We start from the raw sequence: 55,822 nt of genomic DNA on the forward strand, positions 1-55,822 counted from the left end.
ATGTTGAATTAGAAGTCGGTGGATTCATCTTATTATACGCTGCTGCAATCTTAACATTCTGGTCAATGTTTCAATATTTGAGCGCCGCATGGTGTGATTTGCGTGAAACATGATCTAAACGACGCAAAAATCACCGAACGAACAAGTTTTATAAATAATTGTGTTGACTCATTTCGTGAAATAAGTAGAATGCAACGCATCGAACGGCACATGAGGTTTACGAAATAAGTTAAGTAAATCAAGCGGTTCGAAAGAAAAGCGGGAATAGCTCAGTTGGTAGAGCACAACCTTGCCAAGGTTGGGGTCGCGAGTTCGAGTCTCGTTTCCCGCTCCAGAAAAGGCGCGTTGGCAGAGTGGCCATGCAGCGGATTGCAAATCCGTCCACCTCGGTTCGACTCCGGGACGCGCCTCCAGATTCAGCCCAGGTGGTGAAATCGGTAGACACAAGGGATTTAAAATCCCTCGGCCTTAAGGCTGTGCGGGTTCAAGTCCCGCCCTGGGCACCAAATAAAAACTTTCTGGTAAAACAGTGAGTTAGGGAATAAAAAGAGCCACCGCAAGGTGGCTTTTTTCTTTGATAAAAATCACATTTCACTATTAGTTCACTATATCTTTTCACTATATTTTTTGACCTCCGGTTTAAGAACCCCATTCCCATTTCAAAACCCCAAAGCTGCTAAAAATCTCCATATTTATAAGAAACCCACTATCAGGGGCTATCGCCCCTGTCCTTACTTCGGCGGTTCCGGCCAGTGGATATCGGGGGCGGTGGAACAGTCTACGCGGTTGAGTAGCACACGGTATTTACGCCATGCCGTAAAGGCGGATTTCTCGGCCTCGATGGCCATGTCGAGGTCAATCGCGTCCTGTAATGGTGCGATAGCCATGTCTGCCTGCTGTCGCAGGAATGATTTTTGCTGTTCCGCTTGCCTGACCTGATCCGCCTGTAGTGCCAGTTTATCTGTTACCCACCGCTTACCCTCCCATTTATCGAATGGGGTAGCGGGTGCATCTGGGGTTGTGCCCAATGGATAATCACCCAGGTCTTCAACGACTTGTGCTATCCCCGTTTCAGTGTTATATACCGTTTCACCACGGTGATCAGCAACGTATTCCCACGCGGATAAATCAGCCGTTCGGCAAATCGCATAACCGGCCTTACTTTCACCCGGTGCATCCGCGCAAGAATGCGCCGGCAGCCCGACGCCGACCGGTAAGAATTCCACCGAGGTAGAAAAATATTCACGCGATTCGCTCGTGTAATTGTACACGGTGACATTACCCGCCACGATTGCGTTGAATTCGCTATTCAATACGGCTTGAGTCATTATATCGCCCTCACGATGTAGTTAAACGCGATGTTGCAGGGCGCAGTTTCGTTGCCCCCCTCTTCACTGATATAAAGGCCGCTGGAGCCTGCCGCAGCATAACTAACTGACGAGGCACTCTTTCGATATTCCTCATGAACAGCCGGCGTGTCGTGGCCGTTTCCGTAACCAAAAAGCAAGCTGTGGCTATGTTTTTTCAGCGTGTCGGCTGAAAACGATAATAAGGGGCGCCCGGCATCAATCAGTCCGTCATCACTCCATCCACGAATGAAAACGCCCCGCAAATCCGGCAACCTGAGTGAGGGGTAGACTTTTTCCAGCTCGGGGTATTGGCCGGCAACGAATGTGGAGCCGTTACATTTCAGCCATCCGGCCGGCGGGGTTTCTAAAGGCCACGGAACCGGCACCCCAACCGGCAGTACTGACCATGCCCCTAAAACAATGTCATCGATTCTGGGTTTATTCACGGGACTGTAAACCCGCTTTCCTCCGGCTTCATAAATGCCGTTTGCGGAGATATAGCCGAATGCATCGACATTGCCATTAACAACACCGCCCGTTTTCGGGTAGGCACCGACATTTTCCACAAAATGGGCTTTATTCTCAATGTCAGCGCCATTTGCGGATTTAGCCATCGCATCTTGCGCCTGTTTCACGGTTTTCTCTAACCCGATATTTCTCACAAACGCCGCTTTATCCGGGATATCCGCCCCGTTCTGCGCTTTGTCGAGGCGGCGGCTGGCGTTGTCGTTGGCGGCCTTCACCGCTTTAGGCGTGGCGGCTTGTGCTTCATTGGGGCTGTCTGTCGCATTATTAAGCTGCACGATACCTTTTTGTGTGATTGACGCTTCGTTTATATGGATATTCGAGGCCAAATCGTAAACGGCTTTGACCGCCTTAGATGTCGCAGCGACGTTCTCCGCGTTACTGTCTGTGGCATTACTCAATTTCGTAATACCGGCTGTGGTCAGTGACGCGGCAGGGACACTGGCGTTGATCGTTGTCCTTAGTGCATTGAGTAATCCAGCCTGTAGTGCCTGTAAGTTGCCATCATCCAGTACATCCTTATCTGTCGTCTCTGCAATAAACTGCGCCACCACCGTAGCGATGGCAGCGCTTTGCCGCCAGACTTTATTCAGTTCCTGCGACTTCGCCACCCCAGAACTGAACCCGTCTGTTCGGGCAGCCAGTTTGCTGTACTCGTCGTTGGTTAAGACGTTTGCCCCGTCTGCAATGCCAAAAGGCAGAAATTCATTTTTTGCCATAGTTTCCTCATAGTCTGACGGCCCAGCCACCGGTATCAAAACCCGCAACCACGTCATGTTGAATGTCAAAGCCAAACAGCCCGTCACAGGCTGAATTAATGTAATTATTTACGCGTACCGCTTCCGGCTTGATGTTCAGATAACCCTGCCGGATAACGGCTTTAATGACTTCCGGGATAGCGCCTCCGGTCATAAACACATCCATGGTCATATTTTGGTTATCTACGAAAAACAGCGTGGTTTTACTGTCCGGTAATATCCGCTGATAAATCCGTTCCAGCATGTCACCGGATCCGTCCCAGTGATTGGCTTCAATTTTTACCCGCAGCAAGGTACGGTAAGTTTCGTCATCCAGTTCGGTAAACCCGCTGTCACTGTCATATTTCCGTTTCCAGCTTCCCTGGTCGAATCCCACTGCCTCGGTATCCAGTGAAAAATACACCCCGACAATCGGCGTTTTCACATAGCGCGATAGCCCTATCCATTCCCCGACTGCATCCAGTTGTACACCAACAGCCTTGTCCAGCGAGAACGCGTCATTAAGATGCAGGGCGGCCTGTGCAATGTCTGAGAATATGCGGGTGATAAGATCAATATGGTTAACGAATTTCGGCGCGGTACGATGTTGCGGGGTGATGAGTGTTAAGTAGTCTCTCATGTCACCACCAGTTTGATGTTATCCGGCTGACAGGTCACTGCCTCGTTAAACCGGGTTTTCAGATTACCTGTCACCGCTGATCCCGCCGTGCGTCCGATGCGAATATCGGTAATATCATAGGTCTTACCCTCTTCATCACCGGGTAAGTTGGCCGGGGTAAACAGCTTGGTCAGATACACACTGTCCCCGATATGTATCGCGTTAATGTGTTCGGCCACTGCGTTTTTAATCCGGTCTCCTACCAGCGTGGTGTAGCCATCAAAAGGCATCAGGTGAATTTCAATAAAAACAGCCACATCCACCGGACGGGAAAAACGTATCGGATGGGGGATTTGGTGGCGGTCAGCCACTTTAATCACCGTGTCCCCGAACGTACCCCCACCGGGTGTTTTTTTTTAAGGCAATAGTCCTGGCGATAGTCATTGCATCCCCGCCATCTACAATAATGGCGATAGTATGGCCGGGTATGCCGTATTCATTCGTCTGCCCGGTGTCATTTTCAAACCCCCTTAAGCGGGAAACACCGGGTATCAGGCTGATCGCCCCTAACATCCCATCCAGTACGGTACGTGAGGGCAGCGCCACCGATTTACGCTGACGTATCCGCAGTTCGGCATCCGTCTCAATGGTACGTCCGGGTGTCGCCACAGAATGATTGATGACTTTCTGCCAGCCCCGTGTGGGTGTGCCTATCTCAGCAATATCCCCCACGGCTGCGGTAATAGATCCCTGAGTCTGGCAGGTAGCCGTGACGGTCGCTGTACCATGCGTGCCAATCGTGACCGTATCCGGCAACCGCCATGAATAACCCTGCACATCGCGCACCATGCCCTTTTTGATGACCGTACCGACCTGACCGATAAGCTCCACATCACAGACCGATTGGGTTGAACGGTGCCGCGACATGCCATTAATCGCGACATTGTTTGAGAGTGCCGCCCCTTCGCAGTTGACGGACTGAATGAGTTATAGGTGGCAATCAGCGCATTATTCGCGTCGTGAATCCCCATCGCGTAAATAGCAATCTGTTGTCCATCCTTGCTGTCTGGGCCAAGATACGCGTCTTCGCCGTAAATCTGGCGAAAATACCCGGTTAACTTCGTCAGTATCGTCGGATAATCAGGCGCAGTAATGCCGCTCGCGGTAATTCTGGCCGCCAGCCCTAAAGTATCGAAATTAAGCATAAGTTACCGTTCGTTGATGACTGTGGTTCTGCCGTAGCGGGTGTTAAGCGTGGCGGTCAGGGTGATTTTCCGGGTCGTGGGGTTCCGTGTGGCATCAAGAGCAATAATTTCTGTCACCCCTTCAGTGCCTAAAATCCGCTCACGCAGCGCCATTGCACTGGTGTAGTTTTTTTCCAGTACGGCCTCCCGGTAGGGCGTCCCTTCCTCCACATCCAAAAACCAGTCCCCGCGCCATAAATCCAGCCGGGTCTTTACAGCCAGTGCGACGGCTTCCGGGGAATCAATCAGAAACGTGTTGTCGCCCTGACCGAAGCTGTAATCGCCGTCAATATCTTCCCGTCGATATCGCATTACTGCGGCCCTCCTGTGGTGCCCCCGCCTGTTTTAACGCCGCCGTGTGTGTGGTTCATCAGACTGATACCGCCTGCGGTGACATCATTTTTCACTTTCACCGGACCATTCATTGTTGCTTCACCCCCATTGGAACCCATACCTTGTGACAGGTTGCCGTTGAGTTCAATCTCAGGAGAGTTTATTTCAGTTCCTCCTCCTGCATTGACGATAAATTTACCCGGAGTGTTAAGCGTGATGTTATGGCTACCCGGCGTAAGTTCTATATAAGCCTCACCATCATCCGTGCGCAGCTGGGCGGAATGGGTACTGATACCGCTAATTTTCTGTGCCTGTGATTGCGGGCCAACTATCGCAAAGCCATCTGATAAGTGATGCTGGCGCGGGTCTACCGGCTCCTGTATGCCGCCGTTCTGCCACCAGTAATCAATGCAGCGGTCAGCAAAAATCACCAGGCATTCATCACCCGGCTGAATAGGAAACGTCAGCGTCACCCCGCCACCGCGTGGGAAAATCACCGGCACATCCACCAGCAAAGGTAATGCGACTGATTCCGCTTCCCCCTGGCTGTTGGTAACTTTTCCGCGTATTGCAGGCTGCGCCGTCACCGTGATGGCTTCAGGATTAAAAGACTGGATAATGCACGGCACGGACACATATAAGCCTGAACTAATCGCCTCCTGTATCATCAGGAACGGCGTTTCAGGCTGGTTAAGACGTTCAAAGTTAGTGATCATTGTCGGACATCCTTCGATAGTGCGGCCTGAGTCATTAAGGTCTGGTCTGATTTCGCCACACAAATCAGCTCCATGTAGTACATCTTTTCACGGGTATCCCCGAAGTAACTGACGTTGATCACCACGTAATCCCCGTCAGCATCGGTTGCAGCGGGAATTTCTATAGCCTCGTTACCCGATGCAATCGCCCCGGTGGATTTCCCGGCTTCATTAATCGAAGCGTTATCTAACCGGATTAAGGTCCCCGGCCGAATCCTGGGGTTAATCAGACACTTCACGTTAATCCCCGCGCCGATGGTCTGCTCCGGCATTCCGATGAGTCCGGTCTTATAATTCAGCACAATCGCTTCGGTCAGATAGGTTTTCTTCGGGATAATATGGCACTGACCATCTTCATAGCGCCATTCAGCATTGTTCTGTCTGGCTAAAATATGCATTTCATCGCGGTGCATACCAAAGAACACCTTACCCCGTGGGGCCACGTTTAACTGAAACTCCGGGCGCATCCCGAACGTTATCCCGTACTTTTCAATCTCCCGCATCATCAACCGGTCAACGTCCTGCTGGGTGTAACCGGCTGAGATAGTGATATTGACCGTCGCATCATTGTACGCCTGGTCACCGTCGCCAGCCTGTATCACCACGTACGTATCCGTCGGACTGTCACGCCCGGTGTAGGTGTACTGGATTTGCCCGGCGAAGATTTGGCCTGAATGGTCTTTATATCTTGCCGAGAACTTTATAATCCTGTATTCGTTCTTGCGGATCTTCTCCCGTGTCTCATTGTTCAGGTTGTAGATTTTGAAGATGCCGGTTGCCGGATAGGCAAAAGAAGGCCGGGTAATACTGAATTTGATTTTCAATTCGGAAAGGTCAATACCCTCACCTTTCTCATCAGCGACAATCAGCCTGCATTCGCGAAGCCATTGTTTTGACATAGTGACTCCAGAAATGAAAAACCCGCCGAAGCGGGTTATTATGAATTTGTGGCTTATCGTGTAATGCGCTCGCTGGCTACCTTATAAGCTTTCGAGTCTTCTCTTTTGCTTACTGCGATTACCCAGATCACAATCTCTTCATCTATCACCTGATAGACAAGGCGAAATCCAGAAGAGCGAAGTTTGATTTTAAAGCAGCCTGCTAAATCGCCGTGTAATCTGGCTGACTCGATATAGGGGTTATCCTGTAGTTTACGTAGCTTCTTTTTGAACTGCTCACGGACACTGTTATCCAGTTTTTGCCATTCTTTTAGCGCACGCTCGTCAAACTCAATGTTAAATTTCATCAAGATTTACCCGAATTCGTTTAACGGGGTTTTTCAGGCGATCACGTACCACCTCCAGAATGTCCTCATCTTCATCATGTTCTGCGACCATCAGGGATATCTCAGCGAACGGTAGCTTTTCATTTTCTGCCACATAGCGCAGAAAAAGGCGCAACGCGTCGGAAGGGGATAAGTTCAGTTTATCAAATGCACGATACGCATTCTTCTTAAGTTCTTCATCCACTCTTATCTGAATTGTGCTCATAGTCTCACCATATGTAATTACACTTGTATTACATTGTACATTATTGCATCTATGGTGCAATGAGTTTTTACAAAAGTTTAGGTTCATCCCCGCACGCGCAGGGAACTTCCTTATAATCACCAAAAAAAAGCCCCATTACAGGGGCTTCTTTCACTAGCTTAAAGACTGAGACGGCCAGTTTCATTTAGGCTTTTTTGGTGAACCCTAGCCATACCAGCCCAGTGAGAAAACATTATTTCATCCCTAAGGATGGACTGACTGGCAGTTATTTTCCATGCTAGCTTTGATATGTTAGGATCTCTTGCCGTTTCTACCCAATCCTTAACTCCTGCAATAATTGCTCTCTTACACGCATTATCTATATCCACCCTTGTATATGCAGACACTTTTTCACATGACTTAGCTTGCTTAATCACCGTATTTTTATACATATATGGGTAGAAAAACAAGGGACGACCGTAAATCGTGGGGTTTCCGTACTTCTCAGTTTTATTGCCATCCCGGTCTCTAATATTATATTCTTCTAATTTAGCGTTGTTCAGTAACGCAATAGCGGCATTCACATACTCGTCGTTACTGTATGAAAATTCAATCGGTTGGGTATCTGGCAGTTTTGAGTTTTCCTCTATTTCCTGATTTTTCATCTCCATCAATCCAGTAACAAGATTATTCATCACCGGTATGATTTTTTCAGGATCATAATATATGGATTTAAATTTTTTATTGTCAGCCTTGTATGATTCAAGGAAATCCTGATTCCTCTTTTCCCTCATCTTTGACGCACCGGATTTAAGTAACCTTAGAACACAAGACGCCTCTCCCGTACATCCTGAATATAGGTTACTGAGTTTAATCAAGTAATACATACTATATAACCCCAAAGAAGCCTTTTGGGGGAAAGGAATTTCTTCGTTACCTGTAATGAGGTTAGCAATATCATAACGGGTAATTTCATCACCTTTTAATTTCACCTTACCCCAATCTATTAATGATTTTCCTCCTGAAGCATGGGTATCTTTATCTTCATTAAATATCGTAGCTACGGCTATCAGCGCATCTATATCCCTGCTATCTAAAGCTACTGGTCTTTCTATTTCTGGAGGGTTAAGTAACGTGCAACTGGAAATAAGCAGAAAAATTAAACAAAAAATAACATTCTTCAATTTAATAACCTCGCGTATTAACGATTTAATTCACAAAGTATAACCTGTTATCGTTTACTAAATCACCTTCGGCTACTTCCTTGTGGGGGTTATTGCAATAAAAAACCAACGCCCCATTAAATCCCAAATACCGATGCTGTTCCAAGATATCCACCCCAAAAACCAGCGGCAGCCCTGTCACAATTGGTTCGCTATTAGGGTGCATAATATCTAACACCCAGCCGGCACAATCTCGCCACTGTAACCGTATCTGGTAATTAATGCCACCTAGCTGTATATCGAATTGCTGGTTTACAGGTTGTAAGGGAATTTCGACCATATTCATTAGAAAATCTCCAAAATTCCATCTATAAAGCGTTTTAGTGCCGTGTCGTTGTTTTTGGGTACGACTGGCGTCTTGGTTCCTTTATCAACCACGGGGCCAGTATCCAGCGGGGCTTTCATTCTCTCTGGTGGTGCGGTAACCCCTTTAACCGTCTGTGTTTCGACAATTATCACCTCACGCAGGGTTAAAGTAACCATCAGGACGTTTTCAGACGTTTTATCCGTGGTGACTTCAATGGCACGGATCAGCATATTTTTATACTGGCGCTTGCCCGTGGTGACATTGAACGGTTTCTTTGAGGCTTTCAGTGCCAGCAATTGCTGGTAAACTTCTTTAGGGCTTTTTCCCAGTGATGCCCCTGTTCCCAGATCAAATATATCAATCAGCGAACCGCCTCCAGCAAATCCCAGTTCCATTGTCACCTCAGACGGTCTGTCATAGGCGTGGTCACTGATAGCGGCTCCTAATTGTACCGGGTGCTCGGTAATTTCGGTCGAGTCCTGGTGTTTTTCCGAAATAACGACACTCGGCACAATCATCTCTATTTTTCTCGTCCCCTGAGAAAACAACATCGATAAGATATCCATTAGCTCACCTTAGTTTGTAGGTTACGTGCCAATATTGCGTTACTGCGCTGTACCGCACCCTCTGTTAATGTCGCCGCTTCATGCGGTGATTGAACGCCGGATATGTTAATCGTAAGATTTTGCTCAAAACTCATTTGATTCTGTGCCAGTGACTCGGCTTTACGCAGGTACTCCGGCGTGTAACTGGAAGAAGTCATCATGTTGTTGATATTGGCTTCGGCGTTATCGAACATTCGAGGGTCAAAGTTAAGAACGCTGTTTTTGGTGAGTGATTTTGTTGAGTCTGGTTTACCTGCAATGGCTGACATAACCAATCGTTTAGAGTAAGGAAACACTTTGCTTTCCACTATGCCCATTGCGTTCATTAACGCATACATAATGTCATGGTTGTTTAAATCTAAATAATCTCGCCTGCCTACACCCATCATTTTCGATACTCTCTGGATATATGCCTCGGTATTGTTCTTATCTTTCCCACCCGCTGGTGCCCATGTGGATATAATATCCTCAATCGTTTGCAATAACTTTCCAGTGGTTTTTCCATTGAAATATCTGCGTAATTGCCATGCGGTTTTGGCAAGCCCTTCGTACGCAGTAGCAAATTTTGCGAATCTCGGCGTTGCATGATTTTCAAGAACAGCACCTTTCTGCCCTGCATAATCCATGTTTAATGGGTTATTATTTCGAATACCGCGTACATTTGTATTTGAAGATGATGCTTTAGCGCTCCCCATAAACCAACCGGTAATATCATCCCATGTTAGGAAAGGCTTTTCATTGGCGCGCTTTTCTTTCAGTTTTCTATCCAATACCTTTACGGGATCTTCCCCGGTTTTCTCTGCTTCCTGTTGCACTTCTTGCATTAATTGCTCTCTTCCTTGCTCGGCTTGGGCGACTAGATTCAGTGCTCCTCCCATCGGGCCACCGAATTTACCCATTTCCGGCAACTTCACTTTACTGGCCGCAGCAGAAAATACGCCCAGTACACCCAAGACTTTTTTCAGCCACTTAGTACCCAGAAATATCGCAAAGCCCCAGAAGACATTTTCCCAGCCGCCGACCGCATCCTTGATTTGCAGTACCCAGTCTTTAATTTGCTTAAGGCCTTCCCCCAATTGCTTCAGGGGGCCTTCCCACTGACTCCAGTCAATCAGGCTCTTACCGCCTTCCTGCCAGGTCTTATAATCGTCATACAACAGGAATAAGGCCGCCAGCAAGGTTGTGATAATACCGACAGGTGAGGTCAGGAACTTCGTATTCAGCGCCCACCACGCCGCCGCAACCAGACCAAACATTTTAATCAGTTCCTGACTGCCTTTGTCTAACTGCTGCCACCAGCCGATTAAATCCTGTATCCCTTGCGCGCCCCGGTAAACCATTTGCCCCAGCACTTCGGACATTGTCAGGATCGCTTTCGCCACCGACATGATGACTTTTTCAATCGTGGGCCAGTTGTCCAGTATCAGTCTGGTGAATTTCTCTACACTCGGTGTCAGTATCCGGGCCAGTTCACCACCGATCTTGTCTTTTGCGGAGCCTGTCACCAGCTTAAGCTGGGTAAACTGGGTCATAAAATCGTTGGCGTGTTTGGCCGCCACAGCCGGGTTATAACCCAGTTGTTTGATTATCCGGTGGTAATCTGCCGCATAGCCGCCCATCCCCCGGCGCATAGCGAGCATCGTATTCTCGTCGATGCCCAGCATACTGGCGTACTGATTGGCCCGATAGGACGGCATCCCGGCTAACCGTTCGCCAACCAACGCGACTAACGAAGCGGTATCCCGCAGCTGTCCATTGGTATCACGGGTCTGGATCCCCATATTACGCAGGAAGCCTTCCCCGCCCGGATTGTTACGTAAGAACCGGGCCACATTCTCCAGTGAGGAATTTAAGCCCTCGACCGTGCCACCGGCCTGTGTCACGGCATACCCAAAGGCTTTAATCTGTTCAGCAGCCCCGCCTGTGCGCTGTGCCTGCCAGTACAGTTTATCCAGATGGGTGGCGACCTGCGCTGTAAAGCCCACCACCGCCAGCGCCGCCCCTTCCACCACGGAACCGAATTTTAAAACATTGGCGGTCACACCTGCTATTGTTGCACTGAATTTCTTCTCACCCGTTTTGTCTATGTCGAAGCCCAGTGAGATTAAAAATTCTTTAATCACATCTGCGTTAGTGTTGCTCATCTCTCCACCGTGCTATCAGGGCCTCGTTTTCGGCTTCCACATCCAGATACTCATTCATCAGGGCAATGTAGGCCAGATCAACACGACCATTTTCTAAGGACTCCGCCTGACACATCCCGTGACGGACCGGGCGCAGCAGAAAAAAGCGCCCGTTCGGTAATGTACTCAGTTCGAGGCTGGGTTGTCCGGGAATGACACGTCGCTCTCGGGCAGGGCGGGAAAAAAATTTCCCAGTGCATCCTCAATCACCTGACCGACGATTTTCAGTAAATCCAGGCCGTTGATGTCATCAAACATCAGTTGCCCGCCGGCATACACGGCTGACCAGACGTCCCCGGCTTCCCGGCTGACGACCGAGAGACAGATATCGTTAATCTCATACCGGGATTCTTTACCCAGCGAACGAACCGCTTCCACCAGCGGGGTGATAAGATCCGCCATATCTTTCCACGCGAAGACCGGTTTACCTTCGTCATCCACGCTACCTGGCTTGAGATTCTCCCAAATCCCTTTGAGTGCCGGCACGACCGGAACTAACGCCACGGCTAAGTCCTGTTGCTGAAAGGCGTTCAATTTGCCTGCCCGGTATTTCTTACCGCTGATTTCAAATTCCATGTGTTCCCCCGTTAAAATGTGCCCAAGATGGTGTCGATTTTGCCGCAGTCAAACACCCAGCTATGAGTGTTACCAACTTTGGCGTTAGAAATGTCCGGGATTTTCTGGAACGCCACCGAGCGCGCCGCGATAGTATCCCCGGAGACCTTGTTACGAATGAGAATGGCGTTATTGCCCCACGTTGCTGACGAGAACTGTTGCGCGTTGTACATCATCATCAGTTTGGCGTTGGCGGGGGACGTTTTCAGGAGTGTCACCGTAAGCGTACCTCCCTTACCCGCGTGCAGCGAGTGCATGACTTCACCATCTGCCCCAATGGTCATGGTGTTTTTAGCTTCAATCATCGAGACTACGATCCCCTCTTCGGAGGTCGCTGCCCCATTCCCCAAATCGACCGACCCGCCCACCCCGGTTATCGTGGCGGACACGTCCATAAATGAATAGGTATTCGCCATCGGATCACCTGTTTACGTTAATAATGACATCGGCAAAATGCACTGCACCTGCCAGCTTAATGGCACACTGAATGACCGGGGCCTTGCGTTTTTCGCGCTCGGCCTGCACCTGCTCTACAATCGGCTGAGCGCAGGTGTAGTACCCTTTGGTCAGCATATCACCGCGATTGAGTGCCCCGAAGCTGTCACCTCCCCAAAGTCCCGGCGCAATCAGGCCATTGGTCACCCCCTGCGCCAGTGACTGCTCAACATTCATCAACAGTTGGGTAACGCCTTCATCGGTCTGGGGAATTTTGGTGGTTGAGGTGTACATCAGGTTATAGAGGTTGGTCTGCACATAGTTCTGTAACCAGTCCAGCCCGTGGCGCTCGTCAATAAACGTCCCGTTTGCCATCACCCCTTCCTGCACAATCGCAGTGTCGTTGTTGTAATGGACAAAGACGTTACCGTTTTTGGTTTTCAGTGCATTGGCCTGTGTTGCGGTCAGCAATTCGGCACTGATTGCCGGTTCCTGTTTAAATTTCAGGGTAATGGTGGTGTTATTGCCCTGAAAGTTGACCGTAAACATGCGGCCAAACAGAGACGCGATGGCATAAGGCTGTGCAGCGTATTGCCAAAGGGTGCGGCCCAGAAAAGCCCCCTTAAGTCGTGAACCCATATCCGTATCCACATCGGGGTCAAGGACATCGGTTTTCGTGACCGTGTGTCCGTAAATCCGGGCAACGGAGGCCGACTCAATATAGCGTGCGACTGTCAACACATCGCTGTCAGACAGACTATTGTCAGCAATCACCAGACCGTACCAGGCACCCGAGACTTCCCCCATGACCTTTACGGCTTGCGCAATGGTTTCCGGTTCGGTCGGGTCAATCGCGGTTGCCCCGGAGGCTGCATCCAGTTTCAGTAAGTCACCAATGTAAGTGCCGCTGTCCGCCCGGGTGAGATAGCCCAGTTTGCCTGACATTTGTAACGAAATCGTAAAACGGGAAGACACACTGTCCCAACGCACGGTGGCGTTTTTCAGTTTTTCCGCCACCCGTTCAGCGACGCCATTCAGGTTGGTTTCCTTGCTGAAATCGATACCGGTGATCGTGGTCTCTTTGCCATCCAGGGTCATTTTAAATGCACCGTCAGCAATCACCGTAAAACGGCTTATGGCCTGTTCAGACCGGTTCAGTACCGCACCGCGTAAAGCAGCCAGTACCTGTTCTTTCGCCCATCGCCCGATATACAGATCGACGGGTTGCGGTGACTGAGAATAATACAGTGCGGCCGCCTGATACTCCGGGGTATCCATGCTGAAGTCTGCGCCGACGCCTTCAATATCGGTGTAGTAACGCAGCCGTTCGTGCGTGTTAATCACGTCACTGGCCCCGACAATCAGCAACGAACCAAAATTCCGGCCCGATGCTGCACGGGGTGCCATGTTAATTTTGACATTAACAATGCTGGTAATGGGTAAGCCCTGCATAGGGGTTAATCTCCAAAGAATTTCACTGGTGCGTCTCTTAAGGCTTTAACACCATACCGACGCACAACCTTACGCCACAAGGTGACAGTCATGTCATAGCGACGTATCCACTGGTTATTGATAAGTTCAGGGAAAGCAACGATGCCGCTATGCTTTACCACAGACAGCCCTAATGTATTCAGTTCAGCGTTGTTCTGACTGAGACTGATACCCTCGCGGAAACGGGTGATATACCCTTGGCTGCGAGGGCCATAGAACGAGGCTGAACATTCAAACGCTTCATGCCGCCAGAGTTCACCGTGCTCAGGGGTCTGATTGGCATAAGCGGGATTATCATCGGCGGGCAGCGCAACAATACCGAACCCACACCAGTCTGAATCGGCGGGGGGTTGCGCTGTCTGAACCGATGTCCAGCGAGGTCGAACGCTACCGCTAGGTAGCCCAGAAACGATCCGCAACCACTGACTGAGTAACCGCTCTAATGCCTCATCGTAAACAGGTTCATTATCCGGTGTTAACCAGCCCGCCCGTTCTGAAGTGTTCATGAATTGCCTCCATCAAAAGGCAGCAATTCACAGTGCGCCTGTACAAAACCCGCCCCATATGACGTGTAAGAGTCCACGGACTTCACCAAGTATTCACGGTTCTGGTAGGTAACAATGTCACCTGCTCGCCCGGATTCCCCCGCTATCAGCCGTTCAGTGGTAATCACCAGGATCGTGCCCGTGACAGTTTGGCCTGACATCCGCATCTGGGCCTCTACCGATCGGTCAACCGTCACGACACCAGAAAAAGGCGTGACCGTATCGACTGTTGTAGGGAATCCATCATCATCAACTCCCACCACCCGGCGTTTTACCGTCAGTGAGGTATCGCAGAAATCCGGATCGAACACAATGTCAGTCACATCAAGTAAATCCATTATTCCCCCTTATTCCGAACCACATAAGTAATTGAGTGGCGATAAGCGCCTGTGTCGATCAGCGGCTTGGCATTGGCATTATTCGGCGTGCCTCCCTCCTGCCGGTTCTTCACCTCAGCTTTTGCCCCTTTACGACCACGCCTTGCACGCGCGGCAACTGTCAGATCTGCCAGTGGTTCAAAATCATGGATAGTCATGTATCGCTGAACGCCCTGAACTGCAATCTGGCCGGCCTTGTTCAGTGCTTTTTCTGCCTTGTCCTGTTTACCGTCCAACACCGATTCCGCCGCGATTTTTAATTGCTCCGTAGTTTTGTCTTCCACTGAGCGAACACCGGGACGAAGATGTGGACGGGATGGAATATTCTGCCTCGGCGATCTGAAGTGGCACACTGGCCCATGGGTTGCGTGCCATTGCGGACCAGGCGAAACCCGTTACGGTTGTCGTGCGCGTGGCGCAGGGCAAAACGGAAGCCGAAACCACCACCAACCTGATTGGCGGGGTCACCGACGAAGGCAAGAAAACCGGTATGCAGGCCCTGCTGGCCGCCCAAAGCCAGCTGGGCGTTAAACCGCGCATTCTCGGCGTACCGGGGCATGATAACCTGACGGTCGCCACCGCACTGGCGGGCATTGCCCAGCAACTGAAAGCGATGGCCTATGTCAGTGCCTACGGTTGCAAAACCGTGTCGCAGGCGATTAACTACCGTAAAAACTTTAACCAGCGTGAACTGATGCTGGTGTGGCCCGATTTTTTAAGCTGGGACAGCGTGACCAACCGCGAAGCGACGACCTATGCCACTGCCCGTGCATTGGGGCTGCGTGCCAGGATTGATGAAGAGAGCGGCTGGCATAAGACGCTGTCCAACGTCGGGGTCAATGGCGTGACCGGCCTGTCTGCCGATGTGTTCTGGGATTTGCAGGATGTGGCCACCGATGCCAACCTGCTCAACCAGAACGATGTTACCACCCTCATTCGCAAGAATGGCTTTCGCTTCTGGGGGTCGCGCACCTGCTCGGATGATAAACTGTTCCAGTTTGAAAGCTACACCCGCACCGCGCAGGTGCTGGCCGACACGATGGCCGAAGCCCATATGTGGGCGATTGATAAACCGCTCACGCCCTCACTGGTGCGTGACATTATCGAAGGCATCAATGCCAAGCTGCGCGAGCTGAAAGCCAACGGTTACCTGATTGACGGTCAATGCTGGTATGACGACACCGTCAACAGCAAGGACACCCTGAAAGCCGGCAAGCTCTATATCGATTATGACTATACCCCCATCCCGCCACTGGAAAACCTGCTGCTGCGCCAGCGCATCACTGACCAGTACCTGATGGATTTCGCCAACCGGATTAACAGCTAAGGAGTGCCCGATGGCCCTGCCACGCAAACTGAAATACCTCAACCTGTTTAACGACGGCCACAGTTATCTGGGTGTCGTGGAAGAACTGACCCTGCCGAAACTGGGCCGCAAACTGGAAGCCTACCGGGGCGGCGGCATGAACGGCGCGGCCCATGTCGATTTGGGGCTGGATGACGGCGCACTGGATGTGGAATTTACCCTGGGCGGCGTCGAAGCCCAGCTGTACAAGCAGTGGGGCATTGAAAAAGCCGACGGTATTCCGCTGCGCTTTAACGGCGCGTTCCAGCGGGATGATACCGGCGAGGTGATTGCGGTCGAAGTGGTGATGCGTGGACGTTTCGCCGAATTTGACCCCGGCAGCTACAAGCAGGGGAATAACCCCCAGACCAAGGTCAGCGCCAAAAACACCTACTTTAAACTGACGTGGGACGGCGAGGTGCTGATTGAAATCGACACTATCAATATGGTGGAAATGGTCGGCGGCGTTGACCGTCTCGAAGCCCACCGCCGCGCCATTGGCCTTTAACCCGACACCCTTGACAGGAATCTGAACCATGACTGAACAAACCCCCGTTACCCAGACCGAACACGCCACCGTCACACTGGAAGCGCCGATTGCCCGTGGCGCAACCACCATTAGCGAGGTGATTGTCCGCAAACCCAACAGTGGTGCCCTGCGTGGTGTCCGTTTGCAGGCGCTGATGGAAATGGACGTCGATTCCATGATGCTGGTACTGCCCCGCATCACCGCGCCCGCACTGACCAAAAATGACCTGTTGCTGATGGCCCCGGGCGACCTGATTAACCTGAGTGTCGAGGTGGTCAGTTTTTTGTTGCCGAAGTCGGTGAAAGCCGATTTCCCGACCCCTTAACCGTGGATGAACTGGTGGCGGACATTGCCACCGTGTTTCACTGGCCGCCGGCCGCCACAATAGCGATGTCCCTGCCCGAACTGCTTGAATGGCGTTACCGCGCCCTGACCCGGAGTGGTGCTGATGAGTGACCGACAATTACGCCTGCAAGTCGTTCTGGGCGCCGTAGATAAACTGACCCGCCCGTTTCAGGGCGCGTCCGACGCCAATAAACGGCTGGCCGAGACCCTTAAACAGTCCCGTCAGCAGCTGCGCGATCTCAATCAGCAGGCGAGCAAAATTGACGGTTTTCGCAAAACCAAACAGGCGCTGACCCGTGCGCAGGACGCCTACCGCAACGCCACCGACCGGGTGGCCGCCTTAAGCCAGGTCATCAATGCCAGTAGTAACCCGACACAGGCCCAGCGCCGGGAGCTGCAACAGGCGATGCGGGCCGCCGGTCAGCTGAAGGACAAAACCCAGAGCTTAAGCCAGTCGCTGCAACGCCAGCGTGATGTGCTGAGCGCCAGCGGTATCTCCACCCGTAATCTGGGTGACGCCCAGCGACAGCTGAACAGGGATATCAGCCGCACCACCCAGACCCTGCAACAACAGCAGCAGCAACTGGAACGGCTGAACCAGCAGCAACAACGCATGGCTGCCGCCAAAGCCCGCTATCAGCAGATGAAAGACGTGCGCAACCAGATGGCTGGCACTGGGGCGACAGCGATTGCCACCGGGGTGGGCGCACTTTACAGTGCCAAACGGGTGATGCTGCCAGGCTATGATTTTGAAACCGGCATGTCCAAAGTGCAGGCGTTAACGCGGCTGGATAAAAATGCCCCCGAACTGAAACAGTTGCGTGAACAGGCTCGCCATCTGGGGGCAACAACGGCATTTACCGCCAATCAGGTGGCGCAGGGACAGAGTTTCTATGCGATGGCCGGGTTTAAACCCGGCCAGATCCGCGCGGCGATGCCCGGTACACTGGCGATGTCATTGGCCGGGGATACCGATTTAGCCACCACGGCGGATATCGGCTCCAATATCCTGACCGGGTTTAAACTGAAATCCGATGACATGGGCCGCGTCAGTGATGTGTTAGTGGGGGCGTTTACCCGCTCCAATACCAACCTGTCGATGCTGGGCGAAACCATGAAGTATGTCGCCCCCGTGGCGGCCGGATTGGGCGTCGATATTGAAACCGCCGCTGCGGCGACAGGTAAACTGGGGGATGCCGGTATTCAGGGCAGTATGGCAGGTACTGCCCTGCGATCCATTCTGGGGCGACTGGCTGAGCCGCCCACCGCAGCCGCCAAGGCACTCAAGAAGCTGAGCATTCAAACCAAAGACGCGAAAGGTAACCTGCGTGCCCTGCCGGATATCCTGACCGAACTGAACGCCAAAACCGCCAAAATGGGCAATGCCCAGCGCGCCGGTATCTTTAAAGCGATTGCCGGGGAAGAGGCCTTTTCTGCCTTGTCAGTGCTGGCCGAACAGGCCGGTTCAGGGGCACTGCAAAAACTCACGCAGGAGCTGAAACAAGCGCAGGGGGAAGCCAAGAAGGTCGCGGATACCATGACTGACAATCTGGACGGTGACCTGAAAGCCCTGTCATCGGCCTGGGACGATCTCGGTATTCAAATCTTTGGCGGTGTGGACAGCCCGTTGCGCGGAATTGCCAAACGCATTACCCGCATTATCAGCAAAACAGGCGAATGGATGAAAGCCAATCCCGAACTGACCAAAACCTTAACAATGGTTGGAATTGGGTTAGGCGTGATATTAACCGTATTTGGGGCCATTACACTGGCACTGGCGGCCTTCTTGGGGCCGTTAGCTATGGTGAAATTTGGCCTGAGTATACTGGGCATCAAGGGGGCGGGCAGCCTGAAATTACTCGGCGGTGCGTTTAAAATACTGGCGGGGGTGATACGCGGGACGACCGCGCTCATGATGGCAAACCCGATTCTGGCGATCCTCGGCATGATTGCGCTGGCTGCCTGGCTCATTTACGACAACTGGGACACACTGGTGCCGTGGTTTAAAAAACTCTGGGCGAGCATTTCCAGTTACGTCTCTACCGCCTGGCAGAACATCAGGCAGACCCTCCTTAATAAATGGGAAGAAATCAAACAGGATACCCAAAACAAATGGGAGGGCATCAAAAAGGCCCTTGCCAATAAATGGGATGAGATTGTTGAAGACACCCAAAAACTGCCGGAAAAATTTAAGCAGTTCGGCACGGAGATCATCGACAAACTGATTGCCGGTATCAAAGACAAATGGCAAGCCCTGAAACAAAGCATCGCCAATCTGGGCACGGAAATTAAGGATGCCATCACCCCAGATTTTATGAAAACGCAGGCCGAAAAGCCGGAAGTGAAAAAAGCACTGGATGCCTACAATGCAGCCGCCCACCCGGCAGCCGGCTTTTTCGGTGCCTTTGACCGGGGCGGCACTATTCCGGCGGGAAAATTCGGACTGGTGGGCGAACATGGCCCGGAGCTGATTAACGGCCCGGCGCGGGTCACCAGCCGCCGGCAAACAGCGACACTGGCGCGCATGGCCGCCGCTGCCCTGTCGATGGGTGCGGCTTCCACCGTCAGTGCTCAACCGCTGCATCCCTACAGCCTGCCGGCTGCCCAGTATCAAAACGCCGGGGTTACGGTCATTAATCAGCCGCAACGCCCTGAACGCCCCGTGTATGAAATCCATATTCACGCCACATCATCACAATCCGAGCAGGATATTGCCCGCGCGGTGGCCCGTGAGCTGGATCGCCGTGAACACCAGCAACGCGCCCGTGCCCGCAGTGCCTATGCCGACCGAGAGGAGTTTTAATTATGATGGCCGCCCTTGGCTTATTTGTGTTTATGCTGAAAACCATCCCGTACCAGAGCCTGCAACACCAGCAATCGTGGCGCTATGGCTTCAATAACCGGATCGGTGCCCGCCCGGCTTTTCAGTTTATCGGGCCGGACAATGACACCATCACCTTATCAGGCTCGCTGTACCCGGAGATCACCGGTGGCCGCCTGTCCTTACTGGCGCTGCAACTGATGGCCGACAGCGGTAAGGCCTGGTCATTTCTGGACGGTCACGGCATGATTTACGGCATGTTTGTGATTGAAAGCCTTGATCAGACCAAAACTGAATTCTTTGCCGACGGAGCCGCGCGTAAAATTGACTTTACCGTCACCCTTAAGCGCGTGGATGAAAATCTGGGCGAGATGTTCGGGGATCTGAGCAACCAGTTAACTGAGATGAAAAACAGCGTGAGCGATAAACTCAGCGGAGTCTTCTCATGACGGGATTTTCCGTTCTGGACTGGGTGAGCGGCCAGCGCCAGACTCCGGTTTACGTGCTCAGTGCCGGTGATGAAAATATCAATACCCGTATCCAGAACCGGCTGATTGCCCTGACTCTGACAGATAACCGCGGCTTTGAGGCGGATCAGCTGGATATCGAACTGGACGACAGCGACGGCCTGCTGGCCTTGCCGCGCCGGGGCATGGCGCTGTCCCTGCATCTGGGCTGGGCAGGGGAAACCCTGCACCACAAGGGCCAGTTTATTATTGATGAAATTGAATACAGCGGCGCGCCGGATAAAATCACCCTGCGTGGCCGCAGTGCCGACTTTCGGGCGACGCTCAACCTCAGCCGTGAAATGTCGTATCACCAGAAAACCCTGAGTGACATCGTGCGTACCATTGCCCAGCGCAACAACCTGCAACCGGAAGTGGATAAGGCACTGGCAGCTGTCAGGCTGAGCCATATTGACCAGACACAGGAATCCGACGGCAGTTTTCTCACCCGGCTGGCCAGACAGGAAGGGGCGATTGCCACCGTCAAGAACGGCACCCTGTTGTTTATCCGGCAGGGACAAAATCAGGCCGCCAGTGGGCGCCCGTTACCACAGGTGAACCTGACTCGCCAGTCGGGGGATGGTTACCGGTTTTCACTGGCTGACCGTAGCGCCTATACCGGCGTCTCAGCCAGCTGGCTCAATACCCGTGAGCCACGGAAAAAAACACAGGTCACGGTGAATCGTAAACGGCGCAAAACCACGCCCCAAAAAAAGGAAGAAAAGCAGGGCGATTATCTGGCAGGCAGTGAGGGGAATGTGCTGGTGATGAAACACACCTACGCCAATAAAGCCAATGCCGAACGCGCCGCCAAAGCCGAATGGGAGAAAATCCAGCGCGGGGTGGCGTCGTTTTCGATTCAACTGGCCAAGGGCCGGCCGGAACTGTTCCCGGAAATGCCGGTCAGGGTCAGCGGCTTTAAACCGCAGATTGACGGCACAGACTGGACACTGGTCACCGTCACCCATACCTTAAATGACAGCGGATTAACCACCGCGTTAGAACTGGAAGTGAAAATCTCTGATGCTGACATGGGCGTCTGATCTGCTATAATCGCGCCATCGCCTAACATAGCTGGCGCTTTCCTGATAATTAGAGGTACTCACATTATGATGAGATGCCCCCTTTGCGGCCACGTCGCCCATACCCGCAGCAGCTTTGAACATACCACCGAAACCAAAGAACGTTACAATCAGTGCCAGAATATCAATTGTGGTTCCACATTCGTCAGCCATGAAACTTTTGTCCGTTGGGTGACTAAGCCGACTTTACTTGAGTTTGCTCCGCCACACCCTGCCCGTGGGCAACAAACGGTTATGTGCTTCGATAGCCCTTAAGATAATCAGCCCCTCATTTTGGGGCTTCTTGTATTGTCATTCTATCCATTCAAAGAGTTATCCGAATTTTACCCCATCATTAAGTTTGTTCTCTTTGAAAGCAACATTGCTGTTTTAGATTCCCGTGCTAATATGACAACACAAATGACAACATTTTTTGCAGCAGAGTGAACTAAGGGAGGATGAATGGAGACGATTCATTTTCGTATTGATGAAGAAACCAAGCGCTTAGCCATGCAAGCGGCTAAACGCCATCAGACAGACCTGACAAAGTTAATGAGACAAAAAGCCGAAGAATTGGCGAATGAAGAACGTGAGTATCAAAAAAATACCCATGCTTACTGGTTAGAAGCGGAAATTGAAAAAGCCATTGACCGATGTGAAAACGGGGCGGTTTATTTTATTGATGATGCTGAAAGTCAGCGCCGGATGGCTCTGCTGCGTAATAAGCTGAGCAGGGGATAAAGTGATAACGATTTCATGGGAAGAAACCGCGCAAACTGACCGGGAGCAAATTTATCTCTACTTCTTTGAGCAGGCAGGGCTGTTATTGGCTGATGAAATTGACGCAAAGTTCGTGGAAATGGCTGAACTTCTGAGAGTAACCCCGTATGCAGGCATAAAGGTTCGTAACAGCCCGGATGAGCGTTATAGAAAACTCGTAGTCCCTCATTTTCCCTTTATCGTGCTCTACCGTTACGATGAGGATATGGAAAATATAAAGATCCTCAGGATATTGCACACCGCCAGAAGAATAGCCGGGCTTTTCTGAGTAAAAAATTTCTTCCTGATTTTGAGGAAACCCCAGCCAGATAAAAACTGACAGGGGTTTTTGTTTATTTGGGTTGGTTAACTCAGCAAAGAATGGGTTTAAAACCTTTCGTGGCACTATCACTTTCCAGTTTACTGACGCGGAAAATTATTTTTGCATCGCCACTTCATCGCCATTTTTTGTTTTTACGGCTTAGTAATTGCGCTGAACAATAATTATTCACAAAGAATGCTTTTTTATTCACTGAAAATATTTTTAAAAAATAGAAAAGTCAGGCTTTAGCAGGGGGTAAAAAGCGGGATAAATGATATTGGATAAATAACCAGTGGTGCCGAGGTGCTGCCAATCTGTTGTCAATTTTGAATTTTCGTGCAATTTAAACCCAAGAAAAAAGCCACCCGAAGGTGGCTCTTTTTATTCCCTAACTCACTGTTTTATCAGTCAGTTTTAACTTGGTGCAGGGCGGGACTAGTAAGTTAAGTTAATCAATTGAATTAGTTGGATTTATTTTTACTTATTCATTTTATGCCCCTTTTTGTGCCCCTTGTTTCTTCTTGGCTATCTATTTGATTTTAAAAATTTTTTAGGGTAATAAAAACAACGCCTACAGCATATAGGTTCTGTTATGGTAGTAATTCAATATGTGATGCCTAGCTAATCGCAATTATCCTGTCAATTCTAATTTAACGATGTAATCGGTTCTGACTGTTTGTTCTAACCCACCTATATCCCATGCCAGTTAGAGCAAATGCTTATACATCTCCTGTTCATATCATTTTTATTTATAAAAAGTTATTCAAGATTTGAACGTAAATGTTAACATAGTTCGAAAACTGCATTATCAATGTAGATAAACTGTACTCACTGGAATAAAATTTATCAAAGTATCTAAATTATCTTCAAATACATAGAGGGTTTATTATAATCGCCCTTAAGAGGCAAAACTGGCTTCATAACCAAGATTGAATAAATAGCGATTTACAAAGTGTTTTGTATTAGCGATACAGACCACCACTAAAAACTACCAAAAAAGGTCGGATAATGTCAGAACTTACAGATAACCAGAAAAAAATTAAGCAAGAACTTGAAATTGCTAGACAAAATATCAAAACAGATGGGTACTCGATGTCTATTGGTGAGTTGATAAATTTATATAGAGATGAAGAGCTAAAACTGGATCCTGCTTTTCAACGCTTATTCAGATGGAATAACGAACAAAAAACGAAATTAATCGAATCAATTTTAATTGGAATTCCAATACCTGAAATATTCGTCGCACAAAAGAGTGATGGCACATGGCACGTCGTTGATGGAGTGCAAAGACTCTCTACACTTTTGCAACTCACAGGTAATCTACCAGATAAAGAAAAGCTTACTATGACATCATGTAAGTATATACCTTCTCTAGTTGGCAAAAAGTGGAATGACCTTCCTATTGAAACTCAACGTGAATTAAAAAGAACCAAACTAAAAATCAATATAATACTCACTCAAAATAGTGATGAAGCTCAATATGAATTATTTCAAAGATTGAATACAGGTGGCACATCTTTATCTGATCAGGAAGTCCGTAATTGTTTGATTCTTATGCTAAGTCCCGATTTTTTTGACGTCATAAATAATTTAAAAGAATATCCTAATTTTAAAGAATGTTTAAAACTTGAAGACCACCATTTTGAAAAAGAATATCATATGGAATTAATCCTCCGTATGTTCATTGGTTATTATAATAAAGTAAACTATAATAGTTATTCTCCGTTGAGCTATGTAATATTAAGTGAGTTTATAGATAAGGAAACTATAAATCTCATTCGGAATGCAGATGTTCATGAATTTTCAGAAGTATTCAGAAAAACATTCGATTTGTTAAAAAACTCATTGGAAAAAAAAATCATTTCTAAAATACTATCCAGAAAAGGATGAGTTTTCAGGGGCATTTAATGTGTCTATTTTTGAAATGTTGACTGTGGGAATTAGCTCTAATATTGATAAAATTGGAGACTTAGGTAAAACCCAACTAGAAGGCATGATAAAGAATTTATATAGAGAAAAAAGTATCCAAGAAGCTTTGGGGCGCGGGGTAAGAGCTATTATTCGTTTCCGCAGTACTACAGAAGTAGCCAGAACCTATTTTGGGGAGTAGCTATGGCTAAGCTCACAATAGAATCTTTCACTGATTTGATAAATGACGACTTGTTGTGGCGTAAAAAGGAAATTTCTGATCTCTTATTTTTACATAATGATGACAATAATTTATTAATATTAAAATCAGCCATTTTATTAATGTATTCTCATTGGGAAGGATATGTAAAAAACATATCAAAACAATATCTTATTCTGATATCAGATCTTAATTTAGAGCTAAGTAAATTGGGGTTTAATTTTGAGGCTATTGATCTTAAGGGAGATATTAAAATGTGCTTAAGCTCCAGCGATAGTCTAAATATTGTCAATGAAATTAATTTCTTAAATAAGATTTATGATAATAACGGAAAGAAATTCAAACTCTCATCTCAGTTCAAAAAAGGAAAAGACAAGTCCATTATTAATACGAGAGACAACCTAAATATTGAGATTTTCCAGTCATTTTTGAAGATCATTGGTATGTATGAGTTCAAACCTCTTCAGACTAGAATAGCCTATATTGATGAAAAGCTTCTAGGAAATAGAAATATTATTGCTCATGGTAATAAAATACATCCTAATTCAAACACGTTTGACGTGGATATTTTAGAAATAAAAAAATTAAGAGACTTCATGATATTGATAATGGAGTTTTTGAGAGATGAAATTATTTATTTTTCAGAACAAGAACTTTACCTTCACTCTAATCATAATAAAATAGAATTTCGCTCTGATTTTATAAACTCAAACCTCGAGAAGGCTATAAAATAAATTTATCCAGAAACTGAATAAATAAAATCCTCGCTGTTGCGAGGATTTTATTATATAGGAATGTCTTTAACTACACCTACAGTCAAATGCCTCATACGCACTCTATCATTTAAAAAGTCATTAGTAGATTTTGATTTCAATACTTTCATCAATGCCTTGCATTCCTCAAGCTCTCCACTTTTAGGTGTAATAACAATCATATGATTTTCTACGGCGACAAAGCCATTAACATTTATCAAAGTTGCCGCAGCACGATAATTATCGGATGGACTTGAGGTCCGTTTTACTACAACAAAAGGTGGTTTAAGAACTGTGCCTTTAAAGAGCCGCGTTTCGACAATATCATCAATATACCTCCAAGTTGGACAGTTTTTAGGATGAAAGTAAGGGTATTCATTCCCTTCTTCTGGATCTCTATACGCGACTAAAGGGCCAACTCTGACGTGATACTTATCTGATAATTTGACGTATTCGTCTAATTCTTTATGCCATCTAATAAAATGTTTTGGTTTATCCACTTTACTTCCAGAAAGCACAAACACATCTACGTCAGTTTTCAAATTGAATCGTCCCCAAACTTCACATTGAGCCTGAAGCGAATCATTAACAAACTCTCGAAATACACCATAGCGTGTACCTGAACGCAGAACATCAGGTAAGATAGCGCTAATTTGACATTTTTCCGGCAGAATGCGTAGGTATGTATCAAATATCACCCCTGCCGCATTCACTTTACCATTTTTCCAATAATCTCGACGAGGTGATGACCAGTCAGAGAAAGGAGGATTCATAATCGCATGAGTTACTTGTGATAATTCTTCGGAGGACAGCGTCATAGTATCTCGGCAAACAATATTGCTTAAAAGCAATAAAGCATCTTCAATACTGCAGTCTTTGTACACCCCTCGGTATAACACTTCAATTATTATCCTTAATTTCGTCGCCTCTACAAAAGACTCGTGGATATCATATCCCCAGAGAACCTTTCCCCATTTCGATAACGTTTGGGACAGTGTAGCCTCTACACTTAACTTACGAGAACAAGCGATTAACAAATTCCCCGCGCCACATGTAGGGTCTAAGACTACAGAGTCAAAAGTAATTGGTACCCTGAAAGAGTCAACAGTAACAGTTGCTAATTTTGAACCTGTAAAAAAACTACCAGCCTCACGCATGTCCTTAATTGATAAGCATTCTCTTAACACTGTATCTATTGAGTCAAGATCTACCATATCACTTAATATATTAAAATCACGAAAGTTTTCATCTAATTCTAGATACTTTCGAAGGCTGGTATTATGTAAGTTAAGTTGATTCATACACTCAAACTGCAGTTATTATTAATCTAAATATACCACAGAAGTAACACTATACCTATTCCTTATTCTCCTATAACTCACTGATATAAAAAGATAACATTTAAACAGATAATTATAATTACAAAATTAAACAATAGGTTAGCAATACGTGTTAGTCAAAATATTCTACGTATTATAGACTGATCTACATCATCAATATTGGACACAGCGTTAAACTAGTTTTCCATACGGAAGACAAACTTAAAGTTGCTAATTTAGCTTTTGGTAAAGATGATTTCTGTCTGATTCCGAGCTTTACGCTCAATAAGTTGACCGTTCATATCAAAATACCGACTAGGCCAGATTTCTGAAGGATGTATTCCGAGATAATTCGCAATTATCCACTCACCTTTAGGCCATGGCCTACTGAGAGTATTTGCTAGTGTAGATGAACTAAGCCCCGCTTCACGAGATACTGCCGCTAAGGTTGTACCGCGCTTACGTAATGCAGCAATAATATCGGCCTGATGCCAGTCATTTTTTTGAACATAGTTGTGATTCATTCCTGCTACCCCTTCCATTAATTAATATTGATGGTGGCGATTCAGACAGGGTTCGCAGTACCGGTGGTGTCCAACCGGCGAGGCCGAAGCCTCCCCCGCCTGAATCACCATTGAAAAGGTGATAGCAGACGCACTGGTAGAAACATCCTACCAGTGGGTGAAGTGGTCAACTAAAATTGGTCACGACCTTAGCGTTTTTCCAAAATAATCGCTCTGATTCATTGGGTGTTAATCCATTATTATACCAATGAGGACGAAGCTGGCTGTAATAGCCTGTTATATAATGGGTGATTGCGCGAAAAGCCTCTCCAAAATTGGGATACCCTTCTTCAGGCACCTATTCACTCTTTAAACTCCTGAAAAAGCGCTCCATAGGGCTATTATCCCAGCAGTTTCCCCGGCGGCTCAGACTTTGTTTAATACCATAACGCCCCAATGACTGCCGGAACGCTTTACTGGTATAGTGACTGCCCTGATCGCTGTGAAACATCACACCCCGTGGTCTCCCCCTTGATTCAAATGCCATTTCTAATGCTTTCTTTGTCAATTCAGCGTCCGGAGAGAACGACATGGCCCAGCCAATAGGCTTACGGGCAAACAGGTCGAGGACCACCGCCAAATAAGCCCAACGTTTGCCTGTCCAGATGTAGGTCACATCGCCACACCAAACCTGATTGGGCTCGATGACCGCGAACTGACGATCAAGAGAGTTCGGAATATCAACCGGTTCTTGCTCCCGATGCGAATAACGGTGTTTTTTCTGCTGGCGACTGACCAGTCCCATCTCAGCCATTAACTTTCCGGCCCGCCATCGGCCTAATGGGATGCCTTTTGCGGTTACTATGGCCGCGATGGTTCATGCACCGGCTGAACCCTTGCTCTCGTTAAAAGCTTCCCGAACCAGACTTTTTAATTTGACGTGTTCAGCATCCGGTGTTTTCTTCCGATGACGCCAGGCCTGATAGCTACTGCGATATACGCCGAACAGTTGACAAAGGAAAGCCACTGGATAAAGCACTCTGAATTGCTCGATTAACGAGAACTGTTCAGGTAGTCGGACATCAAGAGTGCTGAAGCCTTTTTTAAGACTTCATTTTCCATTTCAATCCGTTGCAGTTTCTTTTTTAATTCGCGAATTTCAATTTGCTCCGGCGTGATGGGCAGGGCTGTGGGGGCCTTGCCTTGCCGTTCCAGACTCAACTGACGAACCCAGCTCAGGGCTGATTTACTGACATTCATCGCTCTGGCAGCTTCTGCAATACTGTAGTTTTGGTCAAGCACTAATTGAGCTGACTCTAATTTGAATTCGGGGCTGAAACTTCTTTTCATTATGTCACCTGTTGAATTGTCGAAGTGAGAGTATCACCTCTATTACAGTGACCAAAATTAGTGTGCCACTTCAATCCTCACCTAGACCAATGCGTGATTGGAGGAGTATGTGATAAGAGACGTTAAATATAATTGTCTATTTAGGGGAACCTCTAAAAACTCTCAATACAAAAAATAAGGTCAATTTTGCACTTACCAATAAATGACCTTATTGTGTATGACTTTTTCTTGCTTTTTCAGGGGAAAAAATAAACTAACCGCTTTTTCATCACATACCGAAATTAAAAGGCATGAAGGCCGGATTTTCCAAAATAAACCAAACGTTGCAAATCATAACAGGTGGCCGTCAGAATCATCGCAAAATTGGCTCGCAGCTGGCCTACCGTTCGGATAAATTTTTCACCCATCTGAGAGAATGAGCCAAAGATATGTTCTACCCGTGCCCGGGTTTTCGCTATTTTCTTATTTCGGCCTTTCCGGCAGTCTGATAAGGGCTTATTGCGTGACGCTTGCCTCTGAATATGAACACGATAGCCCTGTTCCCAAAACGGCTTCAAAAAACTGGCTGTCATGGACAGCGGCGGTTCCTGTCGCGATATGACGGATCACTTGATATTTTGTATCGACATTAATGGTAAGTTTATAGCCAAAATAACTTTTACCGTGCTTTTTCGTCCAGGTTGCCCCGGTATTTTTCTGGCATCGTTTGTTTGCTGTCCAGTTATCCGGGGTTTTCCCCTGACGGATTTGTTCATTCTCTTCTTTCTTATTGTGCTGCTTAGGAACCGGAATCAACGTGGCATCAATGATTTGACCGCCTTGGGGAATGAATCCCTGTGCCGAAAGCTGATGCTTCGCCTCTTCAAACAACGCCCTGGCACCTTCCTGCCCAATCCGTTTTTCGAAATACCAAATCGTGTTGCGGTCTGGAATATTAATGACATCGGTCAATCAATTGATATTCCATCTTTTCATCGGAAAGATGATGGAAATGTTTCAGGATAATGATGCGAACCATCACCTCAGCCGGGAATGGCGGGCGTCCGCCTTTGGGAGAACTACTACGTGGCGCGACACGGTCTACGGTGTCAGCCCGTGCCGAGAAATCAACATACTTATCAAGAACAAGCAGCGGAGCACCTAATTCATCGATTTTTCGACGGTGATATTCGGATGCCAGCTTGTCTTTTTTTAAAGCAGAACGAGGCGGTATCATGACGGCGCTACCTTGCAGAGATGCATTGTGTCTGTATTTTACTCAATTTGGTGGCTGTGAAAAGTTTTTAGAGGTTCCCTAAGGTTTTAAAAACTCCATGCAGCATTTCGCGCTTATAGCAGTGCGGCTGCAAAGGGCTGGGTGTAACTCCCTGACGGGAGTGCCCTGATATGACCGCATCCCGTTTGCAAGACAGAAGTTATTGTGGCATTGAAGGTAGATTGCAGCTCTATATTCGTATATGAACTCCCGTTTATGTGCAAGACAAGTTCGTTGGGTGGCGGTCATAACTGCGTTCGTACATTCGGCTTCTGTGTTTGCAGGTTATTTTCTGCTGAGCCATGATGGATATGTGCCCACCTGCTCCTTATCGGCCTTAAGACCTTTATTCATTCTTGGTCGTCGGATATATCAGGTTTTGCAGGTGTCGGTTTGACCGATCTCCCATCTCATTTTTCCCGCGCAATTAGCAAGATCAATAAAGCTAAAAAAAGATTTCATTATTCTGTGATTATGACGTCACCCTGAATTTTTCTTCACCCGTTAATATCACCCACGATATTCTGGCGATCTTATTTGCCAGCGCGATAGCCACAATATTAACCGGACGACGCTGCATCAGCTTTTTTATCCACTCACCATAGTTATCATGCCTTCGGTTTATATGGTAAATCACTGCCTTGGCTCCCTGAACCAACAGCTTTCGTATATAACCATCACCCCGTTTCGTTATTCCCGCGAGTCTGGTTTTTCCACCACTGGAATATTGTTTGGGGGTTAACCCCAGCCAGGCAGCAAAGTGTCGACCATTTTTAAACAGACCAGGATCGCCAACGCGGCTGACAATGGCCGTGGCGATCACCGGCCCAATACCGGGAATGGTGGCTAACCGTTGACAGACCTCGTTCTCTTTGAAATACCTGTCAATCATTTCGTTAAGCTCACCGATCCACGCCTGTAAACAGGATAATTGTTCAAGATACATCATGCCCAGTTTTCTCAGGATAAGGGTTATCGCTGACTCACCGTCCTCGATAAACTCAAGGAGACCTTTTTTTAGCGAAGACAGCCCGGTCGGAAAGATAACACCTTCTTCTGAAAACAGACTGCGGATCTGATTTGATTTAGCGGTTCTTTCCTGAATAGCGCCTTCCCGCATTCGGTGCAATGACTGCAATGATTGCTGCTCAGCACTCTTTATGGGGACACAGTGAATATCCCGTCTTGTTACCGCCATACAGATCGCAGCAGCATCATTAGCCTCATTTTTTCCGCCAACAACAAAAGGTTTAACGTATTGGGTTGGCAACAAATGAACCGTGTGCCCCAGCTTTGTCAGTTCCCGTGCCCAATAATGTGCACTATGGCAGGCTTCAATCCCAATGAGTGCATGCTCTAGAGTCGTAAAAAACTTCAACACACTGTTTCGACGTAACTTCCGTTTAATCGTGGTGACACCACGGTGGTCTGTCCCATAAACCTGAAAAATATTTTTAGCAATATCCTCGAACGAGCTTGACGCTCTGGTGACCATTCAGGTTTAGCAAGTCACGGTCTCACCTTTCGTTGTCATCACGACTCTTGCCTCAGCAATCTTTCTGCATTCGTCTTTTTTAATTGAGTTGAAATGAATTTTTACCTGTAAAATACCTCAATAAGGCCTGACACTGACGTACTCTTTTTCATATTCCCGCTGATGAGCAATCAGTGCCCAGACCGTGCGAGCCAGTTTATTCGCCATCCCGACAATCGCAACACTAACCGGCCGTCGTTTTTTCAGTTCGCTTACCCACTGAGGTGGTGTTTTCGTGCATAACGTTGCGACTCTGGCGCCATGGATAAACAGCGTCCTTAGATACGGATCCCCACGTTTACTGATGCCCAGTAACTTAACTCGGCCCCTGTTCTTGTTTGCCGGGGAACCAAGCCCAGATAGGCGGAAAACGCCCGGCCTGATCGGAAAGCAGTGGGATCCCCCATCGTAGCGATGGCCGCTGTAGCAATCAGAACACCAACACTAGGAATTTTCATGATCCGCTGACAATCCGCATTCTGTTTTGCCCATTCAGTCAATTGTTTTTCCAGACGTTCAATTTCTTTATCAAGCTCACTCAGGCGATAATATTGCTCTTCAATCAGGCTGATCAGGAAGGGGGAGAGTGTTATCCTTAGCCGCTCAAGCACCTCGGGTATCGCTTTGTCTAACGATGCCCGCCCCTTATGCACTGTCTCACCAAATTCCAATAACAATCCATGCAATGCATTAATTTGTGCGGTTCTGAATTTCACTCACTGATTACGCATCCGGTGCACAGAAAGTATGGTTCGTTGTTCTTCATTTTTGATAGCGACGGGTTTACCCGGTTGCTGAACTGCCATCCAGATTGCCCTGGCATCCATGACATCGTTTTTGTTACCTAGACGAAAAGCTTTAACAAATTTGGTCTGAAGCAAATGAACTTCATGCCCTAACTTTTTCAGCTCCCGTGCCCAATAGTGGGCATCACCACACGCTTCCATACCAATCAGACAAGGCTCCCGGTTGCTGAAAAAAGTCAAAAAATCCCGTCGTCGTAGCTGTTTATCAATGATTTCACCGGTATATTCATCAACGAAATGAATTTGCATCAGATACTTTGCGATATCGACGCCAACAGGAGTCTATTTCATGAGTGGATCCTCCAGTTATCAGAAAGCAATAGGCTGCTCATTTAGGCACTATAAGGCCGGAAATCTGAGAGGATCCACACCTTACCTCTCAATTTCAGCATAGTACCGAGGGTTACGTGGTTGGGATGTGTTCATTACATTCCCTGTTTTTGCAACACTAATTTTGATTTATGATGGGCTTGCTTAAATCTATCCGGCGTCATATGAGCAAAGATGCCCGCGCCCCAATGAGTTCCGCGCCCGATGAACCTAAAAAAGTGTTCGGCTTCAATGTGCCATTTTTATGCTCAGGTTTTTCATCAGGCCGTTTGGCCGTTCATGTCATCAATAATCAGTCTTCGCAAAACCAAGATGGGTAACTATTTACATTAACAATACTGTCCCTGCTCAGGCAGGGAGATTACCTTTACCGCACGAACACGCTTTGTCGTGTTGTGATGGCCCAAGCTATCCGGGCCAGTTTGTTCGCCAGCGCACAAGCCACTACGCAGGAATGTTTTCTTGCCAGCTGTGTCCTGACCCAGTCAGCAAGCCTTCCTGATTGATGGTCTATCCGTTGGATAAAGACCCGGGCACACTGGACTAAGAGTCGTCGCAGGTTCTTGTTACCGCGCTTGCTTATTCCCAACAGCGTATTTTTGCCCCCGGTACTGTATTGTCGTGGAACTAGTCCTGTGGAGGCCGCAAAATCCCGGCTATGAGCATATTGTTGCCCGTCACCGAGTTGGGAGGATAAAACGCTGGCCGTAATCGGACCGATCCCTGGGATCGTTATCAGCCGCTGCCCCGTCTCATCACAACTCAGGGCTTTTTCCAATTCACCGTCAAGCTCAGTAATTTGTTCAACCAGATAGAAATCGTGAGTGTGTAACCGCATGAGTAACTGGATCAAATAGGGTGGGAGTACATTTTCAGCCAATACCGTTGAAAGCCGTTTTATCACCGCAGTCCCTGTAGGTAGACTAATACCAAATTCCAGTAAAAAAGCCTGCATCTGATTGGTCGTTTTTACTTTATCCCTGATCATCGATTCTCTCACCCGATGTAATGCACGTATTGTCTGTTGAGTTTCTGTTCGGGGCCGGGCAAAGCGCATAGAAGGACGTGAGGCAGCTTCACAGATGGCCTCAGCGTCAACAAAATCATTTTTATTGCTTTTAACGAAAGGTCGGACAAATTGAGGTGAAATTAATTTCGTGTCATGGCCTAAATCAGCTATCCGTCTTGCCATGAAATGTGCGCCAGCACAGATATACTCAACCCCATCATTGTATTCAGAAAATCATTGGCTTTGGTGTGAGTGTTTATAGTAATAAGATGGCGAAAGGGCGTAAAAAACGCCCCTAATAAAGTTACCCCTGTAAACTCGGTATCCAGCTAGTACAAGTGTTCTTATTCTATCCTGTACCATCCCATCAATATAATATAATTATTGGTAATATCGATGGCTTCTCCTTTACCTGTGTTTGATGTTGTGCCTGATACTGCGTGACTATGACTGCCAATATCAACATCGTGTTGGTGATTTCCTTCCGTGCTGGTGTTAAATTTATAATTATCCCAGTCTGAGTGGCCAGAACCATAATTATTATCCGTATCATCATAATAACCATAACGATCGTTCTTTGATTCTCCCCAACCACTATCATGGTAATGAGCACCGGCACTATTTGTTGTTTTTGTTCCATAATCAAATACATCAGTTGTGGCGGAGAATGAGTGATTATGAGGGGGGATCTGTGCATCGGTTAGTGTGATAGCGTCTTTTCCTCCTGTTGATAAAACATTTGAACCCAACCTGATGGTTTTATTCTCACCAATATATTTCCAAACTGTGTTGGGGAATAGAAGGTTTGGGTCTTTACTTTGAGCGAACAATGCAACAATCCCAATGGGGTAGAGTATATCAATTGTGACAGCATGCTTTGCGCGTTCTAACGCTAATTCATCTTCTGTTAGCGCTTTTATTTTGTGCTTGTTATCTTGAATGCTCATATTGGTTCCTCATGAATTAACAACATTGATTGCTAATTAAGCCAAAACATGTATTGAAAATTTTTCTGGCAATATGAGGCGGGATACTTCTCCGCCTGTGAACATCAATAAAATCGGTTCATCAAAACAGGAGAATGAGTTCTGTTGGTTGCTTTATAGATTTGGCTATTTGTATGTTTGTGATGTTAAGGATGACACAGAATGGCTGGAAGGACATTAATAAAATCTATACCTCTGTCGTCGATGAAATTTGCATCATTTTATATAACTCATCGTAAGTCTATACCAATAAACAACTAAAGCATCAGTACAAGTATAGGTGTTATGTTTCTGAGCTTTACTACTCAGACAAAAACATAATTTTTCTAAATTCTTATTATTTAACAGAGGAAGGAGAAAAGTGCTGCTGCCAATTTTGCTGCCATTATATTAGGAATGGATGTTAGGAAAATATTAGGAATGTGATTTTTATTGTCTAGTCCTAATATATGTTGACACTTATTTTACTCAACGCCTGAAGAGTGAATGGATCCCGTTGCTGGGATATCGGAGCACTGAGGAAGCCTATCGGTCGATCACAAGTTATATAACAGGCTATTACAGCCAACTTCGTCCCCATTGGTATAATAATGGGTTGACGCCGAATGAATCAGAAAGATTATTTTGGGAAAACTCCCATGTTGTGACCAATTTTCGTTGACCACAACACATCTCAAATGGTTCATAACGTGTATGGAGCATGGATGACCGAAAATAGTGATGACCAAGTCAAGCTGTTGAATGAAAGACTAGCAATTGCCCCACATATGCTCCAAGCTGTAAATAGAATTTAATTAATACTTATATTAATTAGTTAATCTATCAAACCTGCATATTCATCACTTCACGATACGCACTATCCAGCTTATTCTTGACCTGAATACCCATTTGCAACGAAATGCTTGCTTTCTGCATATTGACCATCACATCATTCAGTTCCACACCGGGTACACCTAGAGTGAAATCTTGTGCCTGTTTAACCGCATTCACGCGGTTTTGGTTTATTTTTTCTACCGCGGCGGTAAGCTGACTGGCAAATCCTCCCTTTACAGGCATAGGCTTAGCAATATTGGCTGCTTGTAATGCCTGCGCCTGCATTTGTTGTAGTACACCTTCAATTGCCTGAATTGACATAAAAACCTCGTGTTAAATCACCCTATTGATTATGTGATTAAATGCCATATTAGCCGTGGGCTGGTTGGCAGTTTTTCCAGACAGCCACCGTAACATAGCCCTTTCAATCTAAAGCGGGTAATTGAAGTAAAAATTAGAAGCTTATTGTGCCATTAAAAGATGTGTGAACAGCGAATAATGACGAGATTAATTATATCAATCGTTTTCAAGTTGCTTTGCAACGGCAAGTGGATGAGTTTTCAGCGGCATAATCAACCATGTCACTGGAGCAAACACCGCCAATCAAAGGGCATTTGAAAGACGACAGGTATACAAGAAAAGTTTTTTCGCTTGCGTATGGGGAGTCTGTTTTGTTACGCCACGCTTTTAGTATTTATGTTGACCAGCAAGGCAAGGATCGTCTATGAGTGCAGCAGCAACCGACGCTGAGAATCCACAGAAGGGTTTCAGCGCTATCATCAGTAGGATAAAAGCTGATCCAAAAGTTCCATTATTAGTTGCTGGCTCTGCTGCCATCGCTATTATCGTTGCCCTTTTTCTCTGGCTGCGCAGCCCTGATTATCGGGTGCTCTACAGCAATCTGAGTGATAAAGATGGCGGTGAGATCGTTACACAATTAACTCAAATGAATGTCCCTTACCGTTTTGCCGAAAACGGCTCTGCCATCATGATACCTACTGACAAGGTTCATGAGATCAGGCTGAAACTGGCACAACAAGGGTTACCAAAAGGCGGGGCCACAGGCTTTGAGTTGTTGGATAAAGAGAAGTTCGGCATCAGCCAGTTTAGTGAACAGGTTAATTATCAACGTGCACTGGAAGGAGAATTAGCACGTACCATTGAATCACTCGGCCCTGTCCAGAGTGCCCGTGTTCATCTGGCATTGCCAAAGCCGTCCCTGTTTGTGCGTGAGCAGAAATCACCCTCTGCTTCCGTCACAGTAGGGTTACTGCAAGGCCGTATTCTGGATGAAGGACAAATCAATGCCATTGTCCATATGGTGTCAAGTAGTGTTGCTGGTTTACCGCCAGGAAATGTCACCATTGTGGATCAGGCCGGGCGTCTGCTGACACAGTCCGATGCTAACGGACGTGATCTGAACACGACCCAGTTGAAGTACATACAGGAAGTTGAGAATCGCTTCCAACATCGCATTGAAACTATTCTGGCACCTGTCGTCGGTCGTAGCAATGTACATGCTCAAGTGACAGCGCAAATTGATTTTTCTCGCCGCGAAGAGACCGCAGAAGAGTATAAACCTAACCAGCCACCTAATCAGGCTGCCGTTCGTTCAAAACAGACCAGTTCAAGCGAACAAAGTGGTGGACCACTGGTTGGTGGTGTTCCGGGGGCTTTGTCAAATCAACCGAGTGCTGCACCAAGTGCGCCGATTGAGAAGCCTAAAGCGAACACTAAAGGTGACGAAAAATCTGATCAAGGACGCAATGGCAATAACCGCTATGAGCGTATGATTAGCAACAATCGCAATAACCGTCATGACGAAACCATTAACTATGAAGTGGATCGCACCATTCGCCATACCCAGTTACAGGCTGGCGGTGTGGAGCGTCTCTCCGTTGCGGTTGTGGTTAATTATGCTACCGTTCAGGGAGAAAAGGGGCCGGAAACTCAGGCTCTGACGCCAGAACAGTTATCCCAGATTGAGGCATTAACCCGTGAAGCAATGGGTTTCTCTGCCGAACGTGGCGATAGTCTGAACGTCGTTAACACACCGTTCAACGACACATCCGAAGTGATAGAAACGCTGCCATTCTGGCAACATCCTGTCCTGCTGGAGAAATCATTAGAACTGGGTCGTTGGTTACTGTTAGCGCTGGTTGCATGGCTGCTATGGCGCAAGATGATCGTGCCACAACTTGCTAAGAAACGTGCAACAGAAAAAGCAGCCCTGGAAGCGCAGAAAAAACAGAGTAAGCAAAAAACTGAATCCAATGCTGAACTGGATGAAAAAATGCGCCGTCAGCTGGCTCGCCAACGTGTTAGTGCTGAGATCCAAAGCCAGCGTATCCGTGAACTTGCAGAAAAAGATCCTCGCGTAGTTGCGCTGGTGATCCGTCAATGGATGAGTAACGAACAATGAGCCTGACCGGAACAGAAAAAAGCGCCATCATGTTAATGACCCTGGGAGAAGATCAGGCAGCCGAGGTGTTTAAGCACCTGAATTCCCGGGAAGTTCAGCAATTGAGTATTGCGATGGCGGGGATGAGACAAATCTCCAATCAACAACTGGCAGAAGTACTGGCGGAATTTGAAGAAGATGCCGGACAGTACGCTGCTCTCAGTATCAATGCCAACGATTACCTGCGCAGCGTATTGGTGAAAGCGTTGGGTGAAGAACGTGCTTCCAGCCTGCTTGAGGATATTCTTGAGTCCCGTGATACCACAACGGGTATCGAAACCCTCAACTTTATGGAGCCTCAGATGGCAGCCGATATGATCCGTGATGAACATCCGCAGATCATTGCCACTATTCTGGTTCACCTGAACCGTGGTCAGGCGGCAGATATTCTCGCCATGTTTGATGATCGCCTGCGTAATGACGTCATGCTGCGTATTGCTACCTTTGGTGGTGTTCAGCCAGCCGCATTGGCTGAATTGACCGAAGTACTGAATAATCTGTTGGATGGCCAGAACCTGAAACGCAGCAAAATGGGGGGTATTCGTACTGCGGCTGAAATCATCAACCTGATGAAGAGTCAGCAGGAAGAAAGCGTTATCGAAGCTGTCCGTACCTATGACGGTGAACTGGCGCAGAAAATCATTGATGAAATGTTCCTGTTCGAAAACCTCATTGGTGTGGACGATCGCAGTATCCAGCGTCTATTGCAGGAAATTACAACCGATTCGCTGTTGATTGCATTGAAAGGCTGCGATCAAGCACTGCGCGATCACTTCCTCAACAATATGTCGCAGCGTGCTGCTGAAATTATGCGTGATGATTTGGCAACCCGTGGCCCGGTTCGTATGTCTCAAGTGGAAGCTGAACAGAAAGCCATTCTGCTTGTGGTTCGTCGTCTGGCAGAAAGCGGGGAAATGATCCTGAATGGCGGTGACGATACCTATGTCTGATAATTCGAATAACAGAAACTGGCAGCCCTGGCTGCCAGGTGAATTAACTCAGTGGGAAACCTTACAGGCAAAACTGGAATCGCTGGACAATGAACAGGAACTCAGCGAACAAGAACGACTGCAAGAACAGGCCAGGATACTGGACGAGTTGAAGAAACAAGCATGTCAGACTGGCCATGATCAGGGTTTTGCTGAAGGGCAATCCCGTGGATACGAACAGGGCATTGAGGAAGGACGGCAAGCCGGGTTTGAACAGGGATTACAGGAAGCCAGGGAGCAACAACAAGCAGTAATTGAACAATGGAAAGCGCTATTAACTGATTTTAACCATTCGCTGGATGGGTTGGATACCGTTATTGCTTCACGTCTGATGCAGCTTTCTCTGACTGCTGCTCACCACATTCTTGGGCAACCAGCAGTTTGTGATGGCACTGCTTTGCTCAATCAGATCCGTGAATTTATCCAGCAAGAGCCACTACTCAGTGGCAAACCACAATTGCGCGTTCATCCACAAAATATCCCACTGGTTGAACAACAGTTGGGTGAGATCCTGAAACTGCATGGCTGGCGCTTGATTGCTGATAATAAACTGCATCCGGGGGGCTGCAAAGTCAGCGCTGATGATGGCGATCTGGATGCCAGTCTGGCGACACGCTGGCATGCAATGTGCCGTCTGGCAGTATCAGGAGAATTGTGATGACGGCAAGACTTAGGCGCTGGCTGGCCACATTAGATTCAATGGAAAAACGTCTGGATAAGACGCCGAAAGTGCGTCGTTATGGGCGTTTGACCCGCGCCACGGGTTTGGTACTCGAAGCAACGGGTTTACATCTGCCTCTGGGGGCAACCTGTCTTATCGAACGGCAAAATGGCAATGCCATTGAAGAAGTTGAAAGTGAAGTCGTGGGCTTTCATGGCGAAAAATTGTTATTGATGCCTCTGGAAGAGTTGGAAGGCATTGTACCGGGAGCCCGTGTTTATGCCCGTTCTTACGGTACAGACGCTGGTGGAGGTCACCGTTTGCCATTAGGGCCAGAGTTACTCGGCAGAGTGTTGGATGGTGCAGGCCGTCCCCTTGATGGACTACCTGCCCCTGATACAGGCTACCGCGCTCCTCTGACTACTCCACCACTCAATCCCCTGCAACGCACTCCTATCCGTGACGTACTGGATGTTGGTGTTCGTGCTATCAACGCTTTGCTAACCGTTGGCCGTGGTCAGCGGATGGGATTATTTGCCGGTTCAGGCGTCGGTAAAAGTGTACTCCTTGGCATGATGGCTCGTTACACTCAGGCTGACGTTATCGTTGTTGGCCTGATTGGTGAACGTGGCCGGGAAGTTAAAGATTTCATCGAAAATATTTTGGGTGAAGAAGGATTGGCCCGTTCAGTCGTTGTCGCAGCACCCGCTGATATTTCTCCGTTACTGCGCATGCAGGGGGCTTCCTATGCTACTCGCATTGCTGAAGATTTTCGCGATCGCGGCAAGCACGTTTTACTGATTATGGATTCCCTTACCCGTTACAGCATGGCGCAACGTGAAATTGCACTGGCTATCGGTGAACCTCCGGCAACCAAGGGTTACCCCCCTTCAGTGTTTGCCAAATTGCCGGCACTGGTAGAGCGGGCGGGTAATGGCGTCAGTGATGGTGGCTCAATTACAGCCTTTTATACCGTTCTGACAGAGGGTGATGATCAACAAGATCCGATTGCCGATTCTGCCCGTGCCATTCTGGACGGCCATATCGTACTGTCGCGGACATTGGCAGAATCCGGGCATTACCCTGCCATTGATATTGAAGCATCAATCAGTCGTGCCATGACTGCACTGATTGATAATACCCATTATCGGCGGGTACAGCAGTTCAAACAGCTACTTTCCAGCTACCAGCGTAACCGGGATCTGATTAATGTCGGTGCTTACGCTGCCGGTAGTGATCCTTTGTTGGACAGGGCGATTGAATTGTATCCGCATATGGCTCAGTTCCTGCGTCAAGACATTGAGGAACGCAGTGAGTTCGATGCAGCATGTACCCAACTGCAACAGCTATTACCGATCTAAGATGCTGAGGACATAAATGCAACGACACTCCCCTCTTATGACTCTGCGTGACCTTGCTCAGGACGCAGCAAAAAAAGCCGCAGTACAGCTTGCACAGATACGACAGAGTCATCAGCAAATGGAGCAGCAACTCGCAGCGTTAATGGATTATCAGGATGAATACCGTACACGTTTAAACACCACACTCAGCGGCGGCATGTCCAGCTCAACATGGCAAAACTATCAGCAGTTCATGAAAACGCTGGAAATGGCAATTGAACAACACAAATTACAGCTCAACCAATGGAAAAAACGGCTTGAGCAAGCCATGTCACAGTGGCAGGAAAAACAGCAGCGTCTGAATGCTTTCGACATTCTGCAACAGCGGGCAGAACACAATTTGAAGTTACACCAAGATCGCATGGAGCAAAAACAAATGGACGAGTACGCACAACGTGGTGCACAACGGAGAATGAAACAATGAATCTCACTCTTTTGCCTACTGATTTAACATCGACGGAAAAAATGGCAGGAAAAAGTCAGCAGACCCTGTCGGACAGTAACGAGTCTAAAGACAAGACACCGGAATTTGGACTGTTTCTCAATGCAGAGACGGACACTTTACAGAAAGCCTCTGTTCAGACCCGTTCTGCTCAAAGCAATTCGGCTAAAACCAATTCTGTTCAAAGTAATAAAGTCCGTGGAAATAGTGAGAATGGTGAGAAACGTTCCACTGATAACAAAATAGAAGGTGAATTAACCCCTTCATTAGTTGTCGTTGGCCAAACAACCATACAGGACAAATTTTCGGCATTACCTTCAACATCAGCTTCAACATCAGCTTCAATATCAGCGTCAACATCAGATAATGATGCAGAACTTACTTTACTGGACGATGAAGACCCTTTGTCTGCTGAAACGTTGATCAACACTATGCCTGTTCAACTGGCCGGATTAATCAGTCGCCAGTCAACCGGGGACAGTTCAGAAAATCCAGATGACTTGTCAGACATTGACAACAACATTGATGGCACCTTAGCTGGCAAAACAGCCAGGGGAGATATAGTGCTGGCGACTACAGAACCGGCAGAGCATACCGAAGATAAGGGTTTGGATGACGATATCCGCTCTTTTATCAGGCAAGATGCTGCCTCGATCAACAATGGGCAGACTTCAGCCAAAAACCGATCCGTATTGGCATCAACTAGCGAAAAAGTGAAATCCACTGCTAATAATACTGACCCGAATTCAATTCCATTAACGAGTGGCAAGGAGAATAGCGGGAAAAAGTTCGCGTTCATACAAGGGGCATCAACATTAGCAACGGCTTCTACGGAGACTTTCTCTTCTGGAGCGCTACACACCTTGTTTGCTTCTCCCCACATTTCCGCGGGCCATCAAACAAACGGGCAATTTCAGTTAAATGGCACACCTGCGCCTTTACTGAGCGCCCATCCTGGCAGCGAAGAGTGGCAGCAGCAACTAAACCAACACGTGCTGTTTTTTAACCGTAATGGATTACAACAAGCTGAGTTACGCTTACACCCGCAAGAACTGGGGGCACTGCATATCCGCATGAATGTTGAAGACAATCAGGCACAATTACATTTTGTCTCTGCCCATCAACATGTCCGTGCCGCTTTAGAAGCAGCCCTGCCTAATCTTCGCCATGCGCTGGCAGAAAATGGCATCCAACTGGCTCAAAGCAGTGTAAGTAGTGATACATCAGGGAATTGGCAACAGGAACAGCCAGCAGATCCACAGCAACAGGCCAATACCAGAACCCATGCTGAAAGTAATGGAACACTAGCAGCAACACAAGCGCCAACAACTCATGAATCAACGATCAGAATTACTCCTCGACAACTCGCTTCAAGTCGGGGTGGCGTTGACATTTTCGCCTGATTATCTGCCTGATTTCATCATTTACGGCAATAAACTGTAAAAAAACGAAACAAGGCCGATAACAAACGCGTGAGTTAATGGTTTTTCCCACGTTTGTTCCTGCCATTGCCGGAACAAAGACGCGGGATAATTGATATTGAATTTGATGAATAAGGAGTTTCGCCACGGAATGCGCGGTATCTTATTCGTTACAGAAAACAGGAATTCGTCTGTCCATGTCTGATTATAGCTACGAGCGTAAACGCACAAATCCAATTTGGATGATACTGTTAATACTGATTGCTGTTCTAAGTACCGCCATCGGGGGATATAGCTGGTGGACAATGAAGCAATCCAGCAATAACAGTTCAGAAAAAGCCAAAGTCATTCATACTCCGGTATTCATGACATTGGAACCTTTCACCGTCAACCTGATCGACAACGAAGATCATTTTGATCGTGTTTTGTATGTCGGGGTGACATTACGTCTGTCCGATGAAACAACTCGTCAGCGCTTCCATGATTATCTGCCAGAAGTTCGTAGCCGTATGCTGCTGTTACTATCCCGCCAGAAATCGACTGATCTGGCGAAAAATGACGGCAAAGTACGTTTAGTGGGAGATATTAAACAGACACTGAGCCCGACACTGATACCCGGTGAACCTGATCAGGTAATCACCGATGTATTGTTTACTACGTTTATTCTGCGATAATCACGATGAGTGACAATATTCTTTCACAGGCAGAGATCGATGCTCTGCTCAATGGTGACAGTGCAGCTGCGGATGATGCAGAACAAATCGCGTCATCCGTGGAGAGTGAGGTTCGCCCTTACGATCCCAATACACAACGCCGTGTTGTACGTGAGCGTTTGCAGTCACTGGAAATCATCAATGCACGCTTTGCCCGCCAATTCAGGATGGGGTTGTTTAACATGTTGCGCCGCAGTCCGGATATTACCGTCGGTGCCATTAAGATCCAGCCTTATCTTGAGTTTGCCCGCAATTTGGCCGTGCCGACTAACCTCAATCTGGTTCACCTGAAACCATTGAGAGGAACCGCACTGTTCGCTTTTGAACCTAATCTGGTTTATATCGCTGTTGATAACCTGTTTGGTGGTGATGGCCGTTTCCCGACGAAAGTGGAAGGCCGTGAATTCACCTATACCGAGCAGCGTATTATCAACCGGATGCTGAAACTGGCGCTGGATGCCTATCGCGACGCATGGGATTCTATCTTTAAACTTGAAGTGGAATACGTGCGTTCCGAGATGCAGGTGAAATTCACCAATATCACGACATCACCCAACGATATCGTGGTAACCACGCCATTCCAGGTGGAGATTGGCGACCTGTGCGGGGAATTCAACATCTGTATTCCATTCGCCATGATCGAACCTCTGCGTGAACTCCTGACCAATCCTCCGGTGGAAAATGTGCGTCAGGAAGATGGACAGTGGCGTGAAAGTCTGGTGAAACAAGTTCAGAACTCAGAGCTGGAACTGGTGGCGAATTTTGTTGATATCCCCCTGCGCCTGTCAAAAATTCTCCAACTGAAAAGTGGCGATGTTTTACCGATTGAAAAACCTGAACGTCTCATCGTTCACGTTGATGGTGTGCCAGTGCTCACCAGCCAATATGGAACACTCAACGGGCAGTACGCCCTGCGTGTTGAACACCTGATTAACCCTGTTTTAAATGCTCTGGATGAGGAAAAGCCCAATGAGTGATGCTAAACAACCCGCAGATACCAGATCGACTGAAGACTTGTGGGCAGAAGCGCTGGAACAACAGGCCGCACAGCAGACCTCTGACAGCGGCGCGTCAATCTTTGAGAGCCTTGAGCCACAGGATGCGCTCTCTCAGCTCTCCGATATTGACCTGATTATGGATATTCCCGTTAAGCTCTCCGTTGAACTAGGGCGCACTAAAATGACCATCAAACAACTGCTGAAACTGTCTCAGGGTTCAGTGGTATCACTTGATGGCCTTGCCGGTGAACCGCTGGATATCCTGATCAACGGCTATTTAATTGCACAAGGAGAAGTGGTTGTCGTATCTGACAAATATGGTATCCGTATCACGGATATCATCACGCCTTCTGAACGTATGCGTCGCTTGAGTCGTTAACCATGATGGCGAATCAGCCTGCCTTTCATGCTTCTTTTCAAAATGGTGCGGCATCTGATGCCGCACTGACTATTCCAATGACTAATACAAAAACGCTCAATGCCGGTGCTATGATGACCAGCGCAACAACAGCCAATACGTCAATAACCAATACATCAATAATAGGCACCGCAACAACAAATGCCCCTTCCCTCTCTGCGGGACAAATGTTTATACAAGTCAGCAGTGCACTTGGTGGGATCTTATTATTGATTTTTTTCATGACATGGCTGATCCGTCGTCTGGGTCTTTCGCCTGCCAAGAACAAAAATCATCGGCTGCTTAACGTCAAGGCAAGCTGCTCACTTGGGCCAAAAGAACGAATTGTAGTGGTGGAGATCGAAGATAGCTGGCTGGTGTTGGGAGTGACATCCCAACAAATTAATGTATTGCATCAGCTACCTGTGCCATCCGATAACACGGAAAAGGAAACCGTGCTTAAAACATTTCCTTTCGGTCAGTTATTAAAAAATACGCTCCAGCAAAAAAGTAAAAATGACAAGGATGGCGATGAAAAATAGAGTTTTTTTTATGACAGGCAATCAAAAGACAGGCCGAAAATTTGTCTCGCTTATTCATCTGGTGCGTCTGGCAACTGTAATTATGGCATTTTTGCTATCACTGTTTCCCATAAATGCTGCCGCGGAACTACCCGGTATCATTAGCCAGCCACTGGTTAATGGTGGACAAAGTTGGTCACTGCCGGTTCAGACCCTGATTTTCATCACCGCACTGGGGTTTATTCCCGCGGCCTTACTGATGATGACCAGCTTTACCCGCATCATTATTGTGCTAGGTTTACTGCGCAACGCACTGGGAACACCTTCTGCCCCACCGAATCAGGTTATGTTGGGATTAGCATTGTTTATGACCTTTTTCATCATGGCACCGGTATTCGATAAAGTTTATCAGGATGCTTATCTGCCCTTCAGCGAAGATAAAATCACGCTGGAAGTTGCACTGGATAAAGGCTCTCAGCCTGTACGCCAGTTTATGCTGCGTCAGACACGGGAAAATGATTTGGCACTGTTTGCCCGCCTTGCCGATCAAAAGGCATTTGAAACGGCAGATTCTGTCCCGATGCGTGTTCTGGTGCCGGCCTTCATTACCAGCGAATTGAAAACCGCGTTCCAGATAGGTTTTACGCTTTTTATCCCTTTCCTGATCATCGACTTGGTTGTAGCCAGCGTCCTGATGGCTCTGGGGATGATGATGGTTCCACCTGCCACGATATCACTGCCGTTCAAACTGATGTTGTTTGTTCTGGTAGATGGCTGGCAATTATTGCTTGGCTCGTTAGCTCAAAGTTTTTATGTCTGATTCGTTTCTCTATCTGAATTTGATGAAAGTATCAGACAAAAATATTTGGCGTTAAATATCATTGAAAAAGCTCAAGAACGGTTTAAAAAATTATGACTCCTGAATCGGTAATGGCCCTCGGTGTTGAAGCAATGAAAGTCGCATTGGCGCTGGCTGCTCCACTGCTTTTATCAGCGCTGATATGTGGTTTAGTGATCAGCTTGTTACAGGCGGCAACACAGGTAAACGAAATGACCTTATCGTTTATTCCTAAAATTCTGGCCGTTGTTGTCACTATTATTATTGCCGGGCCATGGATGCTGAATCTGCTGTTGGATTACATGCGTACACTTTTTAGCAGTATTCCAGCCATTATTGGTTAATCATGATCCCGTTTGATAGTGAAACACTTTCCCGCCTCGTCAGTGATTTTTTCTGGCCAATGGTGCGTCTTTTAGCATTGTTCAGTATTGCCCCGATTTTCAGTGAAAAACAGATGCCGGCAAAAGTCAGAATCGGCCTGGCATTAGTGATCACTGCCTTATTGGTTCCAAATATTCCTTCTCCTCAAATCCCGATTTTTTCCGTTGCCGGGATTTGGGTTTTGGTACAGCAGATGCTGATTGGGGTTGCTCTGGGATTAACCATACAGATTGCATTTGCTGTGGTGCGTCATACAGGTGAAATACTTGGTTTACAAATGGGACTCTCTTTCGCCATATTTTTTGACCCCACCGGTGGCCCGAATATGCCAATCTTGGCGCGTATTCTGAATATGCTGATGATACTGTTGTTTCTGGCTTTTGATGGTCATTTATGGATATTGTCTATTCTGGCAGATACCTTTTATTCCATCCCGGTTCAATCTGCCCAATTGAACCCCAGAGGTTTTCTGTTGCTAGCACAAAGTGCCAGCCTGATATTTATTAATGGTATGATGCTGGCAATGCCAATGATTACTCTGCTTCTGGTATTGAACTTTTCTTTAGGCATGCTGAACCGCATGACCCCTCAACTTTCTGTATTTGTGGTCGGTTTTCCCCTGACTCTGACAGTCGGTATTTTCACACTTTCCCTATTGTTCCCAATGCTGGTGCCATTTACTGAGCGGTTATTTGGCGAGATGTTCGATCGCCTGGCATTAATCATTAATAATATGGTGCTGTAGACTGTGGAACCACTGCTCAATTGGTTACCTAACAGACAACCTTTAATTAAAATTAGGCTGACCATTGGATGCCGTTAACCCACCATCCACTGGCAAGTCCTGGATTAGCAATAGTCATAGGGGAACTGGTGCTATAAGCATCATTTTTCTCCACAACTAAACCTGAGCTAATTTAACATAATTCAGATATGATCTTGTTTTCTCTCACAAAAGAATGCATTATTGCCTCTTTTTTGCAGTTTAGTAGGTAATAAAAAGTGAAAATGAAATCATTATGCATCTCGGCAATCACAGCCTCTGCAATTATCATCAGTGGATGCCAATCCAATGCTGATTCATTTGCAGCAGATGTTTATGACACGACTCAGTTAAACGAAAAACAAGAAACAAAGACAATCAATATCATTTCTGTTCTTCCTGCCAAAATCGTTGTAGAAAACAACACTAATCAACAAGCTGCCCAGACATTTGGGGCCATTCTTGGTGCTGTGGCTGGTGGTGTTGTGGGTTATAACGCAGGTCCCGGTTCCAGAGCAGGTATTGCGGCAGGTGCAATCGGTGGTGGTGCGCTTGGTGCAGCAGCAGGATCAATGGTCGATGATAAAGTCATCGTTGAAGGTGTCTCTCTTACCTATAAAGAAAACACTAAAATTTACACCTCAACTCAAGTCGGGCGCACATGCCAATTCACTCCAGGGCTAGCGGTAGTCATTTCAACCAAAACAAATGAAACGCGCGTTCAGCCTAATGCTACGTGCCAGGATAAAAAATAAGCAGGTGAACCATGGTTAAAAAAATTCTTATTGCATCTTTACTGATCGTCCTATCCACTCCTGTACTTGCTTCATCTCTTCAAAGCCAGCTTTCTGCCATTGCTGAGGCAGAAAGTGAAGGTAAAGCAGAAGAGCAAAAACAGCAGGCCGAAAAAAAAGCTCAATTAGAAAGAGCAGCCAGAGCGGAAAGAGAAAGAAAGCAAAGAGAAACTGCCACCAGAGCAGAGAAAATCAGAAAGCAAGAAGCTAGCCGCAAAGCCGAAAAACAAAGAGTGCTGGCTGAAGCAGCAGCAGATAAGAAACGGGATCAGGCTTATGAAGATGAGCTGCGCAAACTCGAAATAGAGATGAAAAAACTTGAACTGGAGAAACGTTCAGCCAGAGCGAAGCGTGAAAATGAGTTCATCGATCAAGAATTAAAAACCCAGACAGCAAAAACGGATGTTATCCAGTCAGAAGCTGATGCCAACCGTAATTTATCATCGGGCGCTAAATCTCTGTTAGAAAGCGAAGGCAAAGCCAGAGAGAAAAAATCCAGTAGTTGGTTTAAGTAAAAACTAACAGGCGTTAAAAACGATTAACTCAGTAGTAATTAACATCTAATATCTCCGAAAAATTATTAAGATGTACTGACACTAAGTCGGTACATCTTAATTTTCAATAAAATAATCAACTCCATGAGCCCGTTCCACCACCGATACCTGATACAATAGAAATTGCACCGCCAGAAAAATAACCAAGCGTTTGACTATATGAATTAAAGAACAAAACATTAAAAGTTATAGCCGTTGCATGAAACGCAAAACTGACAGTATCAGAATAAAGTTTAACTAAATCATCTGTATGAACATTACCAAATACAGAACCTATTCCAGGAGTAGTCAGCCCTCCGGCATTCCCTTGAAAATGTTTTTTATCAGTATTTATAATGATGTCAAACCGTATATAAAAAATAAAACTTTCTACAATACCTATAGCTGGATATTTTTTATTTTCCCAAAAAAATAGTTTTTCTACAGCATCATCAATAACACTGGGTTCCAATTTACCTTCCATATTTTTTTTGAAATCTTCAATAAATTTGAGATTTATTTCATTTTCTTTCACTTTACTCATAACATATTCCTCTATATTAAATAGAAATAACAACCCATAATAACAAACCTTACTGTATAATAAATCACACTGCGAGTGTATAATTTCCAGTAAATTACTGAAGTAAGTTAAAGTTATTTAGAATAAAATAATTTATAAATGCTACTATTAAAGTATCGTAAATTATCCATAATATAATAAATATCATTTTACTATATTAAATAATTTTTTAGACATAAATGATGATAATAACTTTTAATTCCCTAAATAGCTTGTCATAATGATGAGACTCTTATATTTCTCATTTCTTTCCAAGTCGTTAACGAGGGCCCTTTTCAAAAAAATTTTCACATTACGAATAAGCTGCCACATAAATTGGCAACAATGATTGCGTGTCACCGTTTGTATGTTGATTTCTCGGCCCTGGCTGACACCATAGACCGTGTCGCGCCACGTAGTAGTTCTCCCAAATGTACTAGCTCAGACTTGAGCTGACAGTTACCGGTTATTTATACAGGTGTCTGTCAGATTATATCTGGGTTAAATTCTTTTCAGCCCAAATACGTTTTCCATCCAATAATGTTTCTATTGGTGTTCGACCACAGCACATTTTTCCTTGGTGAGTTCGAACATTATTATAGTAATACAACCATTCATCAAGAGCAGATTGTAACGTTTCAAGGTCGCTATAAAGCTTCTTACGAAACGTAATTTGATAAAACTCCTGTAATATCGTTTTGTGAAAACGTTCACAGATACCATGAGCTTGCGGTGACATCGCTTTTGTTTTCGTAGGGTCGATATCATTAATGGCAAGATATAAACACCACCTTGCTCAGCGAGCTCTCGATATCGATAAAATGCATCACGAGACACGCCCATTACCTTGCATGCTTTCGAAACATTCCCGAGCTCTTCAGCTAAATTAAGCAAACCTGCTTTGTGTTTAATGATGGGATTGTTAGTATGGATCATGAGAGTTACCTTTTGTGTTTTGTATAAAGATTCGACACCCATATCAAAATTGGTAACTCTCAACTTTTCAAGTTGAACTGTCAGATCTAATCGCGACTAATACAACTTTACATAATTCGATATTTACTGCGAATATCTCTGACCTGAGATTTGAGTTGCCCACAGCCACCCAAAATTTCTGTACCATCACTTTTATCTGATATGCATCGGAAACCGGCTTCAGTAAGTGCTTTGGCAAAAGCGGGCATCTCTTCTGAAGGATTCAATGATATTCCATTTATGTCACTCACTTCATTCAGGTATTTTAGCTTGATAACAAATGTGTCTTTATCTACCAGATCTTTTAACCGTGCCAAATCCTCTTGTGAATCATTTATTCCCTCTAGCATCAGATAATTGACAATGACTGGAACGCCCGTATGGTGATGATAAGTTGAAAAATGTTCAAGAAGATCTTTAATACCAAATTTCGCTTTTGATGGAATCAACATATCGCGTTGTTCATCAGTGGTGGCATGAAGCGAAATAGAAACGGTATCCAGTGGAAGCTCATAAATTTTATCTCCCGCGTGGCGAATACCGACCGTTGTCAGCGTGACCCTATTTGCCAATGTCTGCTTTTTGAACTCAGTGACTGCACCACTGATCTCTTTCAAATTCAACATTGGCTCACCCATTCCGGCAAACAATATCGTATTAAGCCCCTCATTACCTCCCAGTGCCCCTGAATGTAATAAATGATCACGGCATAATACAACCTGCTGTACTATTTGCTCTGTCGTCATATTTCCTAACGGTTGCTGCCTGCCTGTTTCACAGAACACACAACCAACAGCACAACCATATTGACTGGATATGCAAAGGTAAGGCAAACGTTGTTCTGTATGCATAAAGAACGTTGATTCAACGCTTTTTCTTAAATCTGAATCACTTGCTGATAGTAAATATTTTTTGGAACCATTTTCTGATTCCACAACTTCGCTAATTTTCATCTTCACACCTTCTCAATGCTCTTTGGCGCGACGGCGCATATCAGAAACTCCACACATTTTAGGGCTGGACAGAGGCAAATCAGATTGAATAACTTCCTGATGTGTCTTAACCGGATCAATGAATAATTTTTGGATTTCATCCAGTTGCAGTGTGGAAAGATAACTACTATCGATACCCTGATAATTTTCTGGGATCGTCGTTGTTGTGGGGAAAACAAGTTGCTCCAGATATAAACGACCGCTCCAGAATTCATCACCTTTATCCAGTGGCTTAGTCATATCAGAATTGACTAACTCAGAAATTTTGGCGTTGTAAGGAAATCGCAGGCTGTTTTCGGCCGCAGGATAGTCATATTTTACCATCCAGTCGACAATGTTTTGTTGTCGCGCCATCAATATAATATCTTTAAAGAATGCAGTTAATACTATGGGAATTACGATCCCTCCTGCATTACGATAATTTTCAATAAAATCCAGCCGTTGTTTCAATTGTACATTGGTATCTAACGCACTAACCGAAACTCTTATTTCTGCTTTAGCCGTAATTAAGCGTCGCATAATGTCATCTGACATTTTCCGGAAAGCTTTGGTGATAAATATCATCAACAATCCCGTATCCCGTGCCAACTCAGTCATTCGTATAGATAACGGCCAATTCCACGATGGATCACTATTCCATCCACATCTGATATATTTTTGACAATGAGGCAAAGCATGCAGGTCAGAAAGAAAAATAGCTTCATCTAATTGATTATCGATTCGCTTACCAAAATCAATACCATTTTCCCAACTGGAAATAGCAGAAAAACACATTCCATAACAAGCCATACTTTCTGGCAAACACCCTGTCACAACATCAGTAGTTAAGCTATTAAAAGGTAATCCTCCAGCAATTCCTGCTCTTATCAACATTGGTTCAGCGGGTTTAAGTTTACGTCCCTTACTATATGTTTCGTTACTTTTCCTGACTAATTGCTTAATAAGTTTTTCTTGTCGTTCTCTTATATGCATATTATGTCTCCGTTATTTCTCTGCCAAGTATTTTCGTTTGATAAGAAATATCTGGATAAATTTTCAATGCTTTAATAAACCGATCTCCAGAAAAACATTCACGGCGATGCAAAAGCTGACTGTTATCATATAAAAGCAAATCGCCCTCACTCCACTGATGTGAATAAGTGTTTTCTGGAGATATTATTTTTTCCAGAATAGTTTTTTTCAGTTCTTTGGAATCAGGCAGGATTTGATTATTATCAAGAAATTCCAGTGTATTTTCACTGACATAAACATATTTCTTTTTTGTTTTTGCATTTTCAATTATCACAGGATGAGCAACGGTGATATGAGGAACATTATCGTGTGCAGCGGCTGGCTGGCGAGTCGACCACAGTTTGTTTAATAATGAAAGTTCATCAGCGGTAAATTCCAGATGCTCTACGGCGGCGGAAGCAAAAGAGGTATTTCCCCCCTGGCATTGCATAACTTCACTATAAAGTATACTGACAGAAGCCGGATTGAGGCGAAATTCCTGGTCTGAATGCCAAAAGTCTGTGCCATTATCAGCAAAACCCAGTTGTTCACCTTTGTTATTACATAAGTTGGTTAAGTAAGCGATATATCTTCGCTTATCTGACAAAGAAATATCCCTGGCTGGTTCTTCAAGTTCTCCATTTCCTACACGCTGGGCAAAACTAACAAGATCATCATCACCCATTTTCTGATTGTTAAAAATCAGCAAACCATAAGTGGACATATATGATTTTATAGCAATGTAATCTTCATCTGACATATCGGAAACATTTTCACATGTAACATAAGCACCAAAATGTTTGCTGAAAGGTTTTATCGTAAACGGCATGAGAATTCTCCATATTAAACATTTATCACAATTAATTACTTTCAATGAATACCAACAAAATATCTATTAACCATGTATAAATAGTAAAATATATAAACTTTATTCTATATATTCATATATTGAAGGTGTTTTATAGCGTTTCAGGTGGGAATGATAACTCAATAGTTCATTAGTTAAGGTGATTAAAAATCATTGGTTAAATAACAAAAATTTTTATTGTAAATTTCAGTTCATTTATCAAATACACTGTTATTTGATAGAATATTTACGATTGCAGGCATATTATATTTCATCAACCTTTAAATATAATAAAAATAATACCATCCAATTAGTTTGTTATCTGTTTTATACCCAATAATTTTCAAGTTATATCACTACAGAAAGGGAAAAATCCCCGATAGTATAGATAACAAAAGATAAAATTACCGACTGAATAAAATCAGCTTTAACTCAGAGTAATTCCATAAAAAGTTACACATAATATGTATCACCTCTATATACAATAAGAATACAGTAAGTTAAATTCTTGAACGTAGTTTAATAGAAAGAAATAAATAAAATTTTCGAGGAGAAGTAATAAATCACACCATTTAAAAGGAGAAATTAATGACATATAAACAATCATATCTTTCTGACATAACACATTCCCCGTGGGAAGTTAATGACGCTCCATTATTAATCGTCCTTGGTCAATCAAACAGTTATGGTCATGGTACTCAATTATCATCAAATGAAGCAATTATTCAGGGTTTAGAAAACGTATTCACCTTATCCCTGCCAGAAGTTTATAGCGTTAATTTTTCCACAATTAATTGGACGGGGTTAACCAGTTTTGGTTATGCCAATATTGGTGCTCCTTGCGGTCTGCCACGTGGTAATCAGGATCACCCTGTCAATCTCGCAAATCGTTTCGCCCGCCACTGGCAAGATCATATCGACGCAGGTAACACACTTAATTTGCCTGATCTTTATGTCATTCTGATGGGCTACGGTAGACAGGGGATGTATTTGCCTGATATTCCTGATAATCGTTGGGCACCGGAGCGAGATCCTGACGATGTAGAATCTCTCTATCCCCGCGCCGTCAGAACACTACGTATGGCGGTTAATTCCCTGCGTAAAATGGGTAAAAATCCTCGTATACTGGCTGTTCACTGGAATCAGTGGGAAGCAGAAACTGAAAGTTTAGCGGCAGCAAAAGCATCAGAGATGAATTTTATCCGTATTATTACCGGCCTCAGTGATGCCATAGGCTCCCGCGGTATACCGTGGAGATTTTATTACCCACTTTCAGTCTGGTTTGATCCCATTAATACCAGTTACGTTACCGAGGCAATTAATAGCGTTATTGCCGCCAATCCTGAATACCGAACACTGGTTGATGCCAGAAATGCGCCAAACTACAATGGAATAGCCACTCAATTTGGCGTATTTACCTGCGATGATATGCATTACAACGGAGAAACCCAGAAGTGGTTTGCTCAGCAGGAATGGGAACGAATTTTAGCGGGTTATCAGGGTATTAAATTGTGAAGTATATGGAATCGTGATTGCAAAAATATGGCGGCTTAACTTATATCCGTCGTCTTTCAAGTCGCCTCTTGAAATCCATAGGATACATACCGCCTATATTCCAACACCAAACCTCTGCTGAATGACTCTTTTTCCCTGCGCTGTCAATTTCAGCTCACGGCTATCTAATTGCCTGACAGCCCACTTCTTTTGCAAAAAAGTTTTAAGCAAAGAGGCGCCTAAAAAACCACTCAGATGAAAATACCGTTCGCTCCAATCCAGGCAAGCACAGGCAAACTTTCGTCTTGAAACTGTTTCCATATCGCAGCACACACCAAGAGAAAATAAAAACTCTTTTCCTTGCGGTGTCAATTTATAGTCATCAGTTATCCAAAGGTTAGAAAGCAAACTATTATGAATTTTTACTGCCACCTCTCCTGCCATATGGTCATAACAGGTTCGGAAAAAGCGCAGTGATTTTTGGTGTGGAAATTTTGATAGTACTTATATCTTCGCTATTAGCAAAACACATCATGCTTTCCAGTAATACAGCGACGTCTTCACTGTAAATTTTAAAATAACGGAATCTTCCCTGTTTAATGCAAATCACCAGATTTTGTTCTACCAACCGACTTAAATGAGCACTCATTGTCGAAGGAACCACATCAGCAATAGCACTTAATTCAGTAGCAGTATAAGCACGACCATCCATCATTAAAAATAGTATTCGGGTACGAGTGCGATCTGCCAGTAAAGCTGCAATGGCAGACACTCTTTTTTCAAGATTGAATTCATTCATATACAAATGATTACTGGAAGTAAAAATGAATTCCAAAAGATATATCAGCGTTGCCCATTCTTCAACAAATAATTATTCTTGAGCTACATCATATATACAGCTTTAACATATTGACAAATAATTTATAAACATCAAGAATCACAAATAAAATCTAATAAACATTTAAGTTTTTTATCTTATGATTTCAGACTGCTAACTTGAAAGAAGAAGGGTATATAAATCAATCATCCTTAAAAGATATACAACAATATATTTTATAAATATACGATAAGGGGATAAATATGCCACATAAAAATAAATCACCTATTAACATATTTAATTTAGAACAAGTTGGAATTAACAAAAATAATTTCATCAATAAAATAAAAAAATTTTATCATTTATATGAACCTGATTTGTATTTAGTCAGACAAGAAAAAATTAAAGCTCTGGCCAAAAAAATCACTGATTTCTTTTGAAAAAGATAGTGTTCTCCTGACTAATTATTATTCTAATATTATCAGCGAGCATGAATTCAGAGAAAATCTGAATTTTAATGCTTCCTGTTTCTTTGATACATTATC

General features: G+C 45.8%; 61 protein-coding genes, 3 tRNA genes and 9 pseudogenes (1 of these 73 cut by a window edge). 36 read left to right on the top strand and 37 right to left on the bottom strand.

What is annotated here, in order from left to right; all coding sequences use genetic code 11:
• From pgsA to BDD26_RS16685, 4 genes are all read left to right on the top strand, one after another.
• Positions 1-113: the end of a CDP-diacylglycerol--glycerol-3-phosphate 3-phosphatidyltransferase gene (pgsA, locus tag BDD26_RS16670; protein ID WP_115827174.1), read on the top strand. 436 nt of this gene lie to the left of the window's left edge; 113 of the gene's 549 nt are visible here — the last part of the coding sequence; the start codon falls outside the window, past its left edge; the stop codon is at positions 111-113.
• A gap of 145 nt (positions 114-258) precedes the next feature.
• Positions 259-334: transfer RNA gene (locus BDD26_RS16675), tRNA-Gly, on the top strand.
• A gap of 5 nt (positions 335-339) precedes the next feature.
• Positions 340-413 (top strand) — tRNA-Cys (locus BDD26_RS16680).
• A 6-nt stretch (positions 414-419) separates the two neighbouring features.
• A tRNA-Leu gene (locus BDD26_RS16685) sits at positions 420-506 on the top strand.
• A gap of 225 nt (positions 507-731) precedes the next feature.
• On the opposite strand, the gene BDD26_RS16690 is transcribed toward BDD26_RS16685, so the two are convergent.
• The 20 genes and pseudogenes from BDD26_RS16690 to BDD26_RS16780 form a co-directional block, all read right to left on the bottom strand.
• Positions 732-1,271, bottom strand: a complete 540-nt coding sequence (locus BDD26_RS16690) for a tail fiber assembly protein (protein ID WP_342353472.1) — start codon at positions 1,269-1,271, stop codon at positions 732-734.
• 56 nt (positions 1,272-1,327) lie between these two features.
• On the bottom strand, positions 1,328-2,623 hold the full coding sequence (locus BDD26_RS16695; RefSeq protein WP_147299028.1) for a phage tail protein: 1,296 nt from the start codon (positions 2,621-2,623) through the stop codon (positions 1,328-1,330).
• Positions 2,601-3,251 (bottom strand): DUF2612 domain-containing protein, encoded by a 651-nt coding sequence (locus tag BDD26_RS16700; RefSeq protein ID WP_115827177.1) that lies wholly within the window; start codon positions 3,249-3,251, stop codon positions 2,601-2,603. Before BDD26_RS16700 ends, BDD26_RS16695 begins: the two co-directional genes overlap by 23 nt.
• Positions 3,248-4,435 (bottom strand): annotated as a pseudogene (locus BDD26_RS16705) (baseplate J/gp47 family protein). Before BDD26_RS16705 ends, BDD26_RS16700 begins: the two are co-directional and overlap by 4 nt.
• Before the next feature lie 3 nt (positions 4,436-4,438).
• Positions 4,439-4,786: a contractile injection system sheath initiator gene (locus tag BDD26_RS16710; RefSeq protein WP_115827178.1), complete on the bottom strand. Its 348-nt coding sequence runs from the start codon at positions 4,784-4,786 to the stop codon at positions 4,439-4,441.
• On the bottom strand, positions 4,786-5,523 hold the full coding sequence (locus tag BDD26_RS16715) for a Gp138 family membrane-puncturing spike protein (protein ID WP_115827179.1): 738 nt from the start codon (positions 5,521-5,523) through the stop codon (positions 4,786-4,788). The genes BDD26_RS16710 and BDD26_RS16715 overlap by 1 nt, the downstream gene beginning before the upstream one ends.
• Positions 5,520-6,461: a phage protein gene (locus BDD26_RS16720; RefSeq protein WP_115827180.1), complete on the bottom strand. Its 942-nt coding sequence runs from the start codon at positions 6,459-6,461 to the stop codon at positions 5,520-5,522. Before BDD26_RS16720 ends, BDD26_RS16715 begins: the two co-directional genes overlap by 4 nt.
• Positions 6,462-6,514: 53 nt before the next feature.
• A complete protein-coding gene (locus BDD26_RS16725) occupies positions 6,515-6,808 on the bottom strand; it encodes a type II toxin-antitoxin system RelE family toxin (protein ID WP_038260477.1) in 294 nt (97 codons plus the stop codon).
• Positions 6,798-7,052 carry a type II toxin-antitoxin system RelB/DinJ family antitoxin gene (locus BDD26_RS16730; RefSeq protein WP_038260478.1) on the bottom strand — a complete coding sequence of 85 codons (255 nt, stop codon included), beginning with the start codon at positions 7,050-7,052 and terminating at the stop codon, positions 6,798-6,800. Before BDD26_RS16730 ends, BDD26_RS16725 begins: the two co-directional genes overlap by 11 nt.
• Positions 7,053-7,210: 158 nt before the next feature.
• On the bottom strand, positions 7,211-8,215 hold the full coding sequence (locus BDD26_RS16735; RefSeq protein ID WP_115827181.1) for a hypothetical protein: 1,005 nt from the start codon (positions 8,213-8,215) through the stop codon (positions 7,211-7,213).
• Positions 8,216-8,240: 25 nt separating this feature from the next.
• Positions 8,241-8,540 (bottom strand): phage baseplate plug family protein, encoded by a 300-nt coding sequence (locus BDD26_RS16740; RefSeq protein ID WP_115827182.1) that lies wholly within the window; start codon positions 8,538-8,540, stop codon positions 8,241-8,243.
• Positions 8,540-9,127, bottom strand: coding sequence for a phage baseplate protein (locus BDD26_RS16745; protein ID WP_115827183.1), 588 nt, complete (start codon positions 9,125-9,127; stop codon positions 8,540-8,542). Before BDD26_RS16745 ends, BDD26_RS16740 begins: the two co-directional genes overlap by 1 nt.
• Positions 9,127-11,310 (bottom strand): hypothetical protein, encoded by a 2,184-nt coding sequence (locus BDD26_RS16750; RefSeq protein WP_115827184.1) that lies wholly within the window; start codon positions 11,308-11,310, stop codon positions 9,127-9,129. The genes BDD26_RS16745 and BDD26_RS16750 overlap by 1 nt, the downstream gene beginning before the upstream one ends.
• The gene (locus tag BDD26_RS20380; protein ID WP_232217399.1) at positions 11,297-11,425 is read right to left on the bottom strand and encodes a DUF6889 family protein; all 129 of its coding nucleotides are present in this window, start codon (positions 11,423-11,425) and stop codon (positions 11,297-11,299) included. The genes BDD26_RS16750 and BDD26_RS20380 overlap by 14 nt, the downstream gene beginning before the upstream one ends.
• A 50-nt stretch (positions 11,426-11,475) precedes the next feature.
• Positions 11,476-11,925 (bottom strand): phage tail assembly chaperone, encoded by a 450-nt coding sequence (locus BDD26_RS16755; protein ID WP_115827185.1) that lies wholly within the window; start codon positions 11,923-11,925, stop codon positions 11,476-11,478.
• A gap of 11 nt (positions 11,926-11,936) precedes the next feature.
• On the bottom strand, positions 11,937-12,380 hold the full coding sequence (locus tag BDD26_RS16760) for a phage structural protein (RefSeq protein WP_038260483.1): 444 nt from the start codon (positions 12,378-12,380) through the stop codon (positions 11,937-11,939).
• A gap of 4 nt (positions 12,381-12,384) precedes the next feature.
• Positions 12,385-13,851 carry a DUF3383 domain-containing protein gene (locus BDD26_RS16765; RefSeq protein WP_115827186.1) on the bottom strand — a complete coding sequence of 489 codons (1,467 nt, stop codon included), beginning with the start codon at positions 13,849-13,851 and terminating at the stop codon, positions 12,385-12,387.
• Positions 13,852-13,856: 5 nt separating this feature from the next.
• Positions 13,857-14,396, bottom strand: a complete 540-nt coding sequence (locus BDD26_RS16770) for a phage neck terminator protein (RefSeq protein ID WP_115827187.1) — start codon at positions 14,394-14,396, stop codon at positions 13,857-13,859.
• On the bottom strand, positions 14,393-14,773 hold the full coding sequence (locus BDD26_RS16775) for a head-tail adaptor (RefSeq protein ID WP_115827188.1): 381 nt from the start codon (positions 14,771-14,773) through the stop codon (positions 14,393-14,395). The genes BDD26_RS16770 and BDD26_RS16775 overlap by 4 nt, the downstream gene beginning before the upstream one ends.
• Positions 14,773-15,165, bottom strand: a complete 393-nt coding sequence (locus BDD26_RS16780) for a hypothetical protein (protein ID WP_211305489.1) — start codon at positions 15,163-15,165, stop codon at positions 14,773-14,775. The genes BDD26_RS16775 and BDD26_RS16780 overlap by 1 nt, the downstream gene beginning before the upstream one ends.
• Here BDD26_RS16780 and BDD26_RS16785 point away from each other — a divergent pair.
• The 13 genes and pseudogenes from BDD26_RS16785 to BDD26_RS16840 form a co-directional block, all read left to right on the top strand.
• A pseudogene (locus tag BDD26_RS16785) lies at positions 15,156-16,139 on the top strand (phage tail sheath protein); the annotation flags it as partial. The gene BDD26_RS16780 and the pseudogene BDD26_RS16785 overlap by 10 nt on opposite strands.
• A 10-nt stretch (positions 16,140-16,149) precedes the next feature.
• Entirely contained in the window at positions 16,150-16,665 is a 516-nt protein-coding gene (locus BDD26_RS16790) for a phage major tail tube protein (RefSeq protein WP_115827190.1), read from the top strand.
• Between the two features lie 28 nt (positions 16,666-16,693).
• On the top strand, positions 16,694-17,011 hold the full coding sequence (locus BDD26_RS16795) for a phage tail assembly protein (RefSeq protein ID WP_115827191.1): 318 nt from the start codon (positions 16,694-16,696) through the stop codon (positions 17,009-17,011).
• Between the two features lie 14 nt (positions 17,012-17,025).
• Positions 17,026-17,142 (top strand): GpE family phage tail protein, encoded by a 117-nt coding sequence (locus BDD26_RS16800; protein ID WP_115827580.1) that lies wholly within the window; start codon positions 17,026-17,028, stop codon positions 17,140-17,142.
• Positions 17,135-19,834, top strand: a complete 2,700-nt coding sequence (locus BDD26_RS16805) for a phage tail tape measure protein (protein WP_115827192.1) — start codon at positions 17,135-17,137, stop codon at positions 19,832-19,834. The genes BDD26_RS16800 and BDD26_RS16805 overlap by 8 nt, the downstream gene beginning before the upstream one ends.
• Before the next feature lie 2 nt (positions 19,835-19,836).
• Positions 19,837-20,301: a phage tail protein gene (locus BDD26_RS16810; protein WP_115827193.1), complete on the top strand. Its 465-nt coding sequence runs from the start codon at positions 19,837-19,839 to the stop codon at positions 20,299-20,301.
• Complete coding sequence (locus BDD26_RS16815; RefSeq protein WP_115827194.1) at positions 20,298-21,401, top strand: phage late control D family protein; 1,104 nt, start codon at positions 20,298-20,300, stop codon at positions 21,399-21,401. Before BDD26_RS16810 ends, BDD26_RS16815 begins: the two co-directional genes overlap by 4 nt.
• Before the next feature lie 66 nt (positions 21,402-21,467).
• Positions 21,468-21,695 (top strand): ogr/Delta-like zinc finger family protein, encoded by a 228-nt coding sequence (locus BDD26_RS16820; protein ID WP_115827195.1) that lies wholly within the window; start codon positions 21,468-21,470, stop codon positions 21,693-21,695.
• 186 nt (positions 21,696-21,881) lie between these two features.
• Positions 21,882-22,160 (top strand): damage-inducible protein J, encoded by a 279-nt coding sequence (locus tag BDD26_RS16825; RefSeq protein WP_115827196.1) that lies wholly within the window; start codon positions 21,882-21,884, stop codon positions 22,158-22,160.
• Position 22,161: 1 nt separating this feature from the next.
• Positions 22,162-22,467 (top strand): type II toxin-antitoxin system RelE/ParE family toxin, encoded by a 306-nt coding sequence (locus tag BDD26_RS16830; RefSeq protein ID WP_115827197.1) that lies wholly within the window; start codon positions 22,162-22,164, stop codon positions 22,465-22,467.
• A gap of 1,041 nt (positions 22,468-23,508) precedes the next feature.
• Positions 23,509-24,390, top strand: a complete 882-nt coding sequence (locus tag BDD26_RS16835; RefSeq protein ID WP_211305490.1) for a DUF262 domain-containing protein — start codon at positions 23,509-23,511, stop codon at positions 24,388-24,390.
• 19 nt (positions 24,391-24,409) lie between these two features.
• A complete protein-coding gene (locus tag BDD26_RS19810) occupies positions 24,410-24,610 on the top strand; it encodes a hypothetical protein (RefSeq protein ID WP_211305491.1) in 201 nt (66 codons plus the stop codon).
• A gap of 2 nt (positions 24,611-24,612) precedes the next feature.
• On the top strand, positions 24,613-25,362 hold the full coding sequence (locus BDD26_RS16840; protein WP_115827198.1) for an MAE_28990/MAE_18760 family HEPN-like nuclease: 750 nt from the start codon (positions 24,613-24,615) through the stop codon (positions 25,360-25,362).
• 50 nt (positions 25,363-25,412) lie between these two features.
• Here BDD26_RS16840 and BDD26_RS16845 read toward each other — a convergent pair whose 3' ends face one another.
• From BDD26_RS16845 to BDD26_RS16870, 6 genes and pseudogenes are all read right to left on the bottom strand, one after another.
• Positions 25,413-26,681 carry an N-6 DNA methylase gene (locus tag BDD26_RS16845; RefSeq protein WP_115827199.1) on the bottom strand — a complete coding sequence of 423 codons (1,269 nt, stop codon included), beginning with the start codon at positions 26,679-26,681 and terminating at the stop codon, positions 25,413-25,415.
• A gap of 254 nt (positions 26,682-26,935) precedes the next feature.
• Complete coding sequence (locus tag BDD26_RS16850) at positions 26,936-27,223, bottom strand: helix-turn-helix domain-containing protein (RefSeq protein ID WP_115827200.1); 288 nt, start codon at positions 27,221-27,223, stop codon at positions 26,936-26,938.
• 166 nt (positions 27,224-27,389) lie between these two features.
• Positions 27,390-28,552, bottom strand: a pseudogene (locus tag BDD26_RS16855) (IS3 family transposase).
• Positions 28,553-28,833: 281 nt separating this feature from the next.
• Positions 28,834-29,765 (bottom strand): annotated as a pseudogene (locus BDD26_RS16860) (IS5 family transposase).
• Between the two features lie 514 nt (positions 29,766-30,279).
• Entirely contained in the window at positions 30,280-31,302 is a 1,023-nt protein-coding gene (locus BDD26_RS16865) for an IS110 family RNA-guided transposase (protein ID WP_115827201.1), read from the bottom strand.
• Between the two features lie 117 nt (positions 31,303-31,419).
• Positions 31,420-32,396: pseudogene (locus tag BDD26_RS16870) on the bottom strand (IS110 family RNA-guided transposase).
• A 245-nt stretch (positions 32,397-32,641) separates the two neighbouring features.
• On the opposite strand from BDD26_RS16870, the gene BDD26_RS19635 reads away from it, so the two are divergent.
• Positions 32,642-32,797: a hypothetical protein gene (locus BDD26_RS19635; RefSeq protein WP_170140422.1), complete on the top strand. Its 156-nt coding sequence runs from the start codon at positions 32,642-32,644 to the stop codon at positions 32,795-32,797.
• Positions 32,798-32,844: 47 nt separating this feature from the next.
• On the opposite strand, the pseudogene BDD26_RS16875 reads toward BDD26_RS19635, so the two are convergent.
• Positions 32,845-33,687: pseudogene (locus BDD26_RS16875) on the bottom strand (IS110 family RNA-guided transposase); the annotation flags it as partial.
• Between the two features lie 143 nt (positions 33,688-33,830).
• The gene (locus tag BDD26_RS16880) at positions 33,831-34,433 is read right to left on the bottom strand and encodes a phage baseplate protein (RefSeq protein ID WP_232217432.1); all 603 of its coding nucleotides are present in this window, start codon (positions 34,431-34,433) and stop codon (positions 33,831-33,833) included.
• A 502-nt stretch (positions 34,434-34,935) separates the two neighbouring features.
• On the opposite strand from BDD26_RS16880, the pseudogene BDD26_RS20385 reads away from it, so the two are divergent.
• Positions 34,936-35,133: pseudogene (locus BDD26_RS20385) on the top strand (IS3 family transposase); the annotation flags it as partial.
• A 161-nt stretch (positions 35,134-35,294) separates the two neighbouring features.
• Here BDD26_RS20385 and fliE read toward each other — a convergent pair.
• Positions 35,295-35,606, bottom strand: coding sequence for a flagellar hook-basal body complex protein FliE (fliE, locus tag BDD26_RS16885; RefSeq protein WP_038262766.1), 312 nt, complete (start codon positions 35,604-35,606; stop codon positions 35,295-35,297).
• Positions 35,607-36,009: 403 nt separating this feature from the next.
• Between fliE and fliF the strand changes: the two genes are divergently transcribed.
• The 15 genes from fliF (at position 36,010) to BDD26_RS16960 (ending at position 48,582) form a co-directional block, all read left to right on the top strand.
• Complete coding sequence (gene fliF, locus BDD26_RS16890) at positions 36,010-37,707, top strand: flagellar basal-body MS-ring/collar protein FliF (RefSeq protein WP_115827202.1); 1,698 nt, start codon at positions 36,010-36,012, stop codon at positions 37,705-37,707.
• A complete protein-coding gene (gene fliG, locus BDD26_RS16895) occupies positions 37,704-38,696 on the top strand; it encodes a flagellar motor switch protein FliG (RefSeq protein WP_038262760.1) in 993 nt (330 codons plus the stop codon). Before fliF ends, fliG begins: the two co-directional genes overlap by 4 nt.
• On the top strand, positions 38,689-39,393 hold the full coding sequence (gene fliH, locus BDD26_RS16900; RefSeq protein WP_115827203.1) for a flagellar assembly protein FliH: 705 nt from the start codon (positions 38,689-38,691) through the stop codon (positions 39,391-39,393). The genes fliG and fliH overlap by 8 nt, the downstream gene beginning before the upstream one ends.
• On the top strand, positions 39,393-40,757 hold the full coding sequence (gene fliI / locus BDD26_RS16905) for a flagellar protein export ATPase FliI (protein ID WP_038262756.1): 1,365 nt from the start codon (positions 39,393-39,395) through the stop codon (positions 40,755-40,757). Before fliH ends, fliI begins: the two co-directional genes overlap by 1 nt.
• Before the next feature lie 16 nt (positions 40,758-40,773).
• Complete coding sequence (gene fliJ / locus BDD26_RS16910) at positions 40,774-41,220, top strand: flagellar export protein FliJ (RefSeq protein WP_038262753.1); 447 nt, start codon at positions 40,774-40,776, stop codon at positions 41,218-41,220.
• Positions 41,217-42,641 (top strand): flagellar hook-length control protein FliK, encoded by a 1,425-nt coding sequence (locus BDD26_RS16915; RefSeq protein ID WP_115827204.1) that lies wholly within the window; start codon positions 41,217-41,219, stop codon positions 42,639-42,641. Before fliJ ends, BDD26_RS16915 begins: the two co-directional genes overlap by 4 nt.
• Positions 42,642-42,856: 215 nt before the next feature.
• Complete coding sequence (fliL, locus tag BDD26_RS16920) at positions 42,857-43,333, top strand: flagellar basal body-associated protein FliL (protein ID WP_115827205.1); 477 nt, start codon at positions 42,857-42,859, stop codon at positions 43,331-43,333.
• A 5-nt stretch (positions 43,334-43,338) separates the two neighbouring features.
• Positions 43,339-44,349: a flagellar motor switch protein FliM gene (gene fliM, locus BDD26_RS16925; RefSeq protein WP_038262744.1), complete on the top strand. Its 1,011-nt coding sequence runs from the start codon at positions 43,339-43,341 to the stop codon at positions 44,347-44,349.
• Positions 44,342-44,749 (top strand): flagellar motor switch protein FliN, encoded by a 408-nt coding sequence (gene fliN / locus BDD26_RS16930; RefSeq protein ID WP_038262741.1) that lies wholly within the window; start codon positions 44,342-44,344, stop codon positions 44,747-44,749. The genes fliM and fliN overlap by 8 nt, the downstream gene beginning before the upstream one ends.
• A gap of 2 nt (positions 44,750-44,751) precedes the next feature.
• Positions 44,752-45,309, top strand: a complete 558-nt coding sequence (gene fliO / locus BDD26_RS16935) for a flagellar biosynthetic protein FliO (protein WP_244922764.1) — start codon at positions 44,752-44,754, stop codon at positions 45,307-45,309.
• Between the two features lie 82 nt (positions 45,310-45,391).
• Entirely contained in the window at positions 45,392-46,108 is a 717-nt protein-coding gene (fliP, locus tag BDD26_RS16940; RefSeq protein ID WP_051502306.1) for a flagellar type III secretion system pore protein FliP, read from the top strand.
• Positions 46,109-46,200: 92 nt separating this feature from the next.
• On the top strand, positions 46,201-46,470 hold the full coding sequence (gene fliQ / locus BDD26_RS16945) for a flagellar biosynthesis protein FliQ (protein WP_038262736.1): 270 nt from the start codon (positions 46,201-46,203) through the stop codon (positions 46,468-46,470).
• A 2-nt stretch (positions 46,471-46,472) separates the two neighbouring features.
• Positions 46,473-47,255: a flagellar biosynthetic protein FliR gene (gene fliR, locus BDD26_RS16950; protein ID WP_038262733.1), complete on the top strand. Its 783-nt coding sequence runs from the start codon at positions 46,473-46,475 to the stop codon at positions 47,253-47,255.
• A gap of 263 nt (positions 47,256-47,518) precedes the next feature.
• Complete coding sequence (locus BDD26_RS16955; RefSeq protein WP_115827582.1) at positions 47,519-48,028, top strand: hypothetical protein; 510 nt, start codon at positions 47,519-47,521, stop codon at positions 48,026-48,028.
• A gap of 11 nt (positions 48,029-48,039) precedes the next feature.
• Positions 48,040-48,582, top strand: coding sequence for a DUF5384 family protein (locus tag BDD26_RS16960; RefSeq protein ID WP_115827206.1), 543 nt, complete (start codon positions 48,040-48,042; stop codon positions 48,580-48,582).
• 115 nt (positions 48,583-48,697) lie between these two features.
• Here the strand turns inward: BDD26_RS16960 and BDD26_RS16965 are convergent, their stop codons facing one another.
• From BDD26_RS16965 to BDD26_RS16985, 6 genes and pseudogenes are all read right to left on the bottom strand, one after another.
• A complete protein-coding gene (locus BDD26_RS16965) occupies positions 48,698-49,144 on the bottom strand; it encodes a VapA/VapB family virulence-associated protein (protein ID WP_115827207.1) in 447 nt (148 codons plus the stop codon).
• A 508-nt stretch (positions 49,145-49,652) separates the two neighbouring features.
• Positions 49,653-49,946, bottom strand: a pseudogene (locus tag BDD26_RS16970) (integrase core domain-containing protein); the annotation flags it as partial.
• Between the two features lie 56 nt (positions 49,947-50,002).
• Positions 50,003-50,140, bottom strand: a pseudogene (locus tag BDD26_RS20895) (hypothetical protein); the annotation flags it as partial.
• A 65-nt stretch (positions 50,141-50,205) separates the two neighbouring features.
• The gene (locus BDD26_RS16975) at positions 50,206-51,090 is read right to left on the bottom strand and encodes a radical SAM protein (RefSeq protein ID WP_038259959.1); all 885 of its coding nucleotides are present in this window, start codon (positions 51,088-51,090) and stop codon (positions 50,206-50,208) included.
• A gap of 12 nt (positions 51,091-51,102) precedes the next feature.
• On the bottom strand, positions 51,103-52,101 hold the full coding sequence (locus tag BDD26_RS16980; RefSeq protein ID WP_115827208.1) for a hypothetical protein: 999 nt from the start codon (positions 52,099-52,101) through the stop codon (positions 51,103-51,105).
• A 1-nt stretch (position 52,102) separates the two neighbouring features.
• On the bottom strand, positions 52,103-52,948 hold the full coding sequence (locus BDD26_RS16985) for a TauD/TfdA dioxygenase family protein (protein WP_115827209.1): 846 nt from the start codon (positions 52,946-52,948) through the stop codon (positions 52,103-52,105).
• Between the two features lie 606 nt (positions 52,949-53,554).
• On the opposite strand from BDD26_RS16985, the gene BDD26_RS16990 reads away from it, so the two are divergent.
• The gene (locus tag BDD26_RS16990) at positions 53,555-54,481 is read left to right on the top strand and encodes a hypothetical protein (protein WP_115827210.1); all 927 of its coding nucleotides are present in this window, start codon (positions 53,555-53,557) and stop codon (positions 54,479-54,481) included.
• Between the two features lie 93 nt (positions 54,482-54,574).
• Here BDD26_RS16990 and BDD26_RS20680 read toward each other — a convergent pair whose 3' ends face one another.
• Together BDD26_RS20680 and BDD26_RS20685 are read right to left on the bottom strand one after the other, a co-directional pair.
• Complete coding sequence (locus tag BDD26_RS20680) at positions 54,575-54,892, bottom strand: hypothetical protein (RefSeq protein WP_342353473.1); 318 nt, start codon at positions 54,890-54,892, stop codon at positions 54,575-54,577.
• A 16-nt stretch (positions 54,893-54,908) separates the two neighbouring features.
• Positions 54,909-55,259, bottom strand: coding sequence for an ArsR/SmtB family transcription factor (locus tag BDD26_RS20685; protein WP_342353474.1), 351 nt, complete (start codon positions 55,257-55,259; stop codon positions 54,909-54,911).
• 281 nt (positions 55,260-55,540) lie between these two features.
• On the opposite strand from BDD26_RS20685, the gene BDD26_RS19640 reads away from it, so the two are divergent.
• Positions 55,541-55,717: a hypothetical protein gene (locus BDD26_RS19640; protein ID WP_170140423.1), complete on the top strand. Its 177-nt coding sequence runs from the start codon at positions 55,541-55,543 to the stop codon at positions 55,715-55,717.
• Positions 55,718-55,822: the final 105 nt, after the last annotated feature.

The organism is Xenorhabdus cabanillasii (assembly GCF_003386665.1).
Lineage (GTDB): Bacteria > Pseudomonadota > Gammaproteobacteria > Enterobacterales > Enterobacteriaceae > Xenorhabdus > Xenorhabdus cabanillasii.

Coding starts and splice junctions, on each gene's coding strand:
- BDD26_RS16700 (WP_115827177.1), bottom strand. CDS start 3,251: ATGAGAGACTACTTAACACTCATCACCCCGCAACATCGTACCGCGCCG.
- BDD26_RS16710 (WP_115827178.1), bottom strand. CDS start 4,786: ATGCGATATCGACGGGAAGATATTGACGGCGATTACAGCTTCGGTCAG.
- BDD26_RS16715 (WP_115827179.1), bottom strand. CDS start 5,523: ATGATCACTAACTTTGAACGTCTTAACCAGCCTGAAACGCCGTTCCTG.
- BDD26_RS16720 (WP_115827180.1), bottom strand. CDS start 6,461: ATGTCAAAACAATGGCTTCGCGAATGCAGGCTGATTGTCGCTGATGAG.
- BDD26_RS16725 (WP_038260477.1), bottom strand. CDS start 6,808: ATGAAATTTAACATTGAGTTTGACGAGCGTGCGCTAAAAGAATGGCAA.
- BDD26_RS16730 (WP_038260478.1), bottom strand. CDS start 7,052: ATGAGCACAATTCAGATAAGAGTGGATGAAGAACTTAAGAAGAATGCG.
- BDD26_RS16740 (WP_115827182.1), bottom strand. CDS start 8,540: ATGAATATGGTCGAAATTCCCTTACAACCTGTAAACCAGCAATTCGAT.
- BDD26_RS16745 (WP_115827183.1), bottom strand. CDS start 9,127: ATGGATATCTTATCGATGTTGTTTTCTCAGGGGACGAGAAAAATAGAG.
- BDD26_RS16750 (WP_115827184.1), bottom strand. CDS start 11,310: ATGAGCAACACTAACGCAGATGTGATTAAAGAATTTTTAATCTCACTG.
- BDD26_RS20380 (WP_232217399.1), bottom strand. CDS start 11,425: ATGTGTCAGGCGGAGTCCTTAGAAAATGGTCGTGTTGATCTGGCCTAC.
- BDD26_RS16755 (WP_115827185.1), bottom strand. CDS start 11,925: ATGGAATTTGAAATCAGCGGTAAGAAATACCGGGCAGGCAAATTGAAC.
- BDD26_RS16760 (WP_038260483.1), bottom strand. CDS start 12,380: ATGGCGAATACCTATTCATTTATGGACGTGTCCGCCACGATAACCGGG.
- BDD26_RS16765 (WP_115827186.1), bottom strand. CDS start 13,851: ATGCAGGGCTTACCCATTACCAGCATTGTTAATGTCAAAATTAACATG.
- BDD26_RS16770 (WP_115827187.1), bottom strand. CDS start 14,396: ATGAACACTTCAGAACGGGCGGGCTGGTTAACACCGGATAATGAACCT.
- BDD26_RS16775 (WP_115827188.1), bottom strand. CDS start 14,773: ATGGATTTACTTGATGTGACTGACATTGTGTTCGATCCGGATTTCTGC.
- BDD26_RS16790 (WP_115827190.1), top strand. CDS start 16,150: ATGGCCCTGCCACGCAAACTGAAATACCTCAACCTGTTTAACGACGGC.
- BDD26_RS16795 (WP_115827191.1), top strand. CDS start 16,694: ATGACTGAACAAACCCCCGTTACCCAGACCGAACACGCCACCGTCACA.
- BDD26_RS16805 (WP_115827192.1), top strand. CDS start 17,135: ATGAGTGACCGACAATTACGCCTGCAAGTCGTTCTGGGCGCCGTAGAT.
- BDD26_RS16810 (WP_115827193.1), top strand. CDS start 19,837: ATGATGGCCGCCCTTGGCTTATTTGTGTTTATGCTGAAAACCATCCCG.
- BDD26_RS16815 (WP_115827194.1), top strand. CDS start 20,298: ATGACGGGATTTTCCGTTCTGGACTGGGTGAGCGGCCAGCGCCAGACT.
- BDD26_RS16820 (WP_115827195.1), top strand. CDS start 21,468: ATGATGAGATGCCCCCTTTGCGGCCACGTCGCCCATACCCGCAGCAGC.
- BDD26_RS16825 (WP_115827196.1), top strand. CDS start 21,882: ATGGAGACGATTCATTTTCGTATTGATGAAGAAACCAAGCGCTTAGCC.
- BDD26_RS16835 (WP_211305490.1), top strand. CDS start 23,509: ATGTCAGAACTTACAGATAACCAGAAAAAAATTAAGCAAGAACTTGAA.
- BDD26_RS16840 (WP_115827198.1), top strand. CDS start 24,613: ATGGCTAAGCTCACAATAGAATCTTTCACTGATTTGATAAATGACGAC.
- BDD26_RS16845 (WP_115827199.1), bottom strand. CDS start 26,681: ATGAATCAACTTAACTTACATAATACCAGCCTTCGAAAGTATCTAGAA.
- BDD26_RS16850 (WP_115827200.1), bottom strand. CDS start 27,223: ATGAATCACAACTATGTTCAAAAAAATGACTGGCATCAGGCCGATATT.
- BDD26_RS16865 (WP_115827201.1), bottom strand. CDS start 31,302: ATGGTCACCAGAGCGTCAAGCTCGTTCGAGGATATTGCTAAAAATATT.
- BDD26_RS19635 (WP_170140422.1), top strand. CDS start 32,642: ATGAGCAAAGATGCCCGCGCCCCAATGAGTTCCGCGCCCGATGAACCT.
- BDD26_RS16880 (WP_232217432.1), bottom strand. CDS start 34,433: ATGAGCATTCAAGATAACAAGCACAAAATAAAAGCGCTAACAGAAGAT.
- fliE (WP_038262766.1), bottom strand. CDS start 35,606: ATGTCAATTCAGGCAATTGAAGGTGTACTACAACAAATGCAGGCGCAG.
- fliF (WP_115827202.1), top strand. CDS start 36,010: ATGAGTGCAGCAGCAACCGACGCTGAGAATCCACAGAAGGGTTTCAGC.
- fliG (WP_038262760.1), top strand. CDS start 37,704: ATGAGCCTGACCGGAACAGAAAAAAGCGCCATCATGTTAATGACCCTG.
- fliH (WP_115827203.1), top strand. CDS start 38,689: ATGTCTGATAATTCGAATAACAGAAACTGGCAGCCCTGGCTGCCAGGT.
- fliI (WP_038262756.1), top strand. CDS start 39,393: ATGACGGCAAGACTTAGGCGCTGGCTGGCCACATTAGATTCAATGGAA.
- fliJ (WP_038262753.1), top strand. CDS start 40,774: ATGCAACGACACTCCCCTCTTATGACTCTGCGTGACCTTGCTCAGGAC.
- BDD26_RS16915 (WP_115827204.1), top strand. CDS start 41,217: ATGAATCTCACTCTTTTGCCTACTGATTTAACATCGACGGAAAAAATG.
- fliL (WP_115827205.1), top strand. CDS start 42,857: ATGTCTGATTATAGCTACGAGCGTAAACGCACAAATCCAATTTGGATG.
- fliM (WP_038262744.1), top strand. CDS start 43,339: ATGAGTGACAATATTCTTTCACAGGCAGAGATCGATGCTCTGCTCAAT.
- fliN (WP_038262741.1), top strand. CDS start 44,342: ATGAGTGATGCTAAACAACCCGCAGATACCAGATCGACTGAAGACTTG.
- fliO (WP_244922764.1), top strand. CDS start 44,752: ATGATGGCGAATCAGCCTGCCTTTCATGCTTCTTTTCAAAATGGTGCG.
- fliP (WP_051502306.1), top strand. CDS start 45,392: ATGGCATTTTTGCTATCACTGTTTCCCATAAATGCTGCCGCGGAACTA.
- fliQ (WP_038262736.1), top strand. CDS start 46,201: ATGACTCCTGAATCGGTAATGGCCCTCGGTGTTGAAGCAATGAAAGTC.
- fliR (WP_038262733.1), top strand. CDS start 46,473: ATGATCCCGTTTGATAGTGAAACACTTTCCCGCCTCGTCAGTGATTTT.
- BDD26_RS16955 (WP_115827582.1), top strand. CDS start 47,519: ATGAAATCATTATGCATCTCGGCAATCACAGCCTCTGCAATTATCATC.
- BDD26_RS16960 (WP_115827206.1), top strand. CDS start 48,040: ATGGTTAAAAAAATTCTTATTGCATCTTTACTGATCGTCCTATCCACT.
- BDD26_RS16965 (WP_115827207.1), bottom strand. CDS start 49,144: ATGAGTAAAGTGAAAGAAAATGAAATAAATCTCAAATTTATTGAAGAT.
- BDD26_RS16975 (WP_038259959.1), bottom strand. CDS start 51,090: ATGAAAATTAGCGAAGTTGTGGAATCAGAAAATGGTTCCAAAAAATAT.
- BDD26_RS16980 (WP_115827208.1), bottom strand. CDS start 52,101: ATGCATATAAGAGAACGACAAGAAAAACTTATTAAGCAATTAGTCAGG.
- BDD26_RS16985 (WP_115827209.1), bottom strand. CDS start 52,948: ATGCCGTTTACGATAAAACCTTTCAGCAAACATTTTGGTGCTTATGTT.
- BDD26_RS16990 (WP_115827210.1), top strand. CDS start 53,555: ATGACATATAAACAATCATATCTTTCTGACATAACACATTCCCCGTGG.
- BDD26_RS20685 (WP_342353474.1), bottom strand. CDS start 55,259: ATGAATGAATTCAATCTTGAAAAAAGAGTGTCTGCCATTGCAGCTTTA.
- BDD26_RS19640 (WP_170140423.1), top strand. CDS start 55,541: ATGCCACATAAAAATAAATCACCTATTAACATATTTAATTTAGAACAA.